The following is a 55,521-nucleotide window of genomic DNA, read 5'->3' on the forward strand; positions in this document are numbered from 1 at the left end:
GAAGTCGATCCGCGAGACGCTGGAAGGGCTGCGCGCCCCGGACGGCTCGGTCGCGCATGTCGGCATCTTCGCCGCGATTCCCTACTGCATCGACCTCATCGGCGGGCCTTACGTCGAGACCGACGAGGCCGTGATCAAGGCTTTCCGCCCGAAACACGCGATCCGGCCGAAGCAGGGCTGAGCTTTTTCTCCTACTGCGGTGACTTGACGACGAGCGGGATGACTTTCCCGCCCGGCATCGGCCGCGGCATGCTTGCGGCGAGCTGACGGCGGCGTTCGAGTTCGCGCCACCACCCGCGCACGCCCAGCAGGGCCGCGAGGATCAGGCCGTAGATCATCGGTTCGAGGATGTCGGCTTTCACCAGCCACCAGTAATGCACGATCGCGAGGATGCCGATCCCGTACACCGAGCGGTGCAGCGATTGCCAGCGGCGCCCGCCGAGGCGCCGGATGGCGTAGTTGTTCGATGTGACGGCGAGCGGGGTCAGCAGCACGAAGGCGGCGAAGCCGACGGTGATGAAGGGGCGTTTCATGATGTCGTGCGCGATCGAGTGCAGGTCGAAGAACTGGTCGAGCCAGAAATACGTCGTGAAGTGCAGGCTGGCGTAGAAGAACGCGAACAGGCCCAGCATGCGGCGCAGGCGCAGCAGCCAGTTGAGCCCGGTGAGCTTGCGCAGCGGCGTGACGGCGAGCGTGATCAGCAGGAAGCGCAGCGTCCAGTCGCCGCTCGCGTGCGTGATCGCTTCGATCGGGTTGGCGCCGAGCGCGTCGTCGAACCAGCGCTGCAGGTTGAGCGCGAGCGGCACGAGGCACAGTGCGAAGAGGGCGGCCTTGATCGCGGCGAGCTGAGCGGCGGTCGGGGTCTTGGTCATGGGCGGAAGGAAAGGTCAGAAGAACCTGCGCAGGTCCATGCCCTGGTACAGGTTCGCGACCTGTTCGGCATAGCCGTTGAACATCAGCGTCGGGCGCTTGCGGAATTCGCCGAGGCGGCGCTCGGTGGCCTGGCTCCAGCGGGGATGGTCGACCGTGGGGTTCACGTTCGAATAGAAGCCGTACTCGTTCGGGGCAGCCTTGTTCCACGCGGTACGGGGTTCCTTCTCGACGAGGCGGATCGCGACGATGGATTTCGCGCTCTTGAAGCCGTATTTCCACGGCACCACGACGCGCACCGGTGCGCCGTTCTGGTTCGGCAACACTTCGCCGTACAGCCCGAGCGTCAGCAGCGTCAGCGGATGCAGCGCCTCGTCCAGGCGCAGGCCCTCGGTGTAGGGCCAGTCGAGCACCGGACGGCGCATCATGATCTTCGGATCGTACTGGGTCACGAACTCGACGTATTTCGCGCTGCCCTGCGGTTCGACCTGCCTGAGCAGCGCCGAGAGCGGAAAGCCGGCCCACGGGATGACCATCGACCAGCCCTCGACGCAGCGCAGGCGGTAGATCCGTTCCTCCAGCGGGGCGAGCTTGCGCAGATCGTCGATGTCGAACGTGCGGGGCTTGCCGGCAAGACCTTCGACGCGCACCGCCCACGGGCGGACCACCAGGCTTCCGGCATTCGCCGCCGGATCTTCCTTGTTGGTGCCGAATTCGTAGAAGTTGTTGTAGGTCGTGACCGACTTGTAGCTGGTCTGGGTCTCGTCGGTGCTGAGCGGCGAGCGTGCCAGCGGGCCGAGCTTCGCTGCCGCCGCGCGCGCGTCGGGGAGGAGGCCGGCCCACAGCGCCGCGCCTGCGGCAAGTGTCGCGCCGGTTGCGCCGAGAAAGCGCCGGCGGTCTTCGAACAGGGCGCGCGGGGTGATTTCGGACGGCGGAATGTCGTTGGGCTTGAGGATCTGCATCGCGTCGCTGCAAGGAGTGAAAGCTGCTGATTCGGCACCCGCATGATGCCGAAGTTCCGCGCGATCGGGGAATTTCACCCGCTCGCCGGGATGCGCGTGCTACGGCGAAATCTGGTGATAGACGCTGTTGGCGAGCGGCAGCAGCGTGTCTCGTCCGAACTGGCCCGAGAGCGCGTAGGCGAAGCGGCCGTCCACCCAGTAGAACACGCCGACGTCGCCCTGCTGCGCGTAGCGGAAGGCGGTCGTCGCGGCGCCGTCGTCACGTCTGCTGAGATACAGCGTGAGGCGGCGGCCGCCGTCGTTCTCGTACATGAACTGTGCGCCGGGGCCGTCGGGTGTGGGCAGCAGGCGTCCGCCGAGCAGCGCGAACCCCTGGTCGTGCAGATCGGGCAGCTTCACCGGCGCGCCGAGGCGCTTGGTCAGCCAGGCGACGAGGTGCTGCTCCTGGTCGGCGCTGACCTCGACGGGGTGGCGGATCTCCGGCGCATAGACCGCGTGGGCGATCGCGGCGCGATGCGGCAGCGAGGCGAGGGCGTCAACGTCGGGCGAGGCGGACTGGCCCAGCTGGTAGCCCAGGCCGGCGCCCGTGAGCGTCCCGAGCGTCGTCCACGCGACCACGGCGGCAAGCCTCAGCGCGGGCAGGGGCTTGCGCCGCTCGACGACGGCGCGCAGGCGTGCCGGAACCGGCTCCCCGAGGAGCGCCGCATAGCCGCTGCGCAGCGCTTCGGCGTTCGAGCGCCACGCCTCGACGCGTTCGATGTGCAACGGATCCTCGGTGAGCCAGGTGTTGACCTCGCCGCGGCGGGCGGCACCCAGTCGCCCGTCGACCCAGGCGTGGAGATCGTCTTCGCAGATAGGGCGTCGCATGGCTATTTCACAACCTTCAGATAATCGGGTGCGGCGGCTTGCCCGGCGAGCACCTGGCGCAGGCGATCCCGTGCGCGCGACAGGCGCGACATCACGGTGCCGATGGGGGTGCCGAGGATGTGGGCGGTATCCTCGTAACTCATGTCTTCCAGTGTCACCAGCAGCAGCACTTCGCGCTGCTCGGGCGACAGCTGCTGCAGCGCGCGCTCCAGCTCGCGCAGTTCGATGCCGTCGGTCTGTTGCGGCCGTACCGCGACCTCGGGCAGGTCTTCGGGGGGGCGAAAGTCCATCGTGCCCGAGGCGCGGTACTGGTTCACGAATACGTTGTGCATCATCGTCAGCAGCCAGGCGCGCAGGTTGCCGGGGCGCCACAGGCGTCCCTTGAGCAGCGCGCGTTCCAGCGTGTCCTGCACCAGGTCGTCGGCGCGCGTGGCGTCGCCCGTCAGGCCGCGCGCGTAGCGGCGCAGGCGCGGGATTTCGGCGAGCAGCGCATTGTCGGAGAACATGCCGGCGGGGCCCGCGTCAGGCCGGTTGCGGATGTGTGTCCCGGGCCGGGCAGGCGTGGCCCGGGCGGTATCGCGTGCTCATGCCATGCGCTCCTCGCGTGTTCGTTACGTCATGAACAATCGGTGCGCCCCGATTATTCCATCCGGGGTGCCGTGATTGCGATACTGCCACCGCGATGCGTCGGGGGCGTGCCGGCCCTGAGGCGCAGCGTCTGGCGCCGATCTTGGGCTAGAATCGAAAGCTCGCCAATTGCCACCCGACAGAGTTTTAGCCATGCCCGCTTCAGTCAAGATCCATATCGATGATGTCCGCATCAAGGAAATCAAGGAACTCGCGCCGCCCGTCCATGTGCTGCGCGAATTTCCGGCGACGCCCAAGGCTGCGGAAGTCGCGTTCGAGGCGAGGCAGGCGATCCACCGCATCCTGTACGGTGCCGACGACCGCCTGCTGGTCGTGATCGGGCCGTGCTCGATCCACGACATCGACGCGGCGCTCGAATACGGACGCAAGCTGAAGGCCGAGGCGGCCCGCTTCAAGGACGAACTCCTCGTCGTGATGCGCGTGTATTTCGAGAAACCGCGCACGACCGTCGGCTGGAAGGGCCTGATCAACGACCCCTACCTCGACAACAGCTTCCGCATCAACGAAGGCGTGCGGCTCGCGCGCAAGCTGCTGTGGGAGATCAACGAGATGGGACTGCCCGCCGGCACCGAGTTCCTCGACATGATCACGCCGCAGTACATCGGCGACCTGATCTCGTGGGGGGCGATCGGCGCGCGCACGACGGAAAGCCAGGTGCATCGCGAGCTGGCGTCGGGGCTGTCGTGCCCGGTCGGATTCAAGAACGGCACCGACGGCAACGTCAGGATCGCCATCGATGCGATCAAGGCCGCCCAGTCGCCGCACCATTTCCTCTCGGTCACTAAGGCCGGTCATTCGGCCATCGTGTCGACACTCGGCAACGAGGACTGCCACGTGATCCTGCGTGGCGGCAAGGCGCCGAACTACGACGCCGCGAGCGTCGATGCAGCCTGCACGGAGCTCGCCGCTTCGGGCGTCCCGGGCAAGGTCATGATCGATTTTTCGCACGCCAACAGCCGCAAGCAGCACCGCCTGCAGATCGACGTCGCGCGCGACGTCGGGGTGCAGATGGCGGCGGGCGAGGATCGCATCATCGGCGTGATGGTCGAGTCGCACCTCAAGGAGGGGCGTCAGGATCTGGTGCCGGGCAAGGAGCTGGAATACGGCAAGAGCATCACCGATGCCTGCATCGGGTGGGAAGACAGCGTGTTGGTCCTTGAGATTCTCGCCGAGGCGGTGCGGCAGCGCCGGGTCAGCCACGCGGCTGATCTGGAATAAGGCGGCATTCCGGGCGGGGGCTGCGCCGGGCGGGCTCCCGGGTTTCGCGCTGCCGGCTCAGGCCGGCAGCGTGGTGCGACGACCAATCAGGCGTTCTTGCGCTTCTGCCACAGCACGTCGTCGCGGCCGCCGGCGCGGTTGAGCACGCGGCCGAGCACGAACAGCAGGTCGGAGAGGCGGTTCAGGTACTGGCGCGGGCCGTCGTTGACCGTCTCCTCGAGCGCCAGCGCGACGAGCGAGCGTTCGGCGCGGCGGCATACCGTGCGCGCGTGGTGCGCCAGCGCGGCGGGGCGGGTGCCGCCGGGCAGGATGAAGTCCTTGAGCGGCTCGAGCGGCTCGTTGAGGCGATCGAGTTCCTGTTCGAGCTTCTCGACCTGCTTCGCCGTGATCATGCTCATGCCCGGGATGCACACTTCGCCGCCGAGGTCGAAGAGGTCGTGCTGGGCGTCGGTCAGCAGCGCGCGGACGTCTTCCGGCAGCTCCTCGCACAGCAGCACGCCCACCGCCGCGTTGAGTTCATCGACTTCGCCGAGCGCGTGGATGCGCAGGCTGTTCTTGGAGACGCGCTTGCCGTCGCCCAGTCCGGTGGCGCCGGCATCGCCGGTGCGTGTGTAAATTTTCGAGAGTCGGTGGCCCATCGGGAATTTCCGTATTTTTTGCAGGAAAGCACCTGATTATAGGCGAAGGTCCCCCCGGCCGAGGGAGTGGAGAAGGTTACTGCTGTTTCATTGACTTACCAATGATTTCATCGTGTTACCGCATCCGTCGCATCCGCACCACAGAATGCGTCGGCCTTTAACCACAAAAGCGGTCCACGATGACCCCAAGGAGAGTCTTATGAAGTTGCGCCAAACCGAGTTCTTCAAGCAATACACCGCGGTCGTAGCCGGAACCTTCCTTCTGGTGATGACCTACGCGTTCATCGAAATCCCGCTGACGCTCAACGCGCCGGTGGCGAGCCTTCAACCCCACGGCGTGGCGACGCAGCTGGCATGACACCCTACACTCCCCGCGGCGCCAGGCGTCGCGGGTGAAACGGGTGGGCTTCGGTTAGAATTGTCGTTTCCGAACGACGAGGCGCCGACCGGGCGCCGGACAACCGAATTCCTGCCATGAAAAGCGCCGAAATCCGCGAGAAATTCCTCAAGTTCTTCGAGTCGAAAGGCCACCAGATCGTCTCCTCCAGCTCGCTGGTGCCGCACGAGGATCCCACCCTGCTGTTCACCAACGCGGGGATGAACCAGTTCAAGGACGTGTTCCTCGGCTTCGACAAGCGCCCGTATTCGCGCGCAACCACCTCGCAGAAATGCGTGCGTGCCGGCGGCAAGCACAACGACCTCGAAAACGTCGGCTACACCGCGCGGCATCATACCTTTTTCGAGATGCTGGGGAATTTCAGCTTTGGCGACTACTTCAAGCGTGACGCGATCACGTATGCGTGGGAGCTGCTGACCTCCGAGTTCAAGCTGCCCAAGGACAAGCTGTGGGTCACCGTCTATGCCGAGGATGACGAGGCCTACGACATCTGGACCAAGGAAGTGGGCGTGCCCGCCGAGCGCGTGATCCGCATCGGCGACAACAAGGGCGCGCGCTACGCCTCCGACAACTTCTGGATGATGGGCGACACCGGCCCCTGCGGCCCGTGCACGGAGATCTTCTACGATCACGGTCCCGAGATCTGGGGCGGCCCCCCGGGATCGCCCGAGGAGGACGGCGACCGCTACATCGAGATCTGGAACAACGTGTTCATGCAGTTCAACCGCGACGAGGCGGGCGTGATGCATCCGTTGCCCAAGCCCAGCGTCGACACCGGCATGGGCCTCGAGCGCATCTCGGCGGTGCTGCAGCATGTGCATAGCAACTACGAGATCGACCTCTTCCAGAACCTGATTCGCGCTGCCGCGCGCGAGACGAAGTACGCGGACCTCGACAGCCCGAGCCTGAAGGTGCTCGCCGACCACATCCGCGCCTGTTCCTTCCTGATCGCCGACGGCGTGATCCCCGGCAACGAGGGGCGCGGCTACGTGTTGCGCCGGATCATCCGCCGCGCGATCCGCCACGGCTACAAGCTGGGCGCGCGGGCAGCGTTCTTCCATCGCCTGGTGGCGGATCTGGTCGTCGAGATGGGTGACGCCTATCCCGACCTGAAGGCTGCCCAATCGCGTGTGGTCGAGATCCTGAAGCAGGAGGAGGACCGTTTCTTTGCGACGATCGAGAACGGCATGACGATCCTCGAAGCCGAGCTCGCAGAGATGTCCGCGGCCGGCAACCGCGTGTTCAACGGCGAGACGGCCTTCAAGCTGCACGACACCTACGGCTTTCCGCTCGATCTGACCGCTGACGTGTGCCGCGAGCGCGACATGACCGTCGATGCGATCGCGTTCGACGCGGCGATGACGCGCCAGAAGGAGCAGGCGCGCGCGGCCGGCAAGTTCAAGATGGCGGCGAACCTCGACTACGAGGGGCCGGCGACGACTTTCCACGGCTACGAGCGGCTGGAGGAGCGCGGCAACGTGCTGGCGCTGTACAAGGACGGCGCGCCGGTCAACGAGCTGGCCGAGGGCGAGATGGGGGTCGTGGTGCTGGACAACACGCCCTTCTACGCCGAGTCGGGCGGCCAGGTCGGCGACCGCGGCGAGCTGCGCGGTGCCGCGGGGATCTTTGCGGTCGAGGACACGCAGAAGATCCAGGCAACGGTGTTCGGCCACCACGGCGTCGTCAAGACCGGCCGCCTGTCGGTGGGGCAGGGCGTCACGGCGAAGGTCGACGCGGCCGCGCGCACGCGCACGCAGCGCAATCACTCGGTCACGCACCTGATGCACAAGGCGCTGCGCGAGGTACTGGGCGCGCACGTGCAGCAGAAGGGTTCGCAGGTCGATCCGGACAAGACGCGCTTCGACTTCGCACACACCGCGCCGATGACGCCGGAGGAGATTCGCGAGGTGGAGGAGATCGTCAATGCCGAGATCCTCGCCAACGCGGCGACCGATGCGCGCGTGATGCCGATCGAGGACGCGCAGAAGACCGGCGCGATGATGCTCTTCGGCGAGAAGTACGGCGACGAGGTGCGGGTGATGTCGATCGGTTCGACGCGGGAACTGTGCGGCGGCACGCACGTCGCGCGTACCGGCGACATCGGTCTGTTCAAGATCCTGTCGGAAGGCGGCGTCGCGGCGGGTGTGCGTCGGATCGAGGCGGTGACGGGTGAGCAGGCGTTGCAGTACGTGCAGGAGCAGGAGCGCCGCGTGCTGGGCGTGGCGGCGCTGTTGAAGACTCAGCCGGACGAGGTCGCGGAACGCGTCGCGGCCATGCTGGAGAACGTGCGCGCGCTGGAGAAGGAGCTGGCGCGGCTGAAGTCGAAGCTGGCGGCGAGCCAGGGCGACGATCTGGTGGCGCAGGCGGCCGACGTGAAGGGAATCAAGGTGCTGGCGGCGATGCTGGATGGCGCCGACGTGCCGACGCTGCGCGAGACGATGGACAAGCTGAAGGACAAGCTGAAGTCGGCGGCGATCGTGCTGGCGTCGACGGCCGACGGTAAGGTGAGCCTGATTGCGGGCGTCACGGCGGACCAGACGGCGAAGGTGAAGGCCGGTGAACTGGTGAACTTTGTCGCGCAGCAGGTCGGCGGCAAGGGCGGTGGCCGGCCGGACATGGCGCAGGCGGGCGGCACCGAACCGTCCAAGCTGCCGGCGGCGCTGGCGGGCGTCGCGGACTGGGTGGCCGGGAAGCTGTAAGCGGCCCGTCTTCTCGCGGTTTTGAAGTCGGGAGCCCCGTCGGTCTTTGGCCGGCGGGGCTCTTGTGCTTTCCGGGGCGCGGTTTGATGAAGGGCGGGACTCCGTGGGCGGCGGCGTCGCCTTCCCCCGCCGGGCAGACGTTCGCGGCCTTCGGCTTCCCGCCAGCCTGACCGTCGCGGGGGCGTCGGCGCAAACTCGGGCGCGGTGCGCCCTCAGACATGCGCCGCCGTGTTTCCCCCGCAACGGCCAGGCCGGCGGCGCTCTCGACAGCCCGGCGGGGGAAGGCGACGACGCCTGGCGGTGTGCGATCAATGCCGTTCTGGCCGAGCTGGTCGCAGCCACGGGTCCAGGGCGAACGGGCGAGTCCGGCCGGGCCGATGCAGGCGAGAGAAAAGGAAAGGCCCCGATCCTTGCGGAGCGGGGCCTTGTGTTTGTTGTTGTTCTTGTTATCGGATGATCTTAGAACGGCAGCTTGAGGCCGGGCCAGACCTGCTCGATCGCGGCGCGGAAGGCGTTCTGGATGCGGGCGATGGCGGCTTCGTTGTCAGCTTCGAATCGTAGCACGACCACGGGCGTCGTGTTGGACGGACGTGCGAGGCCGAAGCCGTCGGCGTACTCGACGCGTACGCCGTCGAGGGTGATGACTTCGCTCGCGCCATCGAAGCGGGCCGTTTCCTTCAGGCGGCGCACGAGTTCGAAGGGTTCGCCCTCGGCCATCTTGATGTTGAGTTCGGGCGTGCTGACCGCGTCCGGCAGGCCCTTGAGGACCGCGCTGGGGTCGGCGTGGCGGGACAGGATCTCCAGCAGGCGCGCGCCGGCGTAGAGGCCGTCGTCGAAGCCGAACCAGCGCTCCTTGAAGAACACGTGGCCGCTCATCTCGCCCGCGAGCGGGGCGCCCGTTTCCCTAAGCTTGGCCTTGACGAGGGCGTGCCCGGTGTTCCACATCGTCGGCTTGCCGCCGTGCTGGCGCACCCAGCCGGCGAGGTTGCGCGTGCATTTGACGTCGTAGATGATCTCGCCGCCGGGCACGCGGGACAGCACGTCGGCCGCGAACAGCATCAGCTGGCGGTCGGGGAAGATGATCTCGCCATCCTTGGTGACGACACCGAGGCGGTCGCCGTCGCCGTCGAAGGCGAGGCCGAGTTCGGCGTCGGTTTCCTTGAGGGCGCGGATCACGTCCTGCAGGTTCTCGGGCTTGGACGGATCGGGGTGGTGGTTCGGGAAATTGCCGTCGACTTCGCAGAAAAGTTCGACGATGTCGCAGCCGAGGCGGCGGAAGAGTTCGGGGGCGACGGCGCCGGCAACGCCGTTGCCGCAGTCGATGACGATCTTCATCGGGCGCGCGAGCTTGACGTCGGAGACGATGCGTCCGAGGTAGGCGCCTACCACTTCTTCCCTGCGCAGGCTGCCTTCGCCGTGCACGAGGTCGTTCTCGACGATGCGGCGGCGCAGGTCCTGGATGAGGGGGCCGTACAGCGTCTGGCCGCCGAGCACCATCTTGAGGCCGTTGTAGTCGGGCGGGTTGTGGCTGCCGGTGACGCTGACGCAGGAGTCGGTGCCGAGCTGGTAGGCGGCGAAGTAGGTGAGCGGGGTCGGCACGCAGCCGATGTCGACGACGTCGACGCCCGCGGCGCGGATGCCGTCGGAGAGCGCGCCGGCGAGTTCGGGGCCGGACAGGCGGCCGTCGCGGCCGACGGCGATGGCGCGCTGGCCGCGTGCGACGGCCTCGGAGCCGAGGGCGTGGCCGATGGCGCGCACGGCGTCGGTGGTCAGGCTGCGGTCGACGATGCCGCGGATGTCATAAGCCTTGAAGATTTCAGCCGCCGGTGCGGCGTAGGGAGTCGAGGTCATGTTCAATGCGTGCTTGTCCAAGAAGATCGGGTGCCGGGATGACTGTGCAGCGGTCGGGCCGGCCACCGGTGCGCAGATTACCCCAGTTATGTAACCGGAGCGCGTCGCCAGCGCGGGAAAAGTATCAGGGCATGTTGCGGCGCCGCATCAATGTACGACGCGGGGGCCGTCGTGCGTGCCGGCGGGGAGGGAGTCGGGTGCCGGTGACGCGTGGTGCATGATCATCTTCCAGCCATGCGGGCCGCTGGCGTAGGCGTTGGTCGCGACCATCGGCGGCGGCGCGCGTTCGTCGCCGGGAAGCGCGACATGTTCGATGACGTTGTGCGTCGCGAGAAGCGAGTTGCCCGATGCGACGCGCTGCGAGACGCTGACCGCGAGACGGACGCCGCTGGCGAACAGCTGGCGCCACGATTCGCGCACCGCATGCAGACCGACGAGGCGGGCGCCGTCGGGATGGATGCACACGACTTCGTCGTCTTCCGACCACACCTGCATCATCGCATCGAGATCGGAACGTGCGAGTGCGTCGTAGAACGCCGCCTCGGCCTCGAGGGCCGTAGTGAAGACGGGTTTGTTCACCTGGGCTGACTTGAGCGAAGAAACTGGTCCGGAAATGTCATGAGGGCATTGCTGCCCCCCCATGTCGATCATGCGTCGTGGCGGGTCAGTGATGACCCTTCGGACGCTCGCCGGTGAAGACGTATTTCGCGCTGCAGTACGGGCAGACAACTTCGCCTTCGGCCAGCACGTCGAGGAAGACGCGCGGGTGGCGGGCCCACAGCGGCGCGTCCGGGCGCGGGCAGTGCAGCGGCAGGTCGTGGGCGGTGACGGCGATCGTTTGAGTCTTGTCCTGGTTTTCGGCCATGGTGTGCGTTTCCTCAGACGTAGGAGAGCCAGCGCTCGTATTCGGGGGCGCGGCCATTGACGACGTCGAAGAAGCGCGCCTGGAGCTTTTCGGTGACCGGGCCGCGCTTGCCGGCGCCGATCGTGCGGTTGTCGAGCTCGCGGATCGGCGTGACTTCGGCGGCGGTACCGGTGAAGAAGGCCTCGTCGGCGATGTAGACGTCGTCGCGCGTGAGGCGGCGGGATTCGACCGTGTAGCCGAGCTCGCGCGCGATCTGGATGACCGAGTCACGGGTGATGCCGGTCAGCGCCGAGGCGATCTCGGGTTCGTAGATCTTGCCGTCCTTGACCATGAAGAAGTTCTCGCCGGAGCCTTCGGCGACGAAACCCTGGGTGTCGAGCAGCAGCGCCTCGTCGTAGCCGTCCTCGGTCGCCTCGAGGTTGGCGAGGATGGAGTTCGCGTAGCTGCCGGACAGTTTCGCGCGCGGCATCGTCACGTTCACGTGATGGCGCGCATAGGACGAGGTGCGGATGCGGATGCCCTTCTCGAGGCCTTCCTCACCGAGATAGGCGCCCCACGGCCAGGCGGCGATGGCGACATGGACGCGCGCACCGCGCGTCGAGATGCCCATCTTCTCCGAGCCGTAGAAGGCCAGCGGGCGCAGGTAGCAGGATTCGAGCTTGTTGGCGCGCACGACTTCCTTCTGTGCCTCCATCAGCTCGTCCTTCGAGTAGGGGATCTCCATGCGGTAGATCTTGGCCGAGTTGATCAGGCGCTGGGTGTGCTCGGCGAGCCGGAAAATCGCGGGGCCCTTGGCGGTCTTGTACGCGCGCACGCCCTCGAATACGGCCAGACCGTAATGCAGGGAGTGGGTCAGGACGTGCGTCGTCGCCTCGCGCCACGGCACGAGCTTGCCGTCCTGCCAGATGAAACCGTCGCGGTCAGCCATGGACATGATGGGATTCTCCAGCGGAATTGTGTTCAAGGAGGTGCTCCGCTCGGCGGAGCCAATTTTTAATTTTAGCGCAAAAATTGGCGATTTTGCGGGCTGCAGGCGGCCGCGGCTTACTGCGGGTGCCACCCGAGCACGGCGAGCATCACGGCGAAGCCGACGACGTAGGCAAGCGGAATGTGCCAGCCCTTGCGCAGCCACAGGAGCGCCGAGCGGGCCTCGGGGTACATGTTGGACAGCGCGACGCCGGCCGAGGAGCCGAACCACAGTATCGAGCCGCCGAAACCGACGGCGTAGGCGAGGAAGCCCCAGTCGAAGCCGCCCTGGCGGATCGCCAGCGCCGTGAGCGGGATGTTGTCGAACACCGCGGAGACGAAGCCCAGCACCAGCGCGCCTGCCCATGACGCGGGCGGCAGTTCGTTCACCGGCATCATCGATGCGCAGGCCACCAGCGAGAGCAGGAAGACCGAGCCCTTGGCCGTTTCCGGCAGGATTTCCCAGTCGTGGCGGCGCAGTTGCGCGGTGAGCAGGATCGCCACCCACACGGCCACGCCGATGAAGGGGAAAGCGCCGGCGACGCTCGGGGCGGCGACGTTCACGGTGATGTTGGTGCCGATCGCGAGGCCCAGCATGAGCATGACGATGAAGAGCCGGCCCCAGTCGACGCGGGTGTGTTCGTGCGCGTGCGTGTTGATCGGCGACCAGGCATGCTGCTGCTTCGCCGCGATCGTGCCGAAGAGGCACAGCGCGACGCCGGCGCCGAGGGCGGCTTCGAGCACGGCGAGCGGCGAGATGCCGGCGATCCACATCATCGTCGTCGTGGTGTCGCCGACGACGGAGCCCGCGCCGCCGGCGTTGGAGGCCGCGACGATGGCCGCGAGGTAGCCGGTATGCACGCGGGCGCGGAACAGCTGGTGCGCCATCGCGCCGCCGATGAGGGCGGCGGCGATGTTGTCGAGGATCGACGAGATGAAGAAGATCATCACGAGCAGCGCGAACGGGCCTTTCCAGTCCTTCGGCAGGAATTTTGGCAGGATCACCGGGACGTGGCTTTTCTCGAAGTGCCGCGCGAGGATCGCGAAGCCCATCAGCAGGCAGAACAGGTTGGCGAACGTGACCCATTCGTGGCCGAGGTGGCCGATCCAGCCGGCCACGCCGGGGCCGGTCGCGAAGCCGGTGAAGGCGATCTTGTAGAGGCTGATGACGGCGAAGCCGGTCAGCGCGACATGCAGCGTGTAGTGATGAAAGAGCGCGACGCCGAGCAGCGTGAGCGCGAACAGGATGAAGTCGACGGGAATGCCGGCGAGCGTGGGGGTCATGTTTTCCTGGTCTGGCGTCGCGGGACGATGAATGATAATGCGTATCCGTGCCTCGCGGGCGTCATGGGGACACGGCCGCTTACGAGTCCGGTCCGGGCGGAGCGGGGCGCACGCGGTAAAATGATCGTTTTTGCATGACGATGACGATGGCGATGGAACGAGTCTGGAAACCGAACGTGACGGTGGCATCGGTGATCGAGCGTCAGGGGCGTTTTCTCGTGGTGGAGGAGGAGACGGCCGATGGCCTGCGGTTCAACCAGCCGGCCGGACACCTGGAGGCGGGAGAGTCCCTGGTTGACGCCGCCGCGCGCGAGACGCTGGAGGAGACGGCGCACCGCTTCGTCCCCGAATACCTCATCGGCATCTACCAGTGGCCGGTGCCGAAGGGCGGGATCACCTATCTGCGCTTTGCGTTCGGCGGCACGGTCGGGGCCGAGGAGGCGGGCCGCGCGCTCGATGCGGGCATCGTGCGCGCGCTGTGGCTGACGCGCGATGAACTGCTGGAGTGCCGCGAGCGACATCGCAATCCGCTGGTGCTGCAATGCGTCGACGACTGGATCGCGGGGCGTCGCCATGCGCTCGACCTGATCCGGCATTATCCGGGTTGAGTCGTGCTGCGATGCGGGCTGCGCTGATCGCCTGCCTGGTGTGCGGCCTGCCGGGCGCCCACGCGGCCGAAACCGTCGAGGTGTGCTTCAACTACGGCTGTGCCAGCCGGGTGCAGGTCGAGCTGGCCGACGACGGCCTTGCCGAGGTGGCCGCCGTGCTGGCGGAGGCGGCCGACGCCGGGGCGGAGCGCGCGGCGATCGCCCGCGCGGTGGGCATGATGCAGCGCCTGGCCGCGCGCGAGACGCCGATCGCCGCGGATCGCGGCGGCAATTTTCTTGATGACGGCGTCGCGGGGCGGATGGACTGCATCGATCATTCGACGACCACGACGCACTTTCTCGAACTCATGGCGGCGCGCGGCTGGCTGCGGTTTCACCGCGTGCTGCCGGTCGAGCGGCGCGCGCCCTGGCTGGTGCTGCAGCATTACTCCGCCGTGATCGAGGAAACGGACGCTCCGTCACCGCGCGCGCCCGTCGTCGCCGCGCCCGTGCCGGTGGTGCCCGACTACGTCGCGCCGATGCTGGCGTTGTGCGATTGCGGCGAAGTGCGCGCGGATGTCGTGCCGGTCGTGCCCGCGGCGGTGGAGCCGGAGCGTGAAGGGCCGCAGAATCCCCGCGCGCGCTTTGCGGTCGACAGCTGGTTCGTGGATCATGGCGAGCCTGCGGTGGTGCTGCCGCTGGCGGATTGGCTGAATGGAGAAGGACCGAATGTCCAGTAAGAAGGATCGGAAGGATCCGAACGGGATGAAGGTGGTCGTCGGCATGTCCGGCGGGGTGGATTCCTCGGTGACCGCGCTGTTGCTGAAGCAGCAGGGCTACCAGGTGACCGGCCTGTTCATGAAGAACTGGGAAGACGATGACGACGACGAGTACTGCTCGACGCGTCAGGATCTGGTCGACGTCGCGTCGGTGTGCGACGTGATCGGCATCGATCTCGAAGTCGTGAATTTCTCGGCCGAGTACAAGGACCGCGTGTTCGCCGATTTCCTGCGCGAGTACGAGGCCGGGCGCACGCCGAATCCCGACATCCTGTGCAATTCGGAGATCAAGTTCCGCTGCTTCCTCGACCACGCGATGCAGCTCGGCGCGGACAAGATCGCGACCGGGCACTACGCCGGCGTGCGCGAATGGGTGAACGACGGGCGTACCGAATTCCAGCTGCTGAAGGCCGAGGACGGCACGAAGGACCAGAGCTACTTCCTCTATCGCCTGACCCAGGCGCAGCTGGCGAAGACGCTGTTCCCGCTGGGCGGGCTGTACAAGCGCGAGGTGCGCCGAATCGCCGCCGATGCGGGCCTGCACGTGGCGGAGAAGAAGGATTCGACGGGCATCTGCTTCATCGGCGAGCGGCCGTTCCGCGAGTTCCTGATGCGCTACCTGCCGACCAAGCCGGGCGAGATCCGCGATCTCGACGATGGCCGCGTGCTCGGCGAGCACCAGGGCCTGATGTACCACACGCTCGGCCAGCGCAAGGGCCTGCACATCGGCGGCATCAAGGGCCGGCAGGACGACGCGGGCGAACATGACGCCTGGTATGTCGCCGCGAAGGACGTGAAGGCGAACGTGCTCTACGTCGTGCAGGGCCACGATCACCCCGCGCTGCTGAAGGGCAGCCTGGCGGCGGCCGACCTCAACTGGATCGCAGGGCGCGATCCGCACACGCACTGGGTGTATACGGCCAAGCCGCGCTACCGCACGCCCGACATGCCGTGCGAGATCGAGGCGCTGGCCGACGGCCGGGCCGAGATCGCGTTCGCCGAGCCGCAGTGGGCGCTGACGCCGGGGCAGAGCGTGGTCGTGTATGAATCGAAGGTGTGCCTGGGCGGCGGCGTGATCGTCTGAGCGCGGGAAGATCGGGGCCCGGCCGGTGGTGTGTGCCGGCCGGACAGGCGTCGTTTACGACTGCTTGTCGGCGAGGCCCTTCTTCAGGAGCTTCGCGACCAGCGGATTGAGTGCGGCGTCGGCGTGCGCCCCGCTCGACGCTTTCGCGAAGCGGTCGGGGGTGTCGGCGTTCTTCATGCGGCCGCGGATCTTGAGGCCGTTGAGTTTTTCGAGGTCGGTCTTCTTCATTGCGGGTTAATTCTGCGACGTGGTGAGGGAAACGGGGCGCTCAGGGGGCGACCAGCGAGGGGTGCAGACGCAGACAGAGGCCGCGGCGCCAGTGCTCGCAGCGCTCGATGTACTCGCGCGTGGTCTTGGGCATCGTCACGCGGGCGCGGGTGATGTAGCTCACGAGATCGCGCCCCTGCACGATCAGGTTCACGCCGTCGACGGCGAGCTGCAGGTCTTCGGGTGTGGTGGCGCCGGCGAGCCGCGGCGAGACGCTCGCGAGCCGTTCGGCGGCGACGGCGAAGTCGGACCACACGTCGAAGATCGCGGGATCGGTGCGCAGCGTCTCGCATTTCACCTTGGCGGCTGCGGTGAAGCGTAGTGTCGGATCCTCGATGCCTTCGAAGAAGCGCGATCCGGCGAAGGTTTCGACCATCACGTTGCCGATGCGGTCGATGTCGTGCAGGGTCTGGGAGATCTTGATGTAGCGGCTGTCGTAGAAGGCTTCGATGGGGATCGAGAACGCGCGGAAGGGTTCGCCCCACAGTTCGTCGATGCCTTCCTCGCCGCTGCGGTGGCGCACGAGCTTGCCGAGGCTGAGCGCTTCCTGCAGACAGAAGCCGCACTCGCGCATCAGCGCGTTGTCGGTCTGGATCTCGATGCCGAGCTCCTGCATCTCCATCAGCTTCGTGAAGATGTCCGTCGCGCGGTTGAACAGTGCGCCGGCGAGCATCGCGCCCTTCACGCGCTTGCGTTCCGGATCCGGTTCGGCGTTGTAGGAGGCGCGCGCCTCGGCGAGGCGTTTGCCGGGAATGTTGATGCCGTGCTCGACGTGGTTGAAGAGGCGCCGCGTGAGCCCTTCGATGAGCTGTCGCTTCATGCGCAGGGAGTCGGCGGGCGGTTCGTAGGCCTTGATCCAGTAGCCGTCGTAGAACACGCGTTCCACGCCGTCGATCGTGCGCTTGGTGCCGTTGGCAGTGGCGGAAGTATTCATCTCTGGAGTGCCCGGACGAGTTGAGCGGAAGGCGCGGGCGGGCCGTGCCCTTGCCGCAGGCGAATCTTACGGCAAGCGTGCCGGCACGATGCTGGCCAAAGACAAATTTTTGCAGCGCGCAAAATCCGCTGCGGCGGGTGGGCAGACCGCGTCAGGCCAGATCCGGCGGAACCACGGCGCGCAGCACGGTCTGGGTTTCCCCATCGCGCACGCGGTTGGTGAACCACCACAGCGCGCCTTTCTTGATCGTCCAGTCGGATTCGGCGCCCGAGAGCAACAGTGCGGCCATGCGGCCGAGTGCGGGCTGATGGCCGATGACGAGGCAGGGGCCGGCCGAATCGGGCCAGCCGGTGGCCGCCAGCAGGTCGGCGATGCCGCCTTCGGGCGCCAGCGACGGGACGATCTCGAAGCGGTCGGTGAACGCCGTGGCGGTCTGGCGGGTGCGCACGGTCGGACTGACGAGCACGCGCAGGCGCTTGGGGCGACGCTCCTCGAGCCAGGCGGCGACCCGCTGTGCCTGGCGCAGACCGCGTTCGGTGAGTTCGCGGGTGTGGTCGGGGCTGTCGTCGACGGCTTCCGCGTGGCGCCACAGCAACAGGTCCATCGTGTCCTCCTCGTCCAAGGTGCGACAGCCTATGGGGTGATTGTTGCCACGCAATGACGGTTTACCGGCGCTCGCCGGCCCACGGCGCCTCGTCGCCGAGCTGCCGGGCGACATCGCGCAGGGCGCGGCGGCCGGCGCGGGCGTAGGCGGGGCCGTGCCAGCCGCAGACGAAGGCCGCGGCGGCGCGCAGTTGCGCATCGTCGCCGGCGAAATGTGCGAGGCGGACGCGGGCCACGTCGACGTCGTGCACGAAACCGAGCGCGTTCTGGGTGCGGACGATGGCCGCGAGGTACTTGCGCGTCCGCTTCGCTGGCAGCAGCGGGGCGAAGAATTCGAGCGCGTAGCGCAGGCGCTTGAGCGCGATGCGCAGCGCGTGCAGATGGGCGCGGCTGCCGTCCGCGGCCGCGGCATGGCGGCGCCGGACCTTCTTGCGCAGGCGGTCGAGCTGGCGGTGCGCGAAGTCCGTGAGTGTTTCGTGCGCGTGGGGGCTGTCGGGCGGCAGGGCGTGCAGGGCGGCGGTGAGGCCGATCATCAGGCGGCCCTGGGCGGCGGGGTCGAGGCTGTTCAGGGCGTCGCGGCGCGCGCGCTCCCTTTCCGCCCCGACGCGGGCGGCGAGCGCGATGACCGAATCGGCTTCGCTGCCGCTGTGATCCGCTTCGTCGGTGGCGGCGGGGGCGAGGATCTCGTCATGCAGGACGTCGAGGTCGCGCGCTTCGGCGAAGGTGCGCGCGTTGTCGCCGAGGCGCGCCCGCCAGTCCTCCACGAATTCGGGCGGCAGCACCGGCGCGAAGAGGCTCAGCAGCGTGCGCAGGCGCCGCAGCGCGACCCGCAGCTGGTGGATGAATTCGGGGGCGTGGTCTTCGGCGGCTCCGACCGCGTTGGCCTGCCACTGGCGCAGGCAGGAGCCGGCGAGGCTGCGGAAGGCGTCGAGCGAGCTGGCGTCGGCCGTGACGGCCGACGGTTCGGCGCGCGCCGGCGCGCGCCGCGTGCCGAGATGGAGGGCGTAGCCGCGTTCGGCCTTGCTGAGATCGCTGGGCATCAGCGGAAGGTCCCCGGCGAGCCGGCAGGCGAGCACGAGCAGGTCGAGCGGTTCGCCGGCGACGAGTTCCAGCTCCAGTTCGCTGATCGGGGCGCGCTGTTCGCCGGCGATGACTTCGCCGTGGTCGATCATCATCAGGATGCGCACCGTGTCGTCGGGGGCGTACAGGCGGGTTTCGCGCCGGAAGCGGGTCGTGAACACGGGGACCAACTCGGGCGCGCGGCGGGTGAGGAGCTTGCGCACTTTGGCGTCGTCGACCGGGGTGAAGTCGAAGCTGCCGGCGTAGGGGTGTTCCCACTCGGGGCGGGCGCTCAGTCCGGCGGTCGATTCCGCCGCGCACTTCACGGTCTGCAGTTCGACGCGGCCCTTCCTGCGGATGCGCAGCCCGATGCGGCGCGCCGCGAGCCGCAGGTCGGGGGTGTCGAAGTAGGTGTTGTCGAGCGTTTCCGCCCTGCCCCGGCGGGCAGCGCCGGCGACCAGCGGGTGGCGCCGCAGTGCCGGGAGGGCCTTGGGGGGCAGGGCGAGCTTGAGTTCGATTTCCTGGCCCATGGAGCGCGATCACCCGTTGATAAGATTCTGATTCTAGTCGCGTATTACGGTTGCGTCATGCGCGGAAAAATGAACTGAAATATTTCAGCCGGCTGGACTGCGCCGTCGCGCGGCGGGCTGCGTCAGTCCTCGCCGAACACCGTGTGCCACAGCCGGCGCACCGATTCGCGGGCGAACGCGACTTCCAGCGGCTGGACGCGCGAGGGCAGGTCGTTGAGGCGCTGGCGGTGCTGCAGGTGACGGAACATGCGGTAGCTGTCGCCGCAGCGGCCGGCGTGGCCCGCCGGGATCAGGCCGAGGTCGCCGGCGATGCGCAGCAGCGCGATGTTGCCGAGGTTGCCGGTGAGTTCGGGGTACTGGTGGGCGTGGCCGAGCACGAGGTACTGGACCAGGAACTCGACGTCGATGAGGCCGCCGTGGTCGTGCTTGAGGTCGAAGAGTTCGCTCTTGCCCGCGTGGGCGTCGCGCATCTTGTGGCGCATCTCGAGCACGTCCGCGCGCAGCTTCTCGAGGTCGCGCGGCTGGCGCAGCACTTCGCAGCGGATGCGTTCGAAGGCTTCGCCGAGCGTGGCGTCGCCGGCGGCGAAGCGCGCGCGCGTCAGCGCCTGGTGTTCCCACACCCACGCCGATTCGAGCTGGTACTGGCGGAAGGAATCGAGCGAGCTCACGAGCATGCCTGCCTCGCCGTTCGGGCGCAGGCGCAGGTCGGTCTCGAACATGATGCCGGCGGCGGTCTGGCTGGAGAGCCAGGAGTTGAGGCGCTGGCCGAGGCGGGTGTAGACCTCGGGCGCTTCCGGCGCGTCGTCGTCATGCAGGTACACGAGGTCGAGGTCGCTGGCGTAGCCGAGCTCCTTGCCGCCGAGCTTGCCGTAGGCGATCACGGCGAACCGGGGTTCGTCGCGGTGGCGGATCTTGATCTTGCGCCAGATCGTCGGGAGGCTCAGGTCGAGCATCATGTCGGCCAGCGCCGAGAGGTGGTCGGCGAGCTTCTCGACCGTGAGCATGCCGGCGATGTCCTGCATCAGCAGCCGGAACACGAGCGCGTGGTGCTGTTCGCGCATCATGTCCATCTGCCGCTCCATGTCGGGTTCGGCGGCGTCCACGGCTTCGGCGATCTGGCGGCGCAGTTCGGGCCAGTCCGGGGCCGTCTGCAGCACGCGCGCATCGAGCAGTTCGTCGAGCAGGATGGGGTGGCGGATGAGGAACTGCGCGGCCCAGCGCGATGCGCTCATCAGGTCGGCCACGCGGCGCAGCGCCTGCGGGTATTGCTGCAGCAGCGCGAGGTAGGCGCCGCGGCGGCTGATGGATTCGAGGAGGTCGAGGCAGCGCCCGAGCGTCTCGTCGGCATCGGGCGTGGTGGCCGCGGCTTCGACGACGCGCGGGATCAGCGCGTCGAGGCGGCTGCGGATGTGGTTGGGGAGCTGCTGGTAGCGGTTGCCGGCGCGGATCGCGGCGAGGCGGCGGGCGGCGGAGGGCGGATCGCGGTAGCCGAGCTTGGCAAGCGTGCCTTCGGCCTGGCTGCTGTCGCCGGCGGCGGCCCACATGCTGTCGAGGGTGTGGCCTTCTTCGGCCGGGGCGCCGAACACATGTTCGAAGTGGCGGCTCACCGCAGCGCGGTGGCGGTCGATGACTTCGAGCAAGGCGGTGAAGTCGGGGAAGCCCATGCCGCGGGCGATGCGTGCACGGTCCTCGTCGTTGCCGGGCAGGTCGTGCGTCTGTGCGTCGTCGAGGTATTGCAGGCGATGCTCGAGGCGGCGCAGGAATTCGTAGGCCTCGCTGAGTTCGCCGACCGCCTCGGGCGCGAGGAAGCCGCGTTCGGCCAGGCGCGCGAGCACTTTCAGCGTCGGGCGGATCTGCAGCTGCGTTTCGCGTCCGCCGCGGATGATCTGGAACACCTGGGCGATGAACTCGATCTCGCGGATGCCGCCCGGGCCCAGCTTGATGTTGTTGGCGCGGTCGCGGCGCGCGACTTCGCGGCGGATCTGCGCGTGCAGGTCGCGCATCGCGTTGATGGCGCCGAAGTCGAGGTATTTGCGGAAGATGAAGGGGCGGGCGATCTTTTCCAGTTCCTCGAAGCGCTCGCCCGCGAGCACGCGCGCCTTGATCCACGCGTAGCGCTCCCATTCGCGCCCCTGCGTGATGAAGTAGTTCTCCAGCATGTCGAAGGAGCACACCAGCGGGCCGGAGTCGCCGTTCGGGCGCAGCCGCATGTCGACGCGGAAGACCTGCCCGTGCTCGGTGATGTCGGCGAGCGCCTGAATCAGCTGCTTGCCGAGACGCTCGAAGAACTCGAAGTTGCTGATGACTTTCGCGCCGCCCGTGTCGCCGTCTTCGGGATAGATAAAGATCAGATCGATGTCTGAAGAGACGTTGAGCTCCCGCCCGCCGAGCTTGCCCATGCCGACGACGAGCAGCTCCTGTTCCCAGCCGCTCTGCGAGACGGGGGCGCCGTAGCGCTGCACGAGGGCCTCGCGCAGCACGTCGTGGGCGGCGCGGATCGTGACCTCGGCCAGCACGGTCATCGTTTCGGTGACTTCGGCGAGGTCGGCGATGCTGTTGAGGTCGCGCACGACGAGGTGGCACATGACCCAGGTGCGCAGATTGCGCAGCGTGCCGCGCAGGCGTGCTTCGTCGAGCCCGGAGCCGGCCATGAAGGCCTGCATCGCGTCCGCGTCGAGGGGCCGGTCGAGCGAGGCAGCGAGCCGTTCGGCGAGCCAGGCGCGGCTGTCGAGCATGCGCTGGAGGTAGCGCGACAGCGTCGCCGCGTAACAAATTGCTTCGGAGGGCTGTTCGGGTGTGTCTGACATGGGAGACGGACTCGGGATCATTGATAGAATGCGCGGTTCCCCGGACGCATGAGCTGGTGCCGACGCTCAGGATGCAGACTGGATTGTATCGAAGCCGGTCCGTATTCAGTCGGGTCGCAGCGCAGCTTCCGCCTTATTGCCGATGAACGCCCCTCACACTCCCCTTCCCGACCTTTCCGCCATGATGTCCGCCGCGCGCCGCGGGCGGGCATGGCGCGTGCTGTCGATCGCCTTGCTGGTGGCATGGTTCGTCCTCGGCACGGGTTTCCTGCTCGTGCGCGAAGTGCTGGTGCCACGTGTCGGCGAGTTCCGCCAGGAGCTGGCCGAGGCGATCTCGGTGGCGGCGGGCCTGCCGGTGTCGATCGAGGGCCTGTCGGCCGACCTGCGGGGGCTGCGCCCGCGCCTGCATCTGGCCGGCTTCGAGCTCAAGGACCGCGAGGGACGCCCGGCCCTGCATCTCGACAGCGTCGATGCGACGCTGTCGTGGTGGTCGCTGCTGCGCGCCGAGCCGCATTTCCATCGCATCGAGGTGAGGAACCCCGTCCTGGCCCTGCGGCGCGACCTGGACGGCGCGATCTACATCGCCGGCATCCGCATCGATGAGGAGGAGACCCCCGACCGCAGTTTCGCCGACTGGCTGTTCGCGCAACGCGAGATCGTCATCCGCGACGCGAGCCTGGGCTGGACCGATGCGATGCGCGGCGCGCCGGAACTGAGTCTCGCCGGCGTGCAGTTCCGCTTGCTGCGCAGCGGTCCGCGCTATCGCTTCGCGTTCCAGGCGCAGGCGCCGGCCGAACTGGCGCCGATGATCGAAGTGCGGGGCGACCTTGCCAGCCGCACGCCGGCCGATCCGTCGTCGTGGATGGGGCAGGTGTATGTCGCCGCGGACCAGGCGAGCCTGGGCGGCTGGCGGACCTGGGTCGATTATCCGGTGGCGCTGGCGGGGCGGGGGGGCGTGCGGGCCTGGGTGGGACTGGGCGAGGGGCGCCTCGATTCGCTGGCGGTCAATCTGGCATTGGCCGACGTGTACACGCGCCTGGGCGATGATCTGCCGGTGCTCGAACTCGCGAACGTGCGCGGACGGCTCGTGGGGCGGCGCACGGCCGAGGGCATGGAGTTTTCCGCCCGCGGGCTCGAACTCGCGACCAGGGACGGCCTCGCGATCGCGCCGACGGACCTGGACCTGACCTTGCACGGCGCCAACGACGGTCCGCCGGATGCGGGGAAGTTCACGAGCAGCCGGCTCGATTTCAGGGTGTTGGGCAGCCTCGCCGCCCACCTGCCTTTCGATCCCGCCGTGCGGCAACGCATCGGTGCGTTCGCGCCGCAGGGCACGCTCGATGACCTGCGGCTCGAATGGCGCGGCGCCCTCGACAAGCTGGAGGCGTGGAAGGTCCGCGCGCGCTTCGCGGGCATCGGGCTCAATCCGCACGGTGCCGTTCCCGGCCTCTCGGGCATGTCGGGCGACATCGAAGGCGACGAGCGCGCCGGCCGCTTCCGCATCGCCGGGCAGGACGCCGCGCTGGAACTGCCTGCGGTCTTCCCCCAACCGCGGATCGGTTTCTCGACCCTGCGTGCCGACGGGCGCTGGACGCACGGAGCCGACGGCCGGCTCGAGATCGCGCTCGACAGTGCGAACTTCGACAACCCCGATGCGTCCGGGTCTGCGTCCGGGCGTTACTGGCCGGCGACCGGAAGCGCCGGGGAGATCGACCTGAGCGCCCGCCTCACGCGCGCCGAAAGTGGTGCCGTGTGGCGCTACCTGCCCCACGTCGTGAATGAGGACACGCGCACATGGCTGCGGCACAGCATCGTCGGCGGCAGGGTGCCCGATGCGCGCCTGCGCCTGAAGGGCAAGCTCGAGGATTTCCCGTTCCGTAACGGCAAGTCGGGCCAGTTCCTCGTGACGACCCGCGTCTTCGGCGCGCGCCTGGACTACGCGGAGGATTGGCCGTCGATCACGAACATCGACGGCGAAGTGCGCTTCGAGGGGGCGGGGATGCGCATCACGGCCGATCGTGCGCGCATCTTCGGGGTCGGGCTCGCGAACGTCGTGGCCGAGGTACCGGACCTCGACGCTCCGGGCGGCGCGATCATGAGCATCCACGGCCGGGCGGCGGGGCCGACGGCCGACTTCCTGCGCTTCGTGTCGGAAAGCCCGGTGTCGGGCCGCATCGACGGCTTCACCGATGCGATGCGGGCCGAAGGCACCGGTGTGCTCGACCTGAAGCTGGTGCTGCCGTTGAACGAGATGGACTCCAGCACCGTGAAGGGCGAGTACCGTTTCACGGCCAATCGGCTGACCGTGGTGGATGCCTTGGCGCCCCTGACCGAGGCGAGCGGTGTCGTGCGCTTCACCGAGAACGATCTGACGATCCCGGAAGCGCGTGCCCGCCTCTATGGCGAGCCGATGCGGCTCGTGGCGAGCACGGGGAAGGATGGCAGCGTCTTGTTCGAGGCCTCCGGCGGCCTGAAGGTTCAGGCCCTGCGGGAGGCCCACGACCTGCCGGGGCTGGACCACCTTTCCGGCGGGACGGACTGGAAGGCGAACATCGACGTGCGCGAGCAGGGCACGCGGGTGGTGGTCGCTTCGAATCTGGTCGGCGTGGCGTCGAGCCTGCCCCTGCCGATGAACAAGAGCGCCGCGGTGACCTGGCCGCTGCGCGTGACGCTGGATTTCCCCGCCGGCGACAAGCCCGAGAGCGTGCGTGTCGCGCTCGACGGCCGGGGCGAACTGCAGCTCGAGCGCCGGCGTGCCGGCGACGGCTGGGGGGCGGTGCGCGGCGGCATGGGCTTGCTGGCCGCCACGCCCGACTCCGATGCCGGCGTGGCGATCGCGGCGAAGCTGGACGAACTCGATGTGGATGCCTGGCGCAAGGTATTCGATGCCGCGAACGCCGGGGAATCCGGGGACGCGGAGCGGCGCGGGCCGATCACGGTCGCCGCGGTCGACCTGCGCGCGAAGCGCCTGTCCGGCTTCGGCCACGAGATCACCGACGCGCACCTGAACGCGCGCGCGGACGACGGAGGCTGGAAAGGGCGGATCGAGAGCCGTGAAGCGGAAGGGGATTTCGACTGGCGCGAAAGCGGCGACGGCACCTTGCGCGCGCGCCTGAAACGCCTCGTGCTCGGCGCCAGCCACGATGCCGCCGCCGAGCCCGCCGCGAGCGCGGACACGGCCGCGGAACCGGATGAGGCGCCACGGCGCCTGCCCGCGCTCGACGTCGTCGTCGACCGCTTCTCGCTACGCGGCATGGAGTTCGGCCGCCTCGAGCTGCAGGCGCAGAATCAGGGCGGGATGTGGCACCTCGATTCGGTGTCGCTGGCGAACGCCGACGGCAAGCTGAGCGGGTCCGGCCTGTGGCGCCCCGGCGTGCGTCCGCAGACGGATCTCGACTTCCGCCTCGAGGCGCGCGACATCGGGCAGCTGGCCAAGCGGCTCGGGTACGGCGACGTCGTGCGCGGCGGCAAGGCGGTGCTCGCGGGCAAGCTCGCCTGGCGCGGGGCGCCGACGCGCATCCACTATCCGTCGCTGACCGGCACGATGACGGTCGCGGCCGAGGGCGGGCAGTTCCGCCAGCTCGAACCCGGCGTGGGGCGCCTGCTCGGCGTGCTCAGCCTGCAGGCGCTGCCGCGGCGTCTCACGCTGGACTTCCGCGACGTGTTCAGCGAAGGATTCGCCTTCGACAGCATTTCCGGTAGCATCAAGGCAGCGGCAGGCCAGCTGCGCACCGACGACCTGCGTATCCGCGGACCCGCGGCCAGGGTGCGGATGAGCGGGTCGGTCGATATCGAGGACGAGACGCAGGATCTGCGCGTGACGGTGCAGCCGACGCTGTCCGAATCGGTGGCGATCGGCACGGCCGCCGGGCTCATCAACCCGGTCGCGGGGGTGGTGGCTTACGTCGCGCAGAAAGCGCTGAGCGATCCGATCGAGAAGATGTTCGCGTTCAGCTACGCGATCACCGGCAACTGGGCCGATCCGAAAGTCGAGAAACTCTCCGCCGCGGGCCCCGGCACGGCGGAGTCATCGAAGCAGGAGTGAAGAGCTTGAACCGTCCCCCCGTGCGCATCGCCGCGATCCAGACCGTGTCCGGCCCTGACGTCGGCGACAACCTGCGCGTCGCCGGCGAACGGGTTGCCGAGGCGGCTGCCGCGGGGGCGAAGCTCGTCGCCCTGCCCGAATACTTTCCCCTCATCACCGCCGACGAGACCGCGAAGGTCGCGATCCGCGAAGCGGACGGCAGCGGCCCGATCCAGGACTTCATGCGCGAGACCGCCGCACGCCACGGCGTGTGGCTCGTCGGCGGCACGATCCCGCTGGTCGCCGAATCGGACGCCAAGGTGCGCAATTCGACGCTGGTGTTCGATGAGCGCGGCGAGCGCGTCGCGCGCTACGACAAGATCCACCTCTTCGGCTTCCAGAAGGGCACCGAGCGTTACGACGAGGCTGCGACGATCGAGGCGGGTCGCGAGGTGGTCACCTTTGACGCCCCCTGCGGCCGCGTGGGCCTGTCGGTGTGCTACGACCTGCGCTTTCCCGAACTCTTCCGCGCGATGGGCACGGTCGATCTCATCATCCTGCCTTCGGCCTTCACCTACACCACCGGCCGCGACCACTGGGAAGTGCTGCTGCGCGCGCGCGCGATCGAGAACCAGTGCTACGTGATGGCGCCGGCGCAGGGCGGACGTCACCCGAGCGGGCGCGTCACCTGGGGCCACACGCTGATCGCCGATCCGTGGGGCGCAGTCCTCGCGTGCCGCGACGAGGGGCCGGGCGTCGTGTGCGCCGATGTCGACCCCGCGCGCATCGCCGCCGTGCGCGAAAGCCTGCCCGCGCTGCGCCACCGCTGCCTCGGCATCGCCGAAGCCTGACGCCTGCGCAGCCCTTTTGACCTTATTCGCCTTGTCCGTGTCGAACCGGACAGACCGCCCCAACCTGGAAGAACAATGAGCCGAGCACAGAACCCCCTCAAGGTCGCCGACCGCTACCTCCTCAACCCCTACGATCTGGGCGAGGCGGAACTCGAGAAGGTGTTCCGCAAGCTGATGCGCCATCGCCTCGATTACGCCGACCTGTACTTCCAGTACCACCGCTCCGAGGGCTGGAGCCTCGAGGAAGGCATCGTCAAGTCGGGCAGCTTCAACATCGAGCAGGGCGTCGGCGTGCGCGCAATCAGCGGCGAGAAGACCGCCTTCGCCTATTCCGACGACATCTCGCTGGCGGCGCTCACGTCGGCCGCCGAAGCGACGCGGGCGATCGCCGAGGCGGGCGGGCGGCGCAGCGTCGCGATCGCCCCGCACGGCGGCAAGTCGCGCCTGTACCGCGGCGACGACCCGCTCGCCTCGCTCGACGACACCGCCAAGGTGAAGCTCCTCGAACGCCTCGAAGGCTTCGCGCGCGGCGAGGACCCGCGCGTCACGCAGGTCATGGCGCACATCGCCGGCTCGTGGGAAGTGGTGCTCGTCGCGCGCAGCGATGGCCACATGGCGGCCGACGTGCGCCCGCTCGTGCGCGTGTCGGTCACCGTGATCATGGAAGACAAGGGCCTGCGCGAGCAGGGCAGCGCGGGCGGGGGCGGGCGCTTCGATTACGGCTACTTCGACGACGCGCGCCTGCAGGAATACGCGCGCGCGGCCGTCCATCAGGCGCGCACGAACCTCGCCGCCGCCCCCGCGCCGGCCGGCACGATGAGCGTCGTGCTCGGCCCTGGCTGGCCCGGCATCCTGCTGCATGAGGCGATCGGCCACGGCCTCGAGGGCGACTTCAACCGCAAGGGCAGTTCCGCCTTCTCCGGGCGCATGGGCCAGCAGGTCGCGGCGAAGGGCGTCACCGTCGTCGATGACGGCACGCTGCCGGATCGCCGCGGCTCGCTGACGATCGACGACGAGGGCAATCCGACCGAGCGCACCGTGCTGATCGAGGACGGCATCCTCACCGGCTACATGCAGGACACGATGAACGCGCGGCTGATGGGCGTGAAGCCCACCGGCAACGGCCGGCGCGAGTCCTTCGCCCACCTGCCGCTGCCGCGCATGACCAACACCTACATGCTGAACGGCGACAAGGCGCCCGAGGAGATCATCAAGTCGGTGAAGAAGGGCCTGTACGCGGTGAACTTCGGCGGCGGGCAGGTGGACATCACCTCGGGCAAGTTCGTGTTCTCGACGGCCGAGGCCTACCTCATCGAGAACGGCAAGGTGACCCGCCCGGTGAAGGGGGCGACGCTGATCGGCAACGGCCCGGATGCGCTCACGCGCGTGTCGATGATCGGCAACGACATGGCGCTGGACCCCGGCGTCGGCACCTGCGGCAAGGACGGCCAGAGCGTGCCGGTCGGGGTTGGCCAGCCCACGCTGCGGCTCGACGGGCTGACCGTCGGCGGCACCGCCTGACCGGATCGGGGGCCCCGGCACCGGCGGCGCGCCGACCGCTCAACGTTCCGCCACTTCGAGCGCGTTCTCGACGGCACTCACGCCGCGCACGCCCTGCGCGGTGCGCTGGGCGCGGGTGCGCTGCTCGTCATTGACGACGACACCGGCCAGCGTCACGCGACCCGCATGCGCCGAGACCGCGATGTGCGTCGCGCGCAGTTCCGGATCGGCGCCGATTGCCGACTTGATCTCGCGCTGCAGGTTCTGGTCGTGTTCGTCGCGCGCCACGGCTGCGGTTGCCTGCGCGACGGCCAGCAGGCTTTCCGCGCGGGCCGGTGCGCCGATGCCGAAGGCGAGGGCGCTGGTGGTGAGGACGGAGACGATGTTCTGGCGCGTGATCATGTCGGGGGCTCCTTCTGCGAGTTGTTGGTTTTGTGCGCGGACTCGGGTGTCCGCGCCTGCCCCTCGTTCAGCAGATGGCGTGCCAGGCGTGATCCGGGTCATGCAGACCGCAGTCGCTGCGGTGCGTTGCGGCGGGGCATCCTCCCCCTGCTTCTTCGCCCCCGGCTCATCCTCGATGCAAAAGTGTCGTGTTTTCCCGACACCGCCCCGGGTGCGAATGCAAGTCCATGATTCAGATGAATTCCTGCTGTCGCTCGCGGGCGACGTCGGCCGTCTCGGCACGAAACAGGCTGGGCGTGAGCGAGTGCCGCTGCAGCAGGCGGTAGAACTCGGTGCGGTTGCGGTCCGCGAGGCGCGCGGCGTCGGAGACGTTACCGTCGGTGAGCTTGAGCAGCTGGATCAGGTAGTTGCGCTCGAAGCGCAGTTTCGCCTCGGCGTAGCTCAGCGCCTCGATGCTGGGGCCGCGCAGCGCGCGCTCGACCAGCGTCACGGGGATGAGCGGCGTCGTCGCCAGTGCGCAAGCCTGCTCCACGACGTTCTGCAGCTGACGGATGTTGCCCGGCCAGGCGGCGGTCGTCAGCGCTTCCAGCGCATCCGGCGCGAAGCCGCGCAGGCGCTTCTGGTACTTGCGCGCCAGGCCGTGCAGGAAATGATTCGCCAGCAGCGGGATGTCCTCGCGCCGCTCGTCCAGCGTCGGCAGGGTCAGGCTGACGACGTTGAGGCGGTAGAAGAGATCCTCGCGGAACGCCCCTTCCGTCAGGGCCGATTCGAGATCCCGGTGCGTCGCGGACAGGATGCGCACGTCGATCTCCAGCGCGCGGCTCGCGCCGACCGGCCGCACCGCGCGCTCCTGCAGCACCCGCAGCAGCTTCACCTGCAGCGCGAGGGGCATGTCGCCGATCTCGTCGAGGAAGATCGTGCCGCCGTCCGCGGCCTGGAACAGGCCCGTGTGCGACGTCGCGGCCCCCGTGAACGCGCCCTTCATGTGGCCGAAGAGCTCGGACTCGAGCAGCTGCTCGGGAATCGCGCCGCAGTTGATCGCGATGAAGGGTTTGTCGGCGCGCGGGCTGGCGTTGTGGATGGCGTGTGCGAGCAGCTCCTTGCCGGTGCCGCTGTCGCCGCGGATCAGGATGCTGGCGTCGGAGGCGGCCACGAGCAGCGCCTCGTCCAGCACCGTCGCCATGCGGGCGCTGTGGCTGATGATGTCGTCGCGCCAGCCGGCGGCCGTGCGCTCCTCGCCGGCATGGGCGGTGCCGGCGATCTGCAGCGCCTGCACGATCTTGTCGAGCAAGGCCTTGCTGTCGAACGGCTTGGTCAGATAGCCGAACACCCCGCGCGAGGTCGCCTCCACGGCATCCGGGATGGTGCCGTGCGCGGTCAGCAGGATCACCGGCAGCGCCGGCCAGATCTGGCGGATCTCCTCGAAGAGCTGCAGCCCGTCGCGGTCGGGCAGGCGCACGTCGCTGACCACCAGCCCGAAGCGCTCCACCGCCAGGCAAGCCAGCGCGGCTTCGGCGCTTTCCGCGGTACTGACGCGATATCCGCTCGCGCCCAGTCGCATCGACAGCAGCCGCAGCAGATCGGCGTCGTCGTCAACAAGCAACAGGTGGGCACCGCCCTGCGTCGTCACGGCCCCGCCGGCAGTGGTCTGGCTCGTCCTCATTTCTCGGTTCTCCTTTCCCGTGGCGCCGATTGCGCCGGCGTCGATGCGGACGGCCTTGCCGGCAGGGTGCGTTCGATTTCGGTCAAGGCGTCGAGCTTCGCCTGAAGCTCTTCGCCCTGTTTCTGCGCGTCCTTGAGCTGCTGCCCTGTTCGCTCGAGCTGCTGGGTCAGCCGTTCCGCAGTGCTCTCGAGCCGCAGGCGCTCCTGCACCTGCTCGGCCAGCACGCGGGCGAGCGGCTGCAGCGCCACCGCATCGGCCTTCTCGGACGCATTGATCGCCTCGAGCAAGGATTGTGCGCGCTGGAGATGGGCGACTCCCTGCGGCGCGTGGCTCAGCAGCATCGCCAACTTGATCTGCGCGAGCGGCGCATTGCCCGCAGCGGACTGCGCCGAGCGCTCGCGTGCGAGTTCCGAGGCATTCATGCCGCGAATCGTCTCGTGGTAGGCGAGCGCCGTCTGGATCGGGGTGCTGCGGTTGCCGAGGATGGGCGGCATCGGCGGCAGCGCGGACAACTCGGCGCTGGCGCTGCGCACGCCGGCGCAGCCCGTGGTGCTCCCGGCGAGAGCCAGCACGCAGAGCATGGCGGCCGCGCCACGATGCCTGAGGGCGTCGCGGGGCGTGAGGCGCAGGTCGTGGGGAAGGTCAGCTCTCATTGGGAAGTTCGATCCTGAAATAGGCGCCTTTGGTCGAAGGCTGAAGCCCGACGCGCCCGCCATGGGCGACGATGAACTCGCGTACGATGGAAAGGCCGAGCCCGCTGCCGTGGCGCGGCTCTTCCGGCTGGCGGCTGCCCTGGAAGAAGGGGTCGAAGATGCGTTCGGCTTCGTCGGCTGCGGCCCCCGGCCCCTGGTCGATGCAATCGATGCGGACCCAGCCGGGCTCCTTGCTCAGCGTGAGGCGGATCTCGCCGTCGCGCGGGCTGAACGACACGGCGTTCGCCAGCAGATTCGCCAGCACGATGCGCAGCTTGTCGGGATCCGCGCTGAACGCGGGTGGATCGCCGCGCAAGACTACCTTCAGGTTGCGCGTCTGGATCGGCAGCTGCTGTTCGGCGATGACCGACTCGGCAAGCGCGCGCAGCATCACCGGGCGACGGCGCAGGTTGCGCGCGTGGAACACCGCCGCGTTGTAGCCCAGCAGATCCTCGATGTGCCCCTGCAGCGCGTGGGTGTTGTGCTGCAGGATCGCGACCACCTCGCGCTGCTCCCCCGAGAGCTCGCCGACCACCCCGTCCTCCAGCAGCGCAATGCCTTCGCGCAGCGATGCGAGCGGCGTTTTCAGCTCGTGCGACACGTGACGCAGCACCCGGCTGCGGTTCGCTTCGAGGTCCGCGAGCCGCAGGCGCAGCCAGTCGAGGCGGCGGCCGACGCGGCGCAGGTCCGCGGGGCCGGGGATCGCAACCGGTTCGTCGAAGCGGCTTTCGCCCAGCGCCTCGATCGCCGCCTCCAGCCGGTTGATCGGCCGCAGCAGCCACCAGCCGGTCAGCGCCGCGAAGGTACACGCGGCGACGATCGCGGCGAGCACGTGCCACGCCAGGCGGCCGCGGTTGGCATCCAGTTCCGCGAACAGGAGCTGGCTCTGGCGATCGAGCTGCATCCGCACTTCGCCCGCGAGCCGCTCGTTCAGCGGCGGCACGCGGCCCAGGGCGGCCGTTGCCGCTTCCGCCGCGCCCTTGCCGGTCAGCGCCGCGCCGGCGGCCGCGGCCGCCAGGCGCCACTCGTCCACGAGCAGGGTGACGCCCGGCGCATGCAGTGCGGAAATCGTATCCAGGGCGGCGAGGGACTCGCTGCGCGCCTGCTCGAAGCGCTCGCGCAGGAGCGGATCCTTCAGCACGAGGAACTGGCGTGCGCTGCGCTCCATATCGACGCTGCGCTCCCCCAGTTGCTGCACCGCCGTCGAATACTTCAGCGCGTCATCGACGCTTTCGCGGTGCCGGCTCGCAAATTCCTCGAGCGTAATCAGCCCCCCCAGCGCCGTGGCACCCAGGATCGCCGCGACGAGCAGAAAGCTGGCAAGCAGCGAATAGCTGAATGAAAGGCGCGACATGGCGGGAGGATCGTCGTAAACCAGCGCGAAAGTGTAGGTGGCGTTCGGCGGGCCACGTCGTAAGGAAGTGCAAGGCCGTGTTTCAGGATGCGTTTGCCGTCGCTTTCGGGCGACAGGAGAAAAACGAATAAAAACATGGATATGACGCAAATGAGCGATTTTGGTGTCGCCAACCGGCGACAGTTTTTGGGCCCGGAACGCCACATTTTGGGCTGATTTAACGATAACGTCTTGAAATTCAATCGCTTGGGAGCGTGGCATGGCAAATGCTTATGCGCACGGGGGCGATGACCGTCGGCCCGGAAACGTTTACGGATTCAAGGAGAGACCATGTTCAACAAACCCGCCATGTTCCCCAAAGCGCCAGACGCCCCGGCATCGCGCACCAACGGCACGTCGCGGCCGGCACCGGGCAGTCTGACCGCGGGGCCGGCGTCTTCTTCCGCGAGCCTGGCGCGCAGCACCTCCGAATTGCCGGCCTCGATCAGCGGCTCCTCTCCGGCCGCTGACGAGAAGGTGGCGGCAGCGGCGGACGTCGCGGCCGCCCCGATCGAAGACGCCATGCAGGGTACGGGCAGCCGCCTGATCGTCGGACCGGATGTCAAGCTCAAGGGCGCCGAGATCCTCGACTGCGACACCCTGGTCGTCGAGGGCCGCGTCGAGGCCACGATGGACAGCCGCGTCATCCGCATCGCCGAGAACGGCTCCTTCTCGGGCACCGTCGGTATCGACGTCGCCGAGGTGCACGGCCGTTTCGAGGGCGAACTCACCGCGCGCAGCCAGTTGATCATCCACTCGACCGGCCGCGTCAGCGGCAAGATCCGCTACGGTAAGATCCTGATCGAGGAAGGGGGCGAGATTTCCGGTGACGTGCAGTCGCTCGCGACGGCGAAGGATGCGGGCCGGGACACCGTGCGAGCCGTCGGCCGTGATGAATCCAGTAACGTGAAGGTCGCCGGCGCCGCGGCCTGATCGACCTTCGCAGACCGGGAGCCGGCTTCAGCCCCAGCGGGAGGCGGCTGCCGGCTTCGCCGCTTCAGGCATCCGCGTCTTCGTCCTCGAAACCGACGGTGAAGCGCGACAGCATGACGTTCAGCGCGGCCTGGTTTTCCGGCCGATCGAGCTCGAACAGGCGAAAGCCCGTGCTGCAGAACTCGGGATTGGTGTCATGGCCCGACCACATCGCCTTGGCCGGCAGCACCACGCTGCGCGGTTTGCCGTGGTCGTCGGGCAGATCGATCCGCAGTCGGTACAGCAGGCCGGGCAGCATCTTGCTCGGACCGTACACCAGCAGGCCGCCCTTGCTGATGTCGCCGATGCGCCCGATGAATTTGCCCGTTTCCGCGTCATGCACGCGAAACGAGATCGAGATCGATCGGCGGCGAAACAGGCGATGTTCCATGTCGGCTCCCGAGCCTGAAAGGCAGGCTGCTCAGTTCGGCCGGCCGTGCGCGTCCGACACGGCCAGTTTCAGCGGCTGATAGCTCCAGTACCGCTCCCAGGCTGCGCGCACCATGTTCGGATATTCCGGGCGGCCGAGGCTGCCGTTGTAGCGCCCCAGGGCCCGGAACAGGTCGCCCTTCTCGACGTCCAGGTAATGGCGCAGGATCGTGCAGCCGTAGCGCAGGTTCGTGCGCAGATGGAAGAGGTTGTCCTCGGGGCCGCCGATCGTCCTGACCCAGAACGGCATCACCTGCATGTAGCCGCGCGCCCCGGCGCCCGACACCGCGTACTTGCGGAAGCCGCTCTCGACCTGGATCAGCCCGAGCACGAGCTGCGCGTCGAGTCCTGCCCGCGTCGCCTCGTAATGCACGGACGTCAGCAGATCCTCGCGGTAGGTGCGATCCGGAATCCGCTTTTCCAGACGGTGCGACATCTCCTGCAGCCAGCGGACACGCTCGGTCGCGTCGGCGATCAGCACCTCGGGCGCCCCCGCGTCGCTGACCGCCGCATGCAGGGCCGCGCGCACGCTTGCCGCCATCGGCTCATAAACCTGGTTGCCGGCAAAGGCCTCCCCGCCGAAGGCCGACATGGCCAGCAGGGTGGCAAACAGCAATGAAAGGCGCGTGCGCTCCATGCGCACGTTATAGCCGAAAGTCATTCGCCCCGCATCTTCGCGGCAACGAAACCGGCGAGATCGGCGATCGCGACCTTCGTCGCTTCGGCGTCACGGCGGCCCTGGTACTCGGCCACACCTTCCTTCAGGCCGCGGTCGCCGATGACGACGCGATGCGGCACGCCGATCAGCTCCCAGTCGGCGAGCATCACGCCGGGGCGCTCGTCGCGGTCGTCGAGGATCGCATCGACGCCGGCGGCGATCAGGCCCTCGTAGAGCTTCAGCGCCTCGTTGCGTACCGCCTCCGACTTGCCCCAGCCCACCGGGCACACGACGATGCGGAAGGGCGCGAGCGCATCCGGCCAGATGATGCCGCGCGCGTCGTTGTTCTGCTCGATCGCGGCGCCGAGGATGCGCGTGACGCCGATGCCGTAGCAGCCCATCTCGAAGTGTTTGGGCTTGCCGTCGACGTCGAGGAAGGTCGCGTTCATCGACTTCGAGTACTTCGTGCCGAGGTAGAACACGTGGCCGACTTCGATGCCGCGCTGGATCGCGAGCTGCCCCTTGCCGTCCGGGCTCGCATCGCCTTCGCGTACGTTGCGCAGGTCGGCGACGAGATCCGGCTCGGGCAGGTCGCGGCCCCAGTTCGCGCCGGTGAAGTGGTAGTCCTCGTCGTTCGCGCCGCAGATGAAGTCCGACATGTTGGCGACGGTGCGGTCGGCGATGATCTTCACCGGCTTCTTCAGCCCGATCGGGCCGAGGTAGCCCGGCTTGCAGCCGAAGTGTTCGTGGATCTCGACTTCGGTCGCGAAGCGGAAGCCCGCCTTCAGTCCGTCGATCTTGCTCGCCTTCACTTCGTTCAGCTCGTGGTCGGCACGCACGAGCAGCAGCCACACGGTGACACCTGCGGGCTGGCCCTTTTCATCGACATCATCGGTCGCAAGCACCAGCGATTTGACGTTCGTCTCGAGCGGTACGCCGAGCAGTTCGGCGACGTCCTTGCAGGTCTCCTTGCCCGGGGTCGAGATCTTTTCGAGCGCCTTGGCGGGTGCTGCGCGGGAGGCGAGCAGCGGCAGCGCTTCGGCGAGCTCGATGTTCGCGGCGTAGTCGGAATCCGGGCAATACACAATCGCGTCCTCGCCGGTGTCGGCGATCACCTGGAACTCGTGCGAGCGGTCGCCGCCGATCGCGCCGGTGTCGGCGGCCACGGCGCGGTAGGTCAGACCCAGGCGGTCGAAGATGCGGCAGTAGGCGGCGTACATCGCGTCGTAGCTGCGGCCCGCGGCGTCGACGTCACGGTCGAAGGAATACGCGTCCTTCATCGTGAACTCGCGTCCGCGCATCACGCCGAAGCGCGGCCGGCGCTCGTCGCGGAACTTGGTCTGGATCTGGTAGAAGTTCTTCGGCAGCTGGCGGTAGCTCTTCAGCTCCTGGCGCGCGATGTCGGTGACGACTTCTTCCGAGGTCGGCTGCAGCGCGAAGTCGCGCTCGTGGCGATCCTTGAAGCGCAGCATCTCCTCGCCCATCTTCTCCCAGCGGCCGGTCTCGGCCCACAGCTCGGACGGCTGCACCATCGGCATCGTCAGCTCGAGCGCGCCGGCGCGGTTCATTTCCTCGCGCACGATGTTCTCGACCTTGCGGATCACCCGCAGGCCGATCGGCAGGTAGCTGTAGATGCCGGCGGCAACCTTGCGGATGAAGCCCGCGCGCAGCATCAGCTTCTGGCTGACAATTTCGGCGTCCGAGGGGGCTTCCTTCAGGGTGGAGATGAAATACTGGCTGGCGCGCATTCTTGAGTCCGGGATGGTCGATTGGGCAAACCACAAATTCTAGCCGGTCGCGTGCCGGTCGGGTATTCGCCTTGCGGTCGCTGCAGTCCCCGTGCATTCCCGGGCGTCAACGCGGGAAAAAGCGCCGCCGGTGCGGGAACATGGCACAGGGCGCTCCTTTCCAATGCAGGGTAAGTGTGAAAAAATCGTGACAACTCTCATGAATTATTGAAGGTTTGATCATGCTCGACCGTGAAGGCTATCGCCCGAACGTCGGCATCGTTCTGGTCAACGCGCGCAACGAGGTGTTCTGGGGCAAACGGATTCGCGAACATTCCTGGCAGTTTCCGCAGGGGGGCATCAAGCACGGGGAATCCCCCGAGCAGGCGATGTTCCGGGAACTCTTCGAAGAGGTGGGTCTGCGCCCCGAGCATGTGAAGATTCTTGGCCGCACGCGCGGCTGGCTGAGGTATGACGTTCCGAAACACTGGATAAGGAGGGAGTGGCGCAACACCTATCGCGGTCAGAAACAGATCTGGTTTCTCCTGCGGCTGGTGGGGCGTGATTCCGACGTCTGCCTGCGAGCCAGCAATCATCCGGAGTTCGATGCCTGGCGCTGGAGTGAGTATTGGGTGCCGCTGGACGCTGTCATAGAGTTCAAGCGGCAGGTGTATCAACAGGCACTGCTGGAGCTGTCGAAAAATCTGTTCCGGGTTCGCCCCGGCGACCTGCCCGAGGCCTACCGGGCCGCGGCGCAGGAGCGCGAATCCTGACCCTGGCACCGACGCCGCCGCAAACGTATCCGCAAGTTCGGCTACGTTTGCGGCGGTGTTTATTTGTGCCCCGGGCCGGCCCTGGGGGCGGCGACTGAACCGCTGCAGGGGCGGGAGGTCAAACGCCCTATGCCGGCTTCAGGCCGGCTGCGGTGCGCGACTTGCGCCGCACGCGGGGCGCGGCGCGGGTGCCGATGCAGAGTCCGCAGGCCAGGCACGCGCCTCCCTCACGCCACTGTTTCCACTGGGAGGTGTCCATGAACCGGGAATTCGAACCGCTGCCGCAAGCCCGGCTCGCCGGCCTGCATTGCGAAGTCGCCAGGACCGACGAGAGCCGCAGGGTGTCGCCGGCTTCACCGGCCGTCGAGGTCATGACGGACTTCACCCGTGTGCCGGCGGCGACGATTTCCGGCGAAACGCTGCTCGCCGAGGCGAATCGCGCGATGCTGCTGCGCGGGGTCCGGCTGCTTCTGGTGACGGATGCGCGCCACCTCGTGCGTGGCGTCCTCAGCGTCGCCGACCTGCTCGGTGAGCGCCCGGTGCATACCGCGCGCGAACGTGGCGTGCCCCTGGGCGAACTGGTCGTCGACAACGTCATGACGCCGCTGGACAAGACCGAAGCCGTCGAGTTGGGCGAGGTGATGCGCGCGGATGTCGGCCACATCGTCGCGACGCTGCGCCGCTCCGGCCGGCAGCATGCGCTGGTGCTGGAGCGCGAGGAGGGCGGGCGCGGCCTGATCCGGGGCATCTTCTCCGCCTCGCAGATTGCGCGCCAGCTCGGCGAACCGCAGCCGATGACCACCGAGATCGCGCGCACTTTCGCCGAGATCGAAGCTGCGATCGCCGCGTGATGCGCCGCGCCAGCCGATAGCCCAGCGCGATCGAAAACATAGGCGTATTCAATTTTCGCTCGCTGTCCGCGGCTTCTAGGCTTAGGACGTCCCCGGCTGACGACCGGGGCGTATCTTCGACCCCCTGAACGAGGAGACGACAATGGAACTGAAAGGATCCAAGACCGAAGCGAACCTGAAAGCCGCGTTTGGCGGCGAATCGCAGGCCAACCGCCGTTATCTCTACTTCGCCGCGAAGGCCGACGTGGAAGGGCAGAACGACGTGGCCGCCGTGTTCCGCTCGACGGCGGAAGGTGAAACCGGCCACGCGCACGGCCACCTGGAGTATCTCGAAGCCTGTGGCGACCCCGCCACCGGCCTGCCGTTCGGTGCCACGCGGGCCAATCTCGGCGCCGCCATCGCCGGTGAGACGCACGAGTACACCGACATGTACCCGGGGATGTCGAAAGTCGCGCGCGAAGAGGGTTTCGACGAAATCGCCGACTGGTTCCAGACGCTCGCGAAGGCCGAGCGCTCGCACGCCAACCGCTTCCAGAAGGCGCTGGACGCCCTGCAGGATTGAACGGGCTTCGCCTCGCTCGGCCGTGGGCGGCCGCAGCGGCCGCCCTGAACGCTGCACTGGGTATCGCGCGCGCCGGTTGGTGCGCGCGAAAAGGGAGGTCGCATGTCCAAGCGCGAAGGCAGCCTCGACGCCCCCACGCGTCACCCGATCGCGTGGCAGAAGGCCGATTACTACGACGAGGCGGCGCTCGATGGCGAACTCGAGCGCGTCTTCGACATCTGTCACGGCTGCCGGCGCTGCGTGAACCTGTGCAACGCCTTCCCGACGCTCTTCGATCTCGTCGACGAGGGCAGCACAGGCGAACTCGACGGCGTCGCCAGGAAGGATTTCGTCAAGGTCGTCGACCAGTGCTACCTGTGCGACCTGTGCTTCATGACGAAGTGTCCCTACGTCCCGCCGCACCCATGGAACGTCGATTTCCCGCACCTGATGCTGCGGGCCAAGGCCGTCAAGTTCCGCAAGGGGGAGGTGCGCCTGCGCGACAAGGTGCTGACGAGCACCGATGCGCTCGGCAAGCTCGCCGCGATTCCCGTCGTCGCCCAGACCGTCAACGCTGCGAATCGCAACCCTGCGGCCCGAACCGTGCTGCAGTCCGTGCTCGGCGTCGACAAGCGGCGCGAACTCCCGCCCTACGCGCCGGCGAGATTCCGCAACTCAGCCGACGCCCGCGCCGACTGGCCGGTGCGCGACGGCGAACGTACGCCGGGCAAGGTCGCGATCTTCTCGACCTGCTACATCAACTACAACGAACCGGGCATCGGGCACGATCTCGTCGCGGTGCTCGCGCACAACGAGATCCCCGTCGTCCTCGCGCACCGGGAAGCCTGTTGCGGCATGCCCAAGCTCGAGCTGGGCGACCTCGAGGGCGTGCGCCGCCTGAAGGACGTGAACATCCCGCCGCTCGCCAAGCTCGCCCGCGACGGCTACGCGCTCCTCGCCGCCGTGCCGTCCTGCGCCCTGATGTTCAAGCAGGAGCTGCCCCTCATGTTCCCGGACGATCCGCTCGTCCTCGCTGTCGGGGAGGCGATGTTCGACCCCTTCGAATACTTCATGCTGCGCCATCGCGACGGCCTGCTGAAAACCGACTTCAAGCAGCCGCTCGGCAAGGTCGCGTATCACATCCCCTGCCACGGCCGCGTCCAGAACATCGGCCAGAAGACGCGCGAGGCCCTCCAGCTCGTGCCCGGCACCGAGGTCACCACGGTCGAGCGCTGCGCGGGCCACGACGGCACCTGGGGCGTCAAGGAGGAATTCTTCGAGCAGTCGATGAAGATCGGGCGCCCCGTGTTTCGCCAGATGGCGCAGGCCGGGCCGGATTTCATCAGCTCCGACTGCCCCATCGCCGGCCGCCACATCCAGCAGGGCATCCGCGACGGCGGCACCGACCTGAAGGCCGAAAAGGCGCATCCCCTGACCCTGTTGCGCAGGGCATACGGACTGTGAGGTCAAGACACGATGAACGCCATCTCCCGCGACAGCCTCCTGAGCCTCGAAGCCTACGCCCGCCAGCGCGCGGCCTTCCGCAGCCGCGTCATCGCGCACAAAAAGGACCGCACGCTGCACCTGGGCGAGCACATCACGCTGATGTTCGAGGACGAATTGACGATCCGCTACCAGATCCAGGAGATGCTGCGCATCGAACGCACCTTCGAGGAGGAGGGCATCCAGGGCGAGCTCGACGCCTACGGGCCGCTCGTGCCCGACGGCAGCAACTGGAAGGCGACGATGATGATCGAATTCCCGGTGGAGACCGAACGGCGACTCTGGCTCACCCGCCTGATCGGTATCGAGAAGCACGTCTGGGTCCGCGTCGCGGGCTGCGAACCGATCTTCGCGATTGCGGACGAGGACCTGGAACGCGACAATGGCGAAAAGACGTCCGCGGTACACTTCCTCCGCTTCGAACTTCCGCCCCCGGCGATCCGCGCCCTCCATGCAGGCGCCGCGCTCGCGATCGGAGTCGATCACCCCGCCATGACGGCGGTGGTGGAGCCCGTCCCGGACGCGATCCGGCAATCCTTGTGTGGAGATTTGCGAGCTTGACGCCGCTGCAACCCATCCTTCGCGGGGGCCTCCTGGCCCTCGTCTGTTTTTCCGCCCCGGCGTTTGCCGGCCTGTTCACCGATGCCGATCCGGACTGGAAGGAGGGCGGCCACACCCTCCCGGCAGCCCCGCGCGACGGCGCCTTGCGCGAATTCTTCGTCAGCAGCGCGTCGCCCAACCACTTTTTCATCGACGAGGACAGCATCGCTGTCGGCGAGGACGGCGTCGTCCGCTACACGCTCGTGATCCGCACGCCTGGCGGCGCGAAGAACGTGACGAACGAGGGCATCCGCTGCGCCAGCGGCACCTGGCGCCTGTACGCGACCGGCCGTTCCGGCGGTGACTGGTCGGCGGCGCGCGATGCAGACTGGAAGCCGATCGTCGACAACACCTACAATCGCCCTCGCGCGGCGCTCTCCGAGGACCATTTCTGCGACGGCCCCGTGCCCCCGCGCGACCGCGACGAAGTCCTGCGGCGCCTGCGCGGCGAAGCCAGCACCTTCATGAAATCGGGCAAATAAGCCCGCCGAGCGAGGAAAAGCCATGGATCAGCTCATCGTCGAATTCGACAAGGCCCTGCGCACGATCTTCGCCCCGGCACGTTCCGTCCGGCCGGTGCCCGGCGGCGACCTGCCGGATGCGCCGCTGAGCGACACCGAGCGCGAGCACGTCGCGGGCCTGATGCGGGTCAACCACTGCGGCGAGATCTGCGCCCAGGCCCTGTACCAGGGGCAGGCGATCCTGTCGCAGGACGCCAGCGTGCGGCGCGAACTCGCGCGGGCCTCCAACGAAGAGACCGAACATCTCGCCTGGACCGAGCAGCGCATCGCCGAACTCGGCGGACGCAAGAGCCTGCTGAATCCCCTCTGGTATGGCGGATCGCTCGCGCTCGGCCTGCTGGCGGGGAAACTGGGAGACCGCTGGAACCTGGGATTCCTCGCGGAAACCGAACGCCAGGTCGAAGCGCACCTGAGCGGGCACCTCGAGCGCCTGCCTGCCGAAGATCAGAAGTCCCGCGAAATCATCGAACAGATGAAGACCGACGAAGCGCGCCACGCCGACACCGCCATCGGTCTGGGCGCCCGCGAACTTCCGGCGCCCGTCAAGGTCGCGATGAAGTTCATGTCGCGGGTCATGACGACCACCGCGTACCGGGTCTGACACGACAAAGGCAGGGGGCGTCAGCCCCCTGTCCGGCACCTCCCCCGAGGCGCTTACTCCACGTCGACGATCGTCACTTCGTGGACCATCTCCGCCGTCTTCGCCAGCATGATCGACGCGGAGCAGTACTTCTCCGCCGACAGGTGCACTGCACGTTCCACCGTTTCGCGCTTCAGCCCTTTGCCGGTCACCGTGAAGTGGAAGGTGATGCGCGTGAACACCTTGGGATCGGTCTCGGCCCGTTCCGCCACGAGCTTCACTTCGCAATTGCGCACATCGTGGCGTCCGCGCTGCAGGATCAGCACCACATCGAACGCCGTGCAGCCGCCGGCACCCGCCAGCATCATCTCCATCGGTCGCGGCGCGAGGTTACGTCCGCCCGCTTCGGGGGCGCCGTCCATCGCCACGACGTGACCGGTGCCGGTTTCGGCAAGAAAGGTCATCCCGTCGACCCATTTGATCGTGCATTCCATCATTGACTCCGTTGTCGGCTGGATTGGGGTCGCCATCGGTCGACCGGAAGGCGATTCTACCGGAAGGCCACCCGCGCCCGGTGCGCAGGCTGGAGTGGCTGGTGCGCTGCAGCAATGCGCCCCGGAAAGCGATTCCCGCATGGCTGATGCCATCCCCAGCTTATGCCGGGACAGGAGGGGAACTTGATATGCATCAATTATTTATAATTTAATAAGCAATGCTTATCTGTAGATCAAAACATTTATAGTGCGATGCACAAAAAATGCTTGCCACGTCGGATTCGGCTCCGGATAATGATCCCCAGTCGGATCGATTTAGCTTCGTGATCCAAACCGGTGTCTCCTCCACCCTCCTCCTTTGGTGTGGATTTAACGCAGTCCCGCGGGGACTGCGTTTTTTTTGTGCGTGGCGCAGGCATGGAAAATGCCGCAGGCCCCGGTTTTTTGAAGGGGCCTCGGCAGAAGCGCGTTAGAGGCTGTCGCCGAAATCCGTGCGGAACTTGGCAACGAGACGGTCCTGCCAGTCGGTCACCGGCTTCAGGCGACCATAGAAGAAGCGCAGGATTTCGGGTTCTTCCGTGAACGCCAGTCCACCGATGAGCTTGCGGTGTGCGTACAGCCATGCGAGGCGGTCGACCGCGTACTTGACCTGCGACAACGTGAACACCCGCCGCGGCATCGCCAGGCGCACCAGCTCCATGTTCGCGAACACTTCGCTCCCGTCGGGGTCGCGTTGCTCGGATAGCGTTCCGCGCTCCATGCCGCGGATGCCGCCGGCGATGTACAGCGCCGAAGCCAGCGCGCCGGCCGGGTACTGCGCCTGCGGGATGTGATCCACGAACTCCATCGCATTGACATGGCAGCCCAGCCCGCCCGCAGGCGTGATCACGGGGATGCCGCGCTTCTGCAGCTCGTCCACCATGTAGGCGATGAACTGCGGCCCCTGGTTGATGACTTCCTCGTCCATCGTTTCGTCAAGGCCGACCGTGAGTGCCTCCATCTCGCGCACCGACATCCCGCCATACGTGAGGAAGCCTTCATACAGCGGCACCAGGCCGCGCATGCGGCGGTAAAGCTCCTCGCTGCGGATGCAGATGCCGCCCCCGCGTGCGCACCCGAGCTTGCGCGCGGAGAAATAGATGATGTCGCACTGGTCGGCGATCCGGCGCGTGATCTCGCGGATGCCGAGGCCCTTGCAGGCGTCCTCGCGCTGCTTGATGAAGTGCAGGTTGTCGGCGAGCAGGCTCGCATCGAGCACCAGCAGGAGGCCATGCTCGTCGCAGACCTTGCGGATTTCGACGAGGTTCTGCAGTGAGAACGGCTGGCCGCCGATCAGGTTCGTGCCGGCCTCCATGCGCACGAAGGCGATCTTGTCGGCGCCGTGTGCGCCGATCACATCGCGCAGCTTGGCGATGTCCATGTTGCCCTTGAAGGGATGCAGGCTCACGACCTCCAGCCCCGAATCGGCGACGAGCTCCTCCACCGTCCCGCCGTTGAGCGTGATGTGGGCTTTCGTGGTCGTGAAGTGGTAGTTCATCGGCACGACCGAGCCCTTGGATACCAGGACCTGCGAAAGGATGTTCTCGCACGCCCGACCCTGGTGGGCCGGCAGGAAGTGGGGCAGCCCGAAGATCTCCTGCAGCTTGTCCGCCAGGCGCGTATAGGTGGCGCTGCCCGCGTAGCTGTCGTCGGCAACCAGCATTGCCGCCTGCTGCTGGTCGCTCATCGCGTTGACGCCGCTGTCCGTGAGCATGTCCATGAACACGTCCGAATTGCGCAGCAGGAACGTGTTGTTGCCCGCCTCGGTAATCGCCGCCAGCCGGCGCTCCACCGGCGGAAGCGACAGTTTCTGGACGATGCGAACCTTGTGCATTTCGAGCGGGATGGCCTCGCCGCTAAAGAACCTCACTTCTGCCATCTCTTTGATCTCCCCAGCTGCCAACGGTTGAAAGTGCATGATTGTGCATATCGAGGTAGATGCAGAGGTTGATCTTGCACAAAAATTCTTTAACTTGTCCCCCTTCGCGCCCTTGCTGCAGGTCGCCAAGCGGCGAGTCAACCCGATTTGACTTTCGTGGGTACTCCGCTATACCATCACGAGCTTTCCGTTTATTGGCCTCTGCCCCAGGCCGGACAAGATCGAGGATTCGAATGAAAACGTTTTCTGCCAAGCCGCACGAAGTCAAGCGCGACTGGTTTGTTGTCGACGCGGCGGACAAGGTGCTTGGCCGGGTTGCCGCCGAGGTAGCCCGCCGTCTGCGTGGCAAGCACAAGCCTATTTACACCCCGCACGTTGATACCGGCGACTTCATCGTCGTGGTCAACGTCGAGAAGCTGCGCGTTACCGGCAACAAGGCGCAGGACAAGAAGTACTACCGTCACACCGGTTTTCCGGGCGGAATCTACGAAACCAACTTCACCAAGCTGCAGCAGCGCTTTCCCGAGCGCGTGCTGGAGAAGGCGGTGAAGGGCATGCTGCCGAAGGGGCCGCTGGGTTACGCCATGCTGAAGAAGCTGAAGTGCTACGCGGGTGCCGAGCATCCGCACGCTGCTCAGCAGCCCAAAGTTCTCGAGATCTGACAGGAGCCGATCAATGGCTGTGCAATACAACTATGGCACCGGCCGCCGCAAGACCGCGGTTGCCCGTGTGTTCATCAAGCCGGGTACCGGCAACATCGTCGTCAACGGCAAGCCCGTGGACGAGTTTTTCTCGCGCGAAACCGGCCGCATGATCGTTCGCCAGCCGCTCACGCTGACCGAGAACGCGAACCGCTTCGACGTCCTGGTCAACGTCACCGGCGGTGGTGAGTCGGGGCAGGCGGGTGCCGTGCGTCACGGCATCACCCGTGCGCTGATCGAATACGATGCCGACCTGAAGTCGGTGCTGCGCAAGGCGGGTTTCGTTACCCGCGACGCGCGCGAAGTCGAACGGAAGAAGGTCGGTTTCCGCAAGGCCCGTCGCCGCAAGCAGTTCTCGAAGCGCTGATACCTTCCGGTATCCGCTGGAACAGAAAGCCGCCCGCTGGGCGGCTTTTTGCTTTTCCGCGTGCAGAAAATGTGCGCCGCGAATGCGATAATGAAAAGCTGCACAGGGGGATTGCCCCGCGAAGGAGAAAGCATGATCAAGGTTGGCGTCGTCGGCGGTACGGGTTATACGGGTGTCGAACTGCTCAGGTTGCTTGCGCGTCATTCCGGCGTGAAACTGCATGCCATCACGTCGCGTGGCGATGCCGGCATGGCTGTGTCCGAGATGTTCCCGAGCCTGCGCGGCCGCGTCGACCTGCGCTTCGTCGCACCTGCCGAGGCTGCGCTCGACCAGTGCGACGTGGTTTTCTTCGCCACGCCCAACGGCATCGCCATGCAGCAGGCGCGTGAACTGCTCGGCAGGGGCGTGCGCGTCATCGACCTTGCCGCCGACTTCCGCATTCGTGACGTTGCCGAATGGGAGAAGTGGTACGGCATGACGCACGCGGCACCCGAGCTGATCCCCGAGGCCGTGTACGGCTTGCCGGAACGCAATCGCGAACAGATCCGTTCCGCTCGCCTGCTCGCCAATCCCGGTTGCTACCCCACCGCGGTGCAACTCGGGTTTCTGCCTTTGGTCGAGGCGGGCGTTGCCGACCTGTCGCACCTCGTCGCCGACGCCAAGTCGGGTGTTTCGGGGGCGGGCCGCAAGGCCGAGGTGCATACGTTGTTTGCCGAAGCGTCCGACAGTTTCAAGGCATACGGCGTCCCGGGGCATCGTCATCTTCCGGAGATCCGCCAGGGACTGGTCGGCATGGCGGGCAAGCAGGTCGGGCTTACCTTCGTGCCGCACCTGACGCCGATCATCCGTGGTATCCACGCGACCCTGTATGTCCGTCTGACGAAGGATGTGGACGTCCAGTCCCTCTTCGAAACCCGTTACCGTAATGAGCCGTTCGTGGACGTGATGCCGGCCGGCAGCCATCCCGAGACCCGTTCGGTGCGGGCGAGCAACCTGTGCCGCATCGCCGTCCACCGCCCGCAGGGGGGTGACGTCGTGGTCGTCCTTTCGGTCATCGACAATCTTGTCAAGGGCGCGGCCGGTCAGGCGGTGCAGAACATGAACATCATGTTCGGCCTCGACGAGGCTGAGGGGCTGGACGTGGTACCGGTCAGTCCGTAACGGAACCAATCGTTCCCATAGTCACTCTTATTTTGACGAAAGGCGTCCGGTGACGCATGATGTGCCGGTGCACCCCATTCAGGAGAAAACATGAGCACTGCAGTTGAAACCCCGGAACTGCTCGTCTTCACTGACAGCGCGGCGGGCAAGGTCAAGGAACTGATCGAGGAAGAGGGCAACCCGGATCTGAAGCTGCGCGTGTTCGTCAGCGGCGGTGGCTGCTCGGGCTTCCAGTACGGATTCACCTTTGACGAGGAGGTGAATGAGGACGACACGGCCTTCGAAAAGAATGGCGTGACGCTCCTGATCGATTCAATGAGCTATCAGTATCTGGTAGGCGCTGAGATCGACTACACGGAAGGTCTGGAAGGCTCGCAGTTCGTGATCCGCAATCCGAACGCGACCAGCACCTGCGGCTGCGGATCGTCGTTCTCTGCCTGAACTCGACGCTCGCTGCGACAAGTCAAACGGGAGGCCGTGGCCTCCCGTTTTCTTTGGTTCATCGCGTTTTTCCGGGGAAGGCGGCCTTGATCTTCAGGAAGAAATAGGCTGAGTCGCGGAACCCGTAGGCCATGCGCTTGATGACCTTGATGCGGTTATTGACGCCTTCGAGGACGCTGGTGTTGAGCGGGAAGATGGCTGAGGCGAGAATGCCTCGTAGGTACTTGCGCAGCCGTTTGGCGAAGGCGATGGCCGGCGCGATCCCGCTGTCGATGGCCAAGCGATACCAGTGCTTCCATCTTCGTGCCCCTTCTCGCACGGTCGGGGCGAACCAGACTTCCTTGATGGCCGTCTTGAGAAGATAGACAGTGGCCAGTGGCGCGTTGGCCGCCAGCAACTCGTCAAGCTTGACCGCCTGCTCGTTGCCGAGGTTGTCGCGGTTACGCAGCAACAGCCAGCGAGAGCGCTTGATCACCTGACGCTGTGCCGGCGCGCTGCGCAAGGCGTTGGCCTGATCGACCCGCACCCGATCGACCACTTCCCGACCGAAGCGCGCGACGACGTGAAACAGGTCATAGACTACTTCTGCGTTCGGACAATGGGCTCGCACCTCCAGATCGAAGGCGGTGTTCATGTCCATCGCGACGGCTTCGATGTGTTGGCAGCCTTCTTCGCCGAGCAGTTCGAAGAATGGTCGGATCGCCTCGCGACTGTTGCCTTCTCCGACCCACAGCACCCGCATGCGTTCAGCATCCATGATCACCGTCGCGTAGCGGTGTCCCTTGTGCAGGGCGAACTCATCCATCACCAGCCGACGCACCCCCTGGGCCTCGAAATCGCCGTACCGGGCCTGCAGGCGTCGCTGGTCGATGCGCTTGATGGTGTGCCAGTGCAAACCGGTCAGTTCGGCAACATGGGCAATCGGCAGCATCTGTACGAGCGCCTGGACCCAGGCTCGCAGTCGGTGCGTGATGCGCTCGCCCGCATCGAGCCAGCTCAGCCGCTCGGCCGCACGCGCGCCGCACTGATAGCAGTCGAGCCGCCGGATCGGCACGTCCAGCCAGACCCGTCGGTCAAACCAGTCTCGGTCGCGCACCCGGCGCCGCCGTCGCTCATGAATCAGGACGCACTCACTGGCGCAACGCCCGCATCGGGGACGGTAAGAGGGGACTTCAGAAAGGGACAGAAGCAGCGAACCGTCGGTTCGCTCCTGGGATGAATCGACGACATGGCCTTCCCAGAAGACCAGGCCCAACATAGCATCTCGCATGACGGGGAAGAGGAAGGGGATCGGTTTGTTTGGCGACTGCCAATCTACCAACCTCCGACCCGTCAACCTCTACTTTCCCCAGATCGCGCGAAGAACCTTTTCTTTTGCGTGCGCTCCACCGCGCAGCTCAGTTGGCGCGCGCGACCGTCGTGCGGTTGAGCAGAGCGAGCCGCTCGAGCAGAGGGGTGGTTTCGCGACGGAAGGCCGCGAGTGCATTGCCGGCAAGTGGCTGGGTCGTCGGTAGGGCGATTTTCATCGGATCGCGCGCAACACCGTCGACTCGGATCTCGAAATGCAGGTGCGCGCCTGTCGCCCAGCCGGTCGATCCCACGTAGCCGATCACATCACCCTGGCGCACGCGCTGCCCCTTGCGCAGGCCGTGTGCGAATCCGTTCAAGTGCGCGTACGCGCTCTCGTAGCCATCTCGGTGCTGGATCACGATGATGTTGCCGTATCCGTTCTGGCCGCCCGCGAACTCCACGATCCCGTTCGACGCAGCCTTGACCGGGGTGCCCGTGGCTGCGGCGAAATCCGTGCCCTTGTGCTCCTTCCAGCGCTTGTGGATCGGGTGCATGCGTCCTCCGAAGTTGGAGGAAATGCGCGAGAATTCCAGTGGATAGCGCAGGAATGCCTGGCTCAGGCCGCGTCCTTCCGGCGTGAAATAGGTGTCTGCACCGTCGTCGTCGCGGTGCAGCACGACGGCGTAGCGCTTGCCGTCGTTGACAAACTCGGCAGCCAGGATGCGTCCGGCACGAACCCGGGTGCCCTGTTCGTGCATCGATTCGTAGACGACGCTGAAGCGGTCGCCACGCCGCAAGTCGCTGCTGAAGTCGATCTCGGTGCCAAAAATCTCCGCCAGCTTCGTCGCGATGCTGTCCGGGATGCCCGCGGCATCGGTTGCGCCAAACAGGGTCTGGCGGATCGTTCCCGAGCGCATCTCGATCGTGACATTCGAATCCGCCGCTTCAGCGGTCTGGGTCTTGATTCCACTGACGGTCCGCTCGATCGTGAATCGTGCGTCGCCGCCGGCGATCGGGAGGCTGAGGGAGGCGAGGGTGCCGTCGGAACGTACCACTGCGAGCACGGACCGACCAGCCCGCAATTGCCGCTGTGCCTGCAGCCCTTGCGGTTGGTTCAGGTAATCAAGGACTTCCTGGTCGTTCGCGCCGATGCGGTGAAAGATTGCCTGTATCGTGTCGCCTGGCAGCACGCGCTCGTCAAAGACGAACGGCAGGTCCGACTCGGCTGGCGCCACCGCAATCGGCCCCAGGCGTTCGGTGACCGATTCGGTAACGATCGGCGCCTCCGTCCCCCCTAGGGGGACCGCCGTGGCGGCAACGACGCCGAGTAGCGATGTGCCGATCAAAGCGCCGAGGATCCACCGCCTGCGTCCAGTGGGGAGATGGCCCCCTTGTTCGGCTAGAATCGTAACTTTTCGTGCCTGCATGGGATTTTCGGACAAAAAAACTTTCGCGAGTGTAGCAAAGTTTTTCGCCGCCCCGTTGAATGGAGAATTGCATGACTGACGTACAGGGCGCCCTCGAGCTGATCAAACGAGGCGTCGATGAGTTGCTGATAGAGTCCGAGCTCGCCGAGAAGCTCAAGTCCGGGCGCCCGCTCAGGGTGAAAGCGGGCTTCGACCCTACCGCGCCGGACCTGCACCTCGGCCACACGGTTCTGATCAACAAGATGCGTCATTTCCAGGAATTGGGTCATCAGGTGATGTTCCTGATCGGGGACTTCACCGGGATGATTGGCGACCCCTCGGGAAAGAACGCCACGCGTCCGCCGCTCTCTCGCGAGCAGATCATGGAGAACGCGCGCACGTACCAGGACCAGGTGTTCAAGATTCTTGATCCGGAGAAGACTCAGATCTGCTTCAACTCGGCCTGGATGGAGTCGCTCGGGTCCGCCGGCATGATCCGCCTCGCCTCTCGCAGCACGGTCGCACGCATGCTCGAACGTGACGATTTTGCCAAACGCTATGCGGCAAACCAGCCGATCTCCATTCACGAATTCCTGTACCCCCTCTGCCAAGGCTATGACTCCGTGGCGATGCGCGCCGACATCGAGCTCGGCGGGACGGACCAGAAGTTCAACCTGCTGATGGGCCGCGAGTTGCAGAAGCACGATGGGCAGGCGCCGCAATGCGTCCTGATGATGCCGCTCCTTGAAGGATTGGACGGCGTGAACAAGATGTCCAAGTCGCTCGGCAACTACATCGGCATTGCCGAAGGGCCGCGTGAGATCTTCGGAAAGCTGATGTCGATCTCCGACGACCTGATGTGGCGTTACTACGAGCTCCTCTCGTTCCGCTCGATCAGCGAGATCGCCGGACTCCGCCGCGAAGCCGAATCGGGTCGCAATCCGCGGGACATCAAGGTGATGCTGGCGATGGAGCTTGTCGCGCGCTTCCATGACGCCCAGGCGGCGGAAGCGGCCAGGACGGAATTCGAAGCGCGCTTCCAGCGCGGAGTGCTCCCCGACGACATGCCCGAGGTGAATGTTGCGGTGGGTGCTGAGGGCATGCCCGTGTTTCAGGTGATCAAGCAGGCGGGTCTGACGGGCACCACGTCCGAAGCGATGCGGATGATCGACCAGGGCGCCGTGCGTCTCGACGGCGAGCGCGTCGAGGACAAGGGTCTTGTCCTGCATTCCGGGCGGACCGTTGTCCTGCAGGTTGGCAAGCGAAAATTCGCGAGCGTGCGCCTGGGGTGAGCATCAGAGGGGCCTGGGCCCAGGATGGACGGTTAACGTGAACGCATGCAAAGGTGACGTGTAAAATGATGTAACTCGACTTGATGCGCTTCGGGCGGTGAAGGTCGTTCGCGCCGGTTCCGGGCGGAGACCACCCTGCCGGCGCAGGCGCTTCGGTGAGCCCGTGCTTTGAGGTAGGGTTTCGCGATCATGACGTTTCGATCACTGTTCGGCGTGGACAGCACGTTCAGGCCCGGTGTCCTGGGGGTGATCGCATTGGTGGTCGCGCTCGCGGTCACCGGGATGCTTATCGCGCAGTCGGAGCGTGAGGAGCTACGCATCCGGCGGGCCGAGTTGGCCGATCAGAGCGGCGACAAGGCGCATGAGATCGAGAACGCGATCCGGCATGGCCTCGCTGCGACCTATGCGTTGGCGGCCTTGGTCCGGCAGGGGCATGGCGTCGTGCCCGATTTCGATGCCGTGGCGACCGAAATGCTCCGCTATTACCCCGGCGCCGATTCGTTGCAGCTGGCGCCGGGCGGAGTCATTCGGCAGATCGTTCCATTTGCGGAGAATGCGCGCGCGATGGGGCATGATCTCCTCGCGGATCCGGCGCGCAACAAGGAAGCATTCCTGGCCAGGGATACCGGCGAGCTGACGCTTGCGGGACCCTTCCCGCTGATGCAGGGAGGGATAGGCGCGGCGGGCCGGTTGCCGGTATTTCTGGACGACGAGAACGGGCGGCCGCGGTTCTGGGGGTTTGCCACCGTTCTCATCCGCTTTCCGCAAATCCTCGCTAAAGCGCAACTACCCCAACTGGCGAAGCGCGGCTTGCACTATGAGCTTTGGCGCCTTCATCCGGATACGGGCCTCAGGCAGATCATCGCCGCATCATCCGACGTGCCCCTCGTCGATCCGGTCGATCGGAGCATCATGATGCCCAACGGCGCGTGGACGCTCAGTGTCGCCCCGATCGACGGATGGACCGACAAACCCGGTCTCGTCCTCAAGCTGCTGCTCGGGCTCATCTTCAGTTCGCTCCTCGGATGGCTCGCGAAACAGATGGGCGAGCTGCGGCTTCATCGGCACAGACTTCAGGCGCTGGTCGACGAGCGAACTACCGCCTTGGCAGCGCGCGAATCCAAACTGGGTGCATTGATCGGCTCCCTGCCGGATCAGTTGTTCGTAATGGATGACGCCGGCCGGATCGTCGAAGTCCATTCGCCGGATGCGGCCTTGTTGCCGCGCGACTCTGCGGACATCCTGGGGCGCTCGTACGACGACGTGTTTCCCCTGCCGGTCGCCGACGGGATCCGGACTGCGCTCATGGCCATCCGCGGTGACGCACGGCGGCGCGAATTCGAATATGCGCTCGAGCTTCCTGTCGGGCGCAGACAGTTCAGCGCGTCGATGAGCCAGTTGTCCGGCGGGGACGGCCGGACGGCAGGTTTCATTGCGCTCGTGCGGGACGTCTCCGAGCGGGAGCTGGCGGAAGAAAAGATGCGCGAGGCAACGGTGGTTTTCGACGCCTCCAGCCAAGGCATCATGACCGCCGACGCCAATGGGATCATCACGTCGGTGAACCCCGCTTTTTGCAGCATCACGGGCTATTCGGCCGCGGACGTCATCGGCAACACTCCGGCGATGTTCAAGTCGGGGCGGCATGACGAAGCGTTCTACGAGAACATGTGGTCGACGCTCGAGAAGGTCGGCCGCTGGGAGGGGGAAATCTGGAATCGGCGCAAGGCCGGGGATATCTATCCTCAGTGGCTGACGATATCGGCTGTGCGAGACGAGGCGGGCCGGTTGATCAAGTACGTATCCATTTTCAGCGATATGACGCGGCGCAAGCAGCGCGAAGAAGTGATCTGGCGGCAGGCCAACTTCGACGTGCTCACCGGGCTCGCCAATCGCAACCTCCTCAACGACCGCTTGGACCGGGCGCTGGTGCATAGCCATCGGACCGGCAAGAAGGCGGGGTTGATCTTTCTCGACCTCGACGGTTTCAAGTGGATCAACGACACCCTCGGCCACGATGTCGGGGACGAGATGCTCATCGAGGTCGCGGCGCGGTTGAAGGAGTGTGTCCGCCACCAGGATACGGTTGCTCGACTCGGGGGGGATGAATTCACCCTTGTCGTCGATGACATTGAAGATGTCGACGATCTGCAGATCGTTGGAGACAAGGTGCTGCGGATAATTCGCGAACCCTTCCTGCTTGCAGGTGCGAACCGCTACGTGACCGGCAGCCTTGGCATCACTGTGTTCCCTGACGACGGCGATGACGTGCAGACCTTGCTGCGTAACGCGGACATCGCGATGTACAAATCCAAGCAATTGGGCAAGAACCGTTGCCAGTTCTATTCGCAGGACATGCAGGAGGCTGCCCGTGTTCGCGTGCAGTTGGAGGCAGAGCTGCGGATCGCAATCGAGCGCAAGGAGTTCGTGCTCTTCTATCAGCCGATCATCGATGCGGAGCGCGGTCGTGTAAGTGGTGCCGAAGCGCTTCTGCGCTGGCGTCATCCGTCGCGCGGGATCGTGGCGCCGGACGAATTCATCACGATCGCCGAGGACACCGGCCTGATTGTTCCGATCGGCGAGTGGGTGCTGAACGAAGCCCTGCGCCAGGCAAATGCGTGGCGCATTCGCGGCCTGCCACCGCTGCGCGTCGCGGTGAATGTGTCGGGCGTTCAGTTCAGGGAGCAAGGTCTGGTGGAAATGATCACCCAGGCAAGCCGTACCCCGGGCTTCGACGAGATCACGCTCGTCCTCGAGATCACAGAGTCTGTCCTCATGCAGAGCAGCGATGTCACCGAAGCGCGCATGCGCGAAATCGGCCTGTTCGGCATCGAATACTCGCTCGACGACTTCGGTACCGGCTATTCGTCGCTCTCATACCTCAAGCGTTTTCCGGTCGGTCACGTGAAGATCGACCGCAGCTTCGTCAGCGATTGCCCTGACGACAGGAACGACGTACTGCTGGTCGAGGCAATCATCAACATGGCACACAGCCTCGGGCTCAAGGTAACGGCAGAAGGCGTCGAAACGGAAAGGCAGCGCGCCTTCCTTCGGGCGCGTAGCTGCGATTACCTTCAGGGGTATCTCATCAGTGAGCCCCTTCCGGCCGTGGATTTCGAGCGGTTTGTGTTCAGGAACGGTTCGCCGCACTGACTGGCGCGCGTGACCCCGCAAGGTTATCGCCGGCCGGCGCCATGATTGACGGCGCTGCACATCGACTTTGCGTGATGGCGCCGGTTCCCGAAGCGCTTGACGGTTTTTCTGAGGTGTATATAATTCGCGCCTCTTCAGCGCTGCGGCGGATTTCGGCGGCGGCGGTGGGGCAGGAAAGAGGTGGTCAGGGCGGCGGCGGGTTTAAAAAAGTTTGCTGCGATGCTTGACGAAGTTGAGGTAGTTTGTCAGAATCTCTTTCTCGCTGCTTCTGCAGCGGTTCTTTAAAAAATTGGACAACCGATAAGTGTGGGTGCTTGGTTGGCGCGGCTGAGAACTGCTTCGGCGGTTTTAATGTTGCAAAGATTGAGTGCTCAGATGTAAGTCAGTAATGATTTCTTTGAGTGCTTTGTTGGATTGAACTTAAGAGTTTGATCCTGGCTCAGATTGAACGCTGGCGGCATGCTTTACACATGCAAGTCGAACGGCAGCGGGGGCTTCGGCCTGCCGGCGAGTGGCGAACGGGTGAGTAATGCATCGGAACGTGCCCAGTCATGGGGGATAACTACGCGAAAGCGTAGCTAATACCGCATACGCCCTGAGGGGGAAAGCGGGGGATCGCAAGACCTCGCGTGATTGGAGCGGCCGATGTCGGATTAGCTAGTTGGTGGGGTAAAGGCCTACCAAGGCGACGATCCGTAGCGGGTCTGAGAGGATGATCCGCCACACTGGGACTGAGACACGGCCCAGACTCCTACGGGAGGCAGCAGTGGGGAATTTTGGACAATGGGGGCAACCCTGATCCAGCCATGCCGCGTGAGTGAAGAAGGCCTTCGGGTTGTAAAGCTCTTTCAGACGGAAAGAAAACGCTTCCCCTAATACGGGAGGTGGATGACGGTACTGTCAGAAGAAGCACCGGCTAACTACGTGCCAGCAGCCGCGGTAATACGTAGGGTGCGAGCGTTAATCGGAATTACTGGGCGTAAAGCGTGCGCAGGCGGTTGTGTAAGACAGGTGTGAAATCCCCGGGCTTAACCTGGGAACTGCGCTTGTGACTGCACGGCTAGAGTACGGCAGAGGGGGGTGGAATTCCACGTGTAGCAGTGAAATGCGTAGATATGTGGAGGAACACCGATGGCGAAGGCAGCCCCCTGGGCCGATACTGACGCTCATGCACGAAAGCGTGGGGAGCAAACAGGATTAGATACCCTGGTAGTCCACGCCCTAAACGATGTCGACTAGTCGTTCGGAGAGGTAACTCACTGAGTGACGCAGCTAACGCGTGAAGTCGACCGCCTGGGGAGTACGGCCGCAAGGTTAAAACTCAAAGGAATTGACGGGGACCCGCACAAGCGGTGGATGATGTGGATTAATTCGATGCAACGCGAAAAACCTTACCTACCCTTGACATGCCTGGAATCCTTCAGAGATGCGGGAGTGCCTTCGGGAGCCAGGACACAGGTGCTGCATGGCTGTCGTCAGCTCGTGTCGTGAGATGTTGGGTTAAGTCCCGCAACGAGCGCAACCCTTGTCGCTAATTGCCATCATTAAGTTGGGCACTTTAGCGAGACTGCCGGTGACAAACCGGAGGAAGGTGGGGATGACGTCAAGTCCTCATGGCCCTTATGGGTAGGGCTTCACACGTCATACAATGGTCGGTACAGAGGGCTGCCAAAGCGCGAGCTGGAGCCAATCCCTTAAAGCCGATC

Annotated in this window: 51 protein-coding genes and 1 rRNA gene (2 of these 52 cut by a window edge); 26 read left to right on the forward strand and 26 right to left on the reverse strand. The window is 66.3% G+C overall.

Going from position 1 to position 55,521, the window contains the following annotated elements; all coding sequences use genetic code 11:
• A protein-coding gene (mog, locus tag CDA09_RS05345) for a molybdopterin adenylyltransferase (RefSeq protein WP_121427673.1) crosses the window boundary here: on the forward strand, positions 1-181 show its 3' end. 410 nt of this gene lie to the left of the window's left edge; 181 of the gene's 591 nt are visible here — the last part of the coding sequence; the start codon falls outside the window, past its left edge; the stop codon is at positions 179-181.
• Positions 182-191: 10 nt separating this feature from the next.
• On the opposite strand, the gene msrQ is transcribed toward mog, so the two are convergent.
• The 4 genes from msrQ to CDA09_RS05365 all read right to left on the reverse strand — a co-directional run bounded on the left by msrQ (position 192) and on the right by CDA09_RS05365 (position 3,205).
• The gene (msrQ, locus tag CDA09_RS05350) at positions 192-872 is read right to left on the reverse strand and encodes a protein-methionine-sulfoxide reductase heme-binding subunit MsrQ (RefSeq protein ID WP_121427674.1); all 681 of its coding nucleotides are present in this window, start codon (positions 870-872) and stop codon (positions 192-194) included.
• A gap of 15 nt (positions 873-887) precedes the next feature.
• Positions 888-1,832 (reverse strand): protein-methionine-sulfoxide reductase catalytic subunit MsrP, encoded by a 945-nt coding sequence (gene msrP, locus CDA09_RS05355; RefSeq protein WP_121427675.1) that lies wholly within the window; start codon positions 1,830-1,832, stop codon positions 888-890.
• Between the two features lie 99 nt (positions 1,833-1,931).
• The gene (locus tag CDA09_RS05360) at positions 1,932-2,699 is read right to left on the reverse strand and encodes an anti-sigma factor family protein (RefSeq protein ID WP_121427676.1); all 768 of its coding nucleotides are present in this window, start codon (positions 2,697-2,699) and stop codon (positions 1,932-1,934) included.
• A 2-nt stretch (positions 2,700-2,701) separates the two neighbouring features.
• Entirely contained in the window at positions 2,702-3,205 is a 504-nt protein-coding gene (locus CDA09_RS05365) for a sigma-70 family RNA polymerase sigma factor (RefSeq protein ID WP_121427677.1), read from the reverse strand.
• Positions 3,206-3,479: 274 nt separating this feature from the next.
• On the opposite strand from CDA09_RS05365, the gene aroG reads away from it, so the two are divergent.
• Positions 3,480-4,565 carry a 3-deoxy-7-phosphoheptulonate synthase AroG gene (aroG, locus tag CDA09_RS05370; RefSeq protein WP_121427678.1) on the forward strand — a complete coding sequence of 362 codons (1,086 nt, stop codon included), beginning with the start codon at positions 3,480-3,482 and terminating at the stop codon, positions 4,563-4,565.
• An 86-nt stretch (positions 4,566-4,651) separates the two neighbouring features.
• Here aroG and CDA09_RS05375 read toward each other — a convergent pair whose 3' ends face one another.
• Positions 4,652-5,203, reverse strand: coding sequence for a cob(I)yrinic acid a,c-diamide adenosyltransferase (locus CDA09_RS05375; protein ID WP_121427679.1), 552 nt, complete (start codon positions 5,201-5,203; stop codon positions 4,652-4,654).
• A gap of 199 nt (positions 5,204-5,402) precedes the next feature.
• On the opposite strand from CDA09_RS05375, the gene CDA09_RS23265 reads away from it, so the two are divergent.
• Both CDA09_RS23265 and alaS read left to right on the forward strand, forming a co-directional pair.
• Positions 5,403-5,561, forward strand: a complete 159-nt coding sequence (locus CDA09_RS23265; protein ID WP_164844369.1) for a hypothetical protein — start codon at positions 5,403-5,405, stop codon at positions 5,559-5,561.
• A 116-nt stretch (positions 5,562-5,677) separates the two neighbouring features.
• The gene (gene alaS, locus CDA09_RS05380) at positions 5,678-8,299 is read left to right on the forward strand and encodes an alanine--tRNA ligase (protein ID WP_121427680.1); all 2,622 of its coding nucleotides are present in this window, start codon (positions 5,678-5,680) and stop codon (positions 8,297-8,299) included.
• 459 nt (positions 8,300-8,758) lie between these two features.
• Here alaS and CDA09_RS05390 read toward each other — a convergent pair whose 3' ends face one another.
• The 5 genes from CDA09_RS05390 to CDA09_RS05410 all read right to left on the reverse strand — a co-directional run bounded on the left by CDA09_RS05390 (position 8,759) and on the right by CDA09_RS05410 (position 13,265).
• The gene (locus CDA09_RS05390) at positions 8,759-10,150 is read right to left on the reverse strand and encodes a phosphomannomutase/phosphoglucomutase (RefSeq protein WP_121427682.1); all 1,392 of its coding nucleotides are present in this window, start codon (positions 10,148-10,150) and stop codon (positions 8,759-8,761) included.
• A gap of 147 nt (positions 10,151-10,297) precedes the next feature.
• Positions 10,298-10,729: a YybH family protein gene (locus CDA09_RS05395; RefSeq protein WP_121427683.1), complete on the reverse strand. Its 432-nt coding sequence runs from the start codon at positions 10,727-10,729 to the stop codon at positions 10,298-10,300.
• Between the two features lie 85 nt (positions 10,730-10,814).
• A complete protein-coding gene (locus CDA09_RS05400) occupies positions 10,815-11,015 on the reverse strand; it encodes a zinc-finger domain-containing protein (protein ID WP_121427684.1) in 201 nt (66 codons plus the stop codon).
• 13 nt (positions 11,016-11,028) lie between these two features.
• A complete protein-coding gene (locus CDA09_RS05405) occupies positions 11,029-11,949 on the reverse strand; it encodes a branched-chain amino acid transaminase (protein WP_121427685.1) in 921 nt (306 codons plus the stop codon).
• Positions 11,950-12,059: 110 nt separating this feature from the next.
• Positions 12,060-13,265 carry a citrate transporter gene (locus CDA09_RS05410; protein WP_121427686.1) on the reverse strand — a complete coding sequence of 402 codons (1,206 nt, stop codon included), beginning with the start codon at positions 13,263-13,265 and terminating at the stop codon, positions 12,060-12,062.
• 152 nt (positions 13,266-13,417) lie between these two features.
• Between CDA09_RS05410 and CDA09_RS05415 the strand changes: the two genes are divergently transcribed.
• Genes CDA09_RS05415 through mnmA form a run of 3 tightly spaced genes read left to right on the forward strand, consistent with a single transcriptional unit; the run spans position 13,418 to position 15,715 of the window.
• Positions 13,418-13,873 carry an NUDIX hydrolase gene (locus CDA09_RS05415; RefSeq protein WP_121430744.1) on the forward strand — a complete coding sequence of 152 codons (456 nt, stop codon included), beginning with the start codon at positions 13,418-13,420 and terminating at the stop codon, positions 13,871-13,873.
• Positions 13,870-14,592 carry a hypothetical protein gene (locus tag CDA09_RS05420; RefSeq protein ID WP_121427687.1) on the forward strand — a complete coding sequence of 241 codons (723 nt, stop codon included), beginning with the start codon at positions 13,870-13,872 and terminating at the stop codon, positions 14,590-14,592. Before CDA09_RS05415 ends, CDA09_RS05420 begins: the two co-directional genes overlap by 4 nt.
• 25 nt (positions 14,593-14,617) lie before the next feature.
• Positions 14,618-15,715, forward strand: coding sequence for a tRNA 2-thiouridine(34) synthase MnmA (mnmA, locus tag CDA09_RS05425; RefSeq protein ID WP_121430745.1), 1,098 nt, complete (start codon positions 14,618-14,620; stop codon positions 15,713-15,715).
• Between the two features lie 54 nt (positions 15,716-15,769).
• On the opposite strand, the gene CDA09_RS23270 is transcribed toward mnmA, so the two are convergent.
• The 5 genes from CDA09_RS23270 to glnE all read right to left on the reverse strand — a co-directional run bounded on the left by CDA09_RS23270 (position 15,770) and on the right by glnE (position 21,915).
• Complete coding sequence (locus tag CDA09_RS23270; RefSeq protein ID WP_164844370.1) at positions 15,770-15,943, reverse strand: hypothetical protein; 174 nt, start codon at positions 15,941-15,943, stop codon at positions 15,770-15,772.
• 40 nt (positions 15,944-15,983) lie between these two features.
• On the reverse strand, positions 15,984-16,916 hold the full coding sequence (locus CDA09_RS05430) for a hypothetical protein (RefSeq protein WP_121427688.1): 933 nt from the start codon (positions 16,914-16,916) through the stop codon (positions 15,984-15,986).
• Positions 16,917-17,067: 151 nt separating this feature from the next.
• The gene (sixA, locus tag CDA09_RS05435) at positions 17,068-17,520 is read right to left on the reverse strand and encodes a phosphohistidine phosphatase SixA (RefSeq protein ID WP_121427689.1); all 453 of its coding nucleotides are present in this window, start codon (positions 17,518-17,520) and stop codon (positions 17,068-17,070) included.
• A 61-nt stretch (positions 17,521-17,581) separates the two neighbouring features.
• Complete coding sequence (locus CDA09_RS05440) at positions 17,582-19,108, reverse strand: CYTH and CHAD domain-containing protein (RefSeq protein WP_121427690.1); 1,527 nt, start codon at positions 19,106-19,108, stop codon at positions 17,582-17,584.
• A 122-nt stretch (positions 19,109-19,230) separates the two neighbouring features.
• Entirely contained in the window at positions 19,231-21,915 is a 2,685-nt protein-coding gene (gene glnE, locus CDA09_RS05445) for a bifunctional [glutamate--ammonia ligase]-adenylyl-L-tyrosine phosphorylase/[glutamate--ammonia-ligase] adenylyltransferase (protein WP_121427691.1), read from the reverse strand.
• A gap of 181 nt (positions 21,916-22,096) precedes the next feature.
• Between glnE and CDA09_RS05450 the strand changes: the two genes are divergently transcribed.
• The 3 genes from CDA09_RS05450 to tldD all read left to right on the forward strand — a co-directional run bounded on the left by CDA09_RS05450 (position 22,097) and on the right by tldD (position 28,311).
• Positions 22,097-25,960 carry a YhdP family protein gene (locus CDA09_RS05450; protein ID WP_121427692.1) on the forward strand — a complete coding sequence of 1,288 codons (3,864 nt, stop codon included), beginning with the start codon at positions 22,097-22,099 and terminating at the stop codon, positions 25,958-25,960.
• Positions 25,957-26,790 (forward strand): carbon-nitrogen hydrolase family protein, encoded by an 834-nt coding sequence (locus CDA09_RS05455; RefSeq protein WP_121427693.1) that lies wholly within the window; start codon positions 25,957-25,959, stop codon positions 26,788-26,790. The genes CDA09_RS05450 and CDA09_RS05455 overlap by 4 nt, the downstream gene beginning before the upstream one ends.
• A gap of 75 nt (positions 26,791-26,865) precedes the next feature.
• On the forward strand, positions 26,866-28,311 hold the full coding sequence (tldD, locus tag CDA09_RS05460) for a metalloprotease TldD (RefSeq protein ID WP_121427694.1): 1,446 nt from the start codon (positions 26,866-26,868) through the stop codon (positions 28,309-28,311).
• Positions 28,312-28,350: 39 nt separating this feature from the next.
• On the opposite strand, the gene CDA09_RS05465 is transcribed toward tldD, so the two are convergent.
• From CDA09_RS05465 to CDA09_RS05480, 4 genes are all read right to left on the reverse strand, one after another.
• Complete coding sequence (locus CDA09_RS05465) at positions 28,351-28,692, reverse strand: BON domain-containing protein (RefSeq protein ID WP_121427695.1); 342 nt, start codon at positions 28,690-28,692, stop codon at positions 28,351-28,353.
• A 232-nt stretch (positions 28,693-28,924) separates the two neighbouring features.
• Entirely contained in the window at positions 28,925-30,355 is a 1,431-nt protein-coding gene (locus CDA09_RS05470; protein ID WP_121427696.1) for a sigma 54-interacting transcriptional regulator, read from the reverse strand.
• Positions 30,352-31,008 (reverse strand): permease, encoded by a 657-nt coding sequence (locus tag CDA09_RS05475; RefSeq protein ID WP_128106531.1) that lies wholly within the window; start codon positions 31,006-31,008, stop codon positions 30,352-30,354. Before CDA09_RS05475 ends, CDA09_RS05470 begins: the two co-directional genes overlap by 4 nt.
• On the reverse strand, positions 30,998-32,401 hold the full coding sequence (locus tag CDA09_RS05480; protein WP_121427698.1) for a sensor histidine kinase: 1,404 nt from the start codon (positions 32,399-32,401) through the stop codon (positions 30,998-31,000). The genes CDA09_RS05475 and CDA09_RS05480 overlap by 11 nt, the downstream gene beginning before the upstream one ends.
• A gap of 330 nt (positions 32,402-32,731) precedes the next feature.
• Between CDA09_RS05480 and CDA09_RS05485 the strand changes: the two genes are divergently transcribed.
• Positions 32,732-33,373, forward strand: a complete 642-nt coding sequence (locus tag CDA09_RS05485) for a bactofilin family protein (protein ID WP_121427699.1) — start codon at positions 32,732-32,734, stop codon at positions 33,371-33,373.
• Positions 33,374-33,437: 64 nt separating this feature from the next.
• Here the strand turns inward: CDA09_RS05485 and CDA09_RS05490 are convergent, their stop codons facing one another.
• The 3 genes from CDA09_RS05490 to CDA09_RS05500 form a co-directional block, all read right to left on the reverse strand.
• A complete protein-coding gene (locus tag CDA09_RS05490) occupies positions 33,438-33,803 on the reverse strand; it encodes a PilZ domain-containing protein (protein ID WP_121427700.1) in 366 nt (121 codons plus the stop codon).
• A gap of 30 nt (positions 33,804-33,833) precedes the next feature.
• Positions 33,834-34,433: a lytic transglycosylase domain-containing protein gene (locus CDA09_RS05495; RefSeq protein ID WP_286164482.1), complete on the reverse strand. Its 600-nt coding sequence runs from the start codon at positions 34,431-34,433 to the stop codon at positions 33,834-33,836.
• Positions 34,434-34,498: 65 nt separating this feature from the next.
• Positions 34,499-36,247 carry a proline--tRNA ligase gene (locus CDA09_RS05500; protein ID WP_121427701.1) on the reverse strand — a complete coding sequence of 583 codons (1,749 nt, stop codon included), beginning with the start codon at positions 36,245-36,247 and terminating at the stop codon, positions 34,499-34,501.
• Positions 36,248-36,468: 221 nt separating this feature from the next.
• Here CDA09_RS05500 and CDA09_RS05505 point away from each other — a divergent pair, with 221 nt between their 5' ends.
• The 7 genes from CDA09_RS05505 (at position 36,469) to coq7 (ending at position 41,616) form a co-directional block, all read left to right on the forward strand.
• Positions 36,469-36,999 (forward strand): RNA pyrophosphohydrolase, encoded by a 531-nt coding sequence (locus tag CDA09_RS05505; RefSeq protein WP_121430747.1) that lies wholly within the window; start codon positions 36,469-36,471, stop codon positions 36,997-36,999.
• A 257-nt stretch (positions 37,000-37,256) separates the two neighbouring features.
• A complete protein-coding gene (locus CDA09_RS05510; protein ID WP_121427702.1) occupies positions 37,257-37,850 on the forward strand; it encodes a CBS domain-containing protein in 594 nt (197 codons plus the stop codon).
• Between the two features lie 142 nt (positions 37,851-37,992).
• Positions 37,993-38,412, forward strand: a complete 420-nt coding sequence (locus CDA09_RS05515; protein WP_121427703.1) for a rubrerythrin family protein — start codon at positions 37,993-37,995, stop codon at positions 38,410-38,412.
• Between the two features lie 102 nt (positions 38,413-38,514).
• Entirely contained in the window at positions 38,515-39,855 is a 1,341-nt protein-coding gene (locus CDA09_RS05520; protein WP_121427704.1) for a heterodisulfide reductase-related iron-sulfur binding cluster, read from the forward strand.
• A 12-nt stretch (positions 39,856-39,867) separates the two neighbouring features.
• Positions 39,868-40,455 carry a DUF3501 family protein gene (locus tag CDA09_RS05525; protein ID WP_121427705.1) on the forward strand — a complete coding sequence of 196 codons (588 nt, stop codon included), beginning with the start codon at positions 39,868-39,870 and terminating at the stop codon, positions 40,453-40,455.
• Positions 40,452-40,976: a CNP1-like family protein gene (locus CDA09_RS05530; protein WP_121427706.1), complete on the forward strand. Its 525-nt coding sequence runs from the start codon at positions 40,452-40,454 to the stop codon at positions 40,974-40,976. The genes CDA09_RS05525 and CDA09_RS05530 overlap by 4 nt, the downstream gene beginning before the upstream one ends.
• A gap of 22 nt (positions 40,977-40,998) precedes the next feature.
• Entirely contained in the window at positions 40,999-41,616 is a 618-nt protein-coding gene (gene coq7, locus CDA09_RS05535; RefSeq protein WP_121427707.1) for a 2-polyprenyl-3-methyl-6-methoxy-1,4-benzoquinone monooxygenase, read from the forward strand.
• A 53-nt stretch (positions 41,617-41,669) separates the two neighbouring features.
• Here coq7 and CDA09_RS05540 read toward each other — a convergent pair whose 3' ends face one another.
• Entirely contained in the window at positions 41,670-42,089 is a 420-nt protein-coding gene (locus tag CDA09_RS05540) for an OsmC family protein (RefSeq protein ID WP_121427708.1), read from the reverse strand.
• Positions 42,090-42,558: 469 nt separating this feature from the next.
• Complete coding sequence (locus CDA09_RS05545) at positions 42,559-44,007, reverse strand: tryptophanase (protein ID WP_121427709.1); 1,449 nt, start codon at positions 44,005-44,007, stop codon at positions 42,559-42,561.
• 233 nt (positions 44,008-44,240) lie between these two features.
• Here CDA09_RS05545 and rplM point away from each other — a divergent pair, with 233 nt between their 5' ends.
• From rplM to erpA, 4 genes are all read left to right on the forward strand, one after another.
• Complete coding sequence (gene rplM, locus CDA09_RS05550; RefSeq protein WP_076601387.1) at positions 44,241-44,669, forward strand: 50S ribosomal protein L13; 429 nt, start codon at positions 44,241-44,243, stop codon at positions 44,667-44,669.
• A 13-nt stretch (positions 44,670-44,682) separates the two neighbouring features.
• A complete protein-coding gene (gene rpsI, locus CDA09_RS05555) occupies positions 44,683-45,075 on the forward strand; it encodes a 30S ribosomal protein S9 (protein WP_121427710.1) in 393 nt (130 codons plus the stop codon).
• A 132-nt stretch (positions 45,076-45,207) separates the two neighbouring features.
• Positions 45,208-46,236: an N-acetyl-gamma-glutamyl-phosphate reductase gene (argC, locus tag CDA09_RS05560; protein ID WP_121427711.1), complete on the forward strand. Its 1,029-nt coding sequence runs from the start codon at positions 45,208-45,210 to the stop codon at positions 46,234-46,236.
• A 90-nt stretch (positions 46,237-46,326) separates the two neighbouring features.
• Positions 46,327-46,677, forward strand: coding sequence for an iron-sulfur cluster insertion protein ErpA (gene erpA, locus CDA09_RS05565; RefSeq protein ID WP_121427712.1), 351 nt, complete (start codon positions 46,327-46,329; stop codon positions 46,675-46,677).
• A 58-nt stretch (positions 46,678-46,735) separates the two neighbouring features.
• Here the strand turns inward: erpA and CDA09_RS05570 are convergent, their stop codons facing one another.
• Positions 46,736-47,947 (reverse strand): ISL3 family transposase, encoded by a 1,212-nt coding sequence (locus tag CDA09_RS05570; protein WP_121427713.1) that lies wholly within the window; start codon positions 47,945-47,947, stop codon positions 46,736-46,738.
• A gap of 127 nt (positions 47,948-48,074) precedes the next feature.
• Complete coding sequence (locus CDA09_RS05575; RefSeq protein ID WP_121427714.1) at positions 48,075-49,394, reverse strand: M23 family metallopeptidase; 1,320 nt, start codon at positions 49,392-49,394, stop codon at positions 48,075-48,077.
• A 71-nt stretch (positions 49,395-49,465) separates the two neighbouring features.
• Here CDA09_RS05575 and tyrS point away from each other — a divergent pair, with 71 nt between their 5' ends.
• From tyrS to CDA09_RS05590, 4 genes are all read left to right on the forward strand, one after another.
• Positions 49,466-50,665, forward strand: a complete 1,200-nt coding sequence (gene tyrS / locus CDA09_RS05580) for a tyrosine--tRNA ligase (RefSeq protein ID WP_121427715.1) — start codon at positions 49,466-49,468, stop codon at positions 50,663-50,665.
• 189 nt (positions 50,666-50,854) lie between these two features.
• Positions 50,855-53,815, forward strand: coding sequence for a bifunctional diguanylate cyclase/phosphodiesterase (locus CDA09_RS05585; RefSeq protein ID WP_121427716.1), 2,961 nt, complete (start codon positions 50,855-50,857; stop codon positions 53,813-53,815).
• Positions 53,816-53,856: 41 nt separating this feature from the next.
• Positions 53,857-54,042: a hypothetical protein gene (locus CDA09_RS23105; protein ID WP_128106532.1), complete on the forward strand. Its 186-nt coding sequence runs from the start codon at positions 53,857-53,859 to the stop codon at positions 54,040-54,042.
• Positions 54,043-54,231: 189 nt separating this feature from the next.
• A 16S ribosomal RNA gene (locus tag CDA09_RS05590) occupies positions 54,232-55,521 on the forward strand (it continues 246 nt past the right edge of the window).

Source organism: Azoarcus sp. DN11 (assembly GCF_003628555.1).
Lineage (GTDB): Bacteria > Pseudomonadota > Gammaproteobacteria > Burkholderiales > Rhodocyclaceae > Aromatoleum.

Excerpts from the sequence above, each read along its gene's own strand:
- aroG (WP_121427678.1), top strand. The coding sequence starts at position 3,480 with ATGCCCGCTTCAGTCAAGATCCATATCGATGATGTCCGCATCAAGGAA.
- CDA09_RS05365 (WP_121427677.1), bottom strand. The coding sequence starts at position 3,205 with ATGTTCTCCGACAATGCGCTGCTCGCCGAAATCCCGCGCCTGCGCCGC.
- CDA09_RS05545 (WP_121427709.1), bottom strand. The coding sequence starts at position 44,007 with ATGGCAGAAGTGAGGTTCTTTAGCGGCGAGGCCATCCCGCTCGAAATG.
- mnmA (WP_121430745.1), top strand. The coding sequence starts at position 14,618 with ATGAAGGTGGTCGTCGGCATGTCCGGCGGGGTGGATTCCTCGGTGACC.
- CDA09_RS23105 (WP_128106532.1), top strand. The coding sequence starts at position 53,857 with ATGATTGACGGCGCTGCACATCGACTTTGCGTGATGGCGCCGGTTCCC.
- CDA09_RS05390 (WP_121427682.1), bottom strand. The coding sequence starts at position 10,150 with ATGACCTCGACTCCCTACGCCGCACCGGCGGCTGAAATCTTCAAGGCT.
- CDA09_RS05510 (WP_121427702.1), top strand. The coding sequence starts at position 37,257 with ATGAACCGGGAATTCGAACCGCTGCCGCAAGCCCGGCTCGCCGGCCTG.
- CDA09_RS05520 (WP_121427704.1), top strand. The coding sequence starts at position 38,515 with ATGTCCAAGCGCGAAGGCAGCCTCGACGCCCCCACGCGTCACCCGATC.
- msrP (WP_121427675.1), bottom strand. The coding sequence starts at position 1,832 with ATGCAGATCCTCAAGCCCAACGACATTCCGCCGTCCGAAATCACCCCG.
- tldD (WP_121427694.1), top strand. The coding sequence starts at position 26,866 with ATGAGCCGAGCACAGAACCCCCTCAAGGTCGCCGACCGCTACCTCCTC.
- CDA09_RS05500 (WP_121427701.1), bottom strand. The coding sequence starts at position 36,247 with ATGCGCGCCAGCCAGTATTTCATCTCCACCCTGAAGGAAGCCCCCTCG.
- rpsI (WP_121427710.1), top strand. The coding sequence starts at position 44,683 with ATGGCTGTGCAATACAACTATGGCACCGGCCGCCGCAAGACCGCGGTT.
- argC (WP_121427711.1), top strand. The coding sequence starts at position 45,208 with ATGATCAAGGTTGGCGTCGTCGGCGGTACGGGTTATACGGGTGTCGAA.
- CDA09_RS05480 (WP_121427698.1), bottom strand. The coding sequence starts at position 32,401 with ATGTCGCGCCTTTCATTCAGCTATTCGCTGCTTGCCAGCTTTCTGCTC.
- sixA (WP_121427689.1), bottom strand. The coding sequence starts at position 17,520 with ATGGACCTGTTGCTGTGGCGCCACGCGGAAGCCGTCGACGACAGCCCC.
- CDA09_RS05410 (WP_121427686.1), bottom strand. The coding sequence starts at position 13,265 with ATGACCCCCACGCTCGCCGGCATTCCCGTCGACTTCATCCTGTTCGCG.
- CDA09_RS05450 (WP_121427692.1), top strand. The coding sequence starts at position 22,097 with ATGATGTCCGCCGCGCGCCGCGGGCGGGCATGGCGCGTGCTGTCGATC.
- CDA09_RS05465 (WP_121427695.1), bottom strand. The coding sequence starts at position 28,692 with ATGATCACGCGCCAGAACATCGTCTCCGTCCTCACCACCAGCGCCCTC.
- erpA (WP_121427712.1), top strand. The coding sequence starts at position 46,327 with ATGAGCACTGCAGTTGAAACCCCGGAACTGCTCGTCTTCACTGACAGC.
- CDA09_RS05475 (WP_128106531.1), bottom strand. The coding sequence starts at position 31,008 with ATGAGAGCTGACCTTCCCCACGACCTGCGCCTCACGCCCCGCGACGCC.
- CDA09_RS05505 (WP_121430747.1), top strand. The coding sequence starts at position 36,469 with ATGCTCGACCGTGAAGGCTATCGCCCGAACGTCGGCATCGTTCTGGTC.
- CDA09_RS05485 (WP_121427699.1), top strand. The coding sequence starts at position 32,732 with ATGTTCAACAAACCCGCCATGTTCCCCAAAGCGCCAGACGCCCCGGCA.
- CDA09_RS05515 (WP_121427703.1), top strand. The coding sequence starts at position 37,993 with ATGGAACTGAAAGGATCCAAGACCGAAGCGAACCTGAAAGCCGCGTTT.
- msrQ (WP_121427674.1), bottom strand. The coding sequence starts at position 872 with ATGACCAAGACCCCGACCGCCGCTCAGCTCGCCGCGATCAAGGCCGCC.
- rplM (WP_076601387.1), top strand. The coding sequence starts at position 44,241 with ATGAAAACGTTTTCTGCCAAGCCGCACGAAGTCAAGCGCGACTGGTTT.
- CDA09_RS05375 (WP_121427679.1), bottom strand. The coding sequence starts at position 5,203 with ATGGGCCACCGACTCTCGAAAATTTACACACGCACCGGCGATGCCGGC.
- CDA09_RS23265 (WP_164844369.1), top strand. The coding sequence starts at position 5,403 with ATGAAGTTGCGCCAAACCGAGTTCTTCAAGCAATACACCGCGGTCGTA.
- CDA09_RS05575 (WP_121427714.1), bottom strand. The coding sequence starts at position 49,394 with ATGCAGGCACGAAAAGTTACGATTCTAGCCGAACAAGGGGGCCATCTC.
- coq7 (WP_121427707.1), top strand. The coding sequence starts at position 40,999 with ATGGATCAGCTCATCGTCGAATTCGACAAGGCCCTGCGCACGATCTTC.
- CDA09_RS23270 (WP_164844370.1), bottom strand. The coding sequence starts at position 15,943 with ATGAAGAAGACCGACCTCGAAAAACTCAACGGCCTCAAGATCCGCGGC.
- CDA09_RS05470 (WP_121427696.1), bottom strand. The coding sequence starts at position 30,355 with ATGAGGACGAGCCAGACCACTGCCGGCGGGGCCGTGACGACGCAGGGC.
- alaS (WP_121427680.1), top strand. The coding sequence starts at position 5,678 with ATGAAAAGCGCCGAAATCCGCGAGAAATTCCTCAAGTTCTTCGAGTCG.
- CDA09_RS05415 (WP_121430744.1), top strand. The coding sequence starts at position 13,418 with ATGGAACGAGTCTGGAAACCGAACGTGACGGTGGCATCGGTGATCGAG.
- CDA09_RS05540 (WP_121427708.1), bottom strand. The coding sequence starts at position 42,089 with ATGGAATGCACGATCAAATGGGTCGACGGGATGACCTTTCTTGCCGAA.
- CDA09_RS05430 (WP_121427688.1), bottom strand. The coding sequence starts at position 16,916 with ATGAATACTTCCGCCACTGCCAACGGCACCAAGCGCACGATCGACGGC.
- tyrS (WP_121427715.1), top strand. The coding sequence starts at position 49,466 with ATGACTGACGTACAGGGCGCCCTCGAGCTGATCAAACGAGGCGTCGAT.
- CDA09_RS05490 (WP_121427700.1), bottom strand. The coding sequence starts at position 33,803 with ATGGAACATCGCCTGTTTCGCCGCCGATCGATCTCGATCTCGTTTCGC.
- CDA09_RS05525 (WP_121427705.1), top strand. The coding sequence starts at position 39,868 with ATGAACGCCATCTCCCGCGACAGCCTCCTGAGCCTCGAAGCCTACGCC.
- CDA09_RS05585 (WP_121427716.1), top strand. The coding sequence starts at position 50,855 with ATGACGTTTCGATCACTGTTCGGCGTGGACAGCACGTTCAGGCCCGGT.
- CDA09_RS05405 (WP_121427685.1), bottom strand. The coding sequence starts at position 11,949 with ATGTCCATGGCTGACCGCGACGGTTTCATCTGGCAGGACGGCAAGCTC.
- CDA09_RS05440 (WP_121427690.1), bottom strand. The coding sequence starts at position 19,108 with ATGGGCCAGGAAATCGAACTCAAGCTCGCCCTGCCCCCCAAGGCCCTC.
- CDA09_RS05570 (WP_121427713.1), bottom strand. The coding sequence starts at position 47,947 with ATGCGAGATGCTATGTTGGGCCTGGTCTTCTGGGAAGGCCATGTCGTC.
- CDA09_RS05400 (WP_121427684.1), bottom strand. The coding sequence starts at position 11,015 with ATGGCCGAAAACCAGGACAAGACTCAAACGATCGCCGTCACCGCCCAC.
- glnE (WP_121427691.1), bottom strand. The coding sequence starts at position 21,915 with ATGTCAGACACACCCGAACAGCCCTCCGAAGCAATTTGTTACGCGGCG.
- CDA09_RS05360 (WP_121427676.1), bottom strand. The coding sequence starts at position 2,699 with ATGCGACGCCCTATCTGCGAAGACGATCTCCACGCCTGGGTCGACGGG.
- CDA09_RS05495 (WP_286164482.1), bottom strand. The coding sequence starts at position 34,433 with ATGTCGGCCTTCGGCGGGGAGGCCTTTGCCGGCAACCAGGTTTATGAG.